Annotated in this window: 55 protein-coding genes, 3 tRNA genes and 2 riboswitches (1 of these 60 only partly in view); of the genes, 7 read left to right on the forward strand and 51 right to left on the reverse strand. The window is 29.1% G+C overall.

Going from position 1 to position 57671, the window contains the following annotated elements:
- Positions 1-272 carry the final stretch of a tRNA (adenosine(37)-N6)-threonylcarbamoyltransferase complex dimerization subunit type 1 TsaB gene (gene tsaB, locus ARA56_RS08165; protein WP_055265581.1) on the forward strand. 445 nt of this gene lie to the left of the window's left edge, so only the last 272 of its 717 coding nucleotides appear in the window; the start codon falls outside the window, past its left edge; it ends in the stop codon at positions 270-272.
- A complete protein-coding gene (rimI, locus tag ARA56_RS08170) occupies positions 256-705 on the forward strand; it encodes a ribosomal protein S18-alanine N-acetyltransferase (protein ID WP_055265583.1) in 450 nt (149 codons plus the stop codon). Before tsaB ends, rimI begins: the two co-directional genes overlap by 17 nt.
- Before the next feature lie 95 nt (positions 706-800).
- On the opposite strand, the gene ARA56_RS08175 is transcribed toward rimI, so the two are convergent.
- The gene (locus tag ARA56_RS08175) at positions 801-1388 is read right to left on the reverse strand and encodes an ECF transporter S component (protein WP_055265585.1); all 588 of its coding nucleotides are present in this window, start codon (positions 1386-1388) and stop codon (positions 801-803) included.
- Positions 1389-1569: 181 nt separating this feature from the next.
- Positions 1570-1686, reverse strand: a riboswitch (FMN riboswitch).
- Positions 1687-1758: 72 nt separating this feature from the next.
- Positions 1759-3924, reverse strand: a complete 2166-nt coding sequence (locus ARA56_RS08180) for a Tex family protein (protein WP_055265587.1) — start codon at positions 3922-3924, stop codon at positions 1759-1761.
- A 569-nt stretch (positions 3925-4493) separates the two neighbouring features.
- On the opposite strand from ARA56_RS08180, the gene ARA56_RS08190 reads away from it, so the two are divergent.
- Positions 4494-5837 carry a M28 family metallopeptidase gene (locus ARA56_RS08190; RefSeq protein ID WP_055265591.1) on the forward strand — a complete coding sequence of 448 codons (1344 nt, stop codon included), beginning with the start codon at positions 4494-4496 and terminating at the stop codon, positions 5835-5837.
- Between the two features lie 117 nt (positions 5838-5954).
- On the opposite strand, the gene prfB is transcribed toward ARA56_RS08190, so the two are convergent.
- The 6 genes from prfB to recD2 all read right to left on the reverse strand — a co-directional run bounded on the left by prfB (position 5955) and on the right by recD2 (position 14732).
- Positions 5955-7056, reverse strand: a protein-coding gene (gene prfB, locus ARA56_RS08195; protein WP_187361737.1) for a peptide chain release factor 2 whose coding sequence is annotated in 2 segments (ribosomal slippage) — positions 5955-6977 and positions 6979-7056 — 1101 coding nt in all. Because the reading frame shifts where the segments join, the coding sequence is not laid out codon by codon here.
- 187 nt (positions 7057-7243) lie between these two features.
- Positions 7244-9757: a preprotein translocase subunit SecA gene (secA, locus tag ARA56_RS08200; RefSeq protein ID WP_055265595.1), complete on the reverse strand. Its 2514-nt coding sequence runs from the start codon at positions 9755-9757 to the stop codon at positions 7244-7246.
- 144 nt (positions 9758-9901) lie between these two features.
- Complete coding sequence (gene hpf / locus ARA56_RS08205) at positions 9902-10432, reverse strand: ribosome hibernation-promoting factor, HPF/YfiA family (RefSeq protein WP_055265597.1); 531 nt, start codon at positions 10430-10432, stop codon at positions 9902-9904.
- 437 nt (positions 10433-10869) lie between these two features.
- Entirely contained in the window at positions 10870-11514 is a 645-nt protein-coding gene (locus ARA56_RS08210; protein ID WP_055265599.1) for a ComF family protein, read from the reverse strand.
- On the reverse strand, positions 11487-12479 hold the full coding sequence (locus ARA56_RS08215) for a hypothetical protein (protein ID WP_055265601.1): 993 nt from the start codon (positions 12477-12479) through the stop codon (positions 11487-11489). The genes ARA56_RS08210 and ARA56_RS08215 overlap by 28 nt, the downstream gene beginning before the upstream one ends.
- Before the next feature lie 21 nt (positions 12480-12500).
- Positions 12501-14732, reverse strand: coding sequence for an SF1B family DNA helicase RecD2 (recD2, locus tag ARA56_RS08220; protein ID WP_055265603.1), 2232 nt, complete (start codon positions 14730-14732; stop codon positions 12501-12503).
- A gap of 109 nt (positions 14733-14841) precedes the next feature.
- Here recD2 and nagA point away from each other — a divergent pair, with 109 nt between their 5' ends.
- On the forward strand, positions 14842-15984 hold the full coding sequence (gene nagA / locus ARA56_RS08225) for an N-acetylglucosamine-6-phosphate deacetylase (RefSeq protein ID WP_055265605.1): 1143 nt from the start codon (positions 14842-14844) through the stop codon (positions 15982-15984).
- Positions 15985-16236: 252 nt separating this feature from the next.
- Here the strand turns inward: nagA and metK are convergent, their stop codons facing one another.
- From metK to ARA56_RS08250, 5 genes are all read right to left on the reverse strand, one after another.
- Positions 16237-17412, reverse strand: coding sequence for a methionine adenosyltransferase (gene metK / locus ARA56_RS08230; protein ID WP_055265607.1), 1176 nt, complete (start codon positions 17410-17412; stop codon positions 16237-16239).
- A gap of 96 nt (positions 17413-17508) precedes the next feature.
- A riboswitch (SAM riboswitch) is annotated at positions 17509-17673 on the reverse strand.
- Between the two features lie 122 nt (positions 17674-17795).
- Positions 17796-17880, reverse strand: a tRNA-Tyr gene (locus ARA56_RS08235).
- Between the two features lie 5 nt (positions 17881-17885).
- Positions 17886-17960: transfer RNA gene (locus ARA56_RS08240), tRNA-Thr, on the reverse strand.
- Between the two features lie 20 nt (positions 17961-17980).
- Positions 17981-18065, reverse strand: a tRNA-Tyr gene (locus ARA56_RS08245).
- A gap of 187 nt (positions 18066-18252) precedes the next feature.
- Positions 18253-18684, reverse strand: a complete 432-nt coding sequence (locus ARA56_RS08250; RefSeq protein ID WP_055265609.1) for a hypothetical protein — start codon at positions 18682-18684, stop codon at positions 18253-18255.
- A 111-nt stretch (positions 18685-18795) separates the two neighbouring features.
- On the opposite strand from ARA56_RS08250, the gene yyaC reads away from it, so the two are divergent.
- Entirely contained in the window at positions 18796-19326 is a 531-nt protein-coding gene (gene yyaC / locus ARA56_RS08255; RefSeq protein WP_055265611.1) for a spore protease YyaC, read from the forward strand.
- A 46-nt stretch (positions 19327-19372) separates the two neighbouring features.
- Here yyaC and mreB read toward each other — a convergent pair whose 3' ends face one another.
- The 24 genes from mreB to ARA56_RS08375 all read right to left on the reverse strand — a co-directional run bounded on the left by mreB (position 19373) and on the right by ARA56_RS08375 (position 40776).
- On the reverse strand, positions 19373-20407 hold the full coding sequence (mreB, locus tag ARA56_RS08260) for a rod shape-determining protein MreB (protein ID WP_055265613.1): 1035 nt from the start codon (positions 20405-20407) through the stop codon (positions 19373-19375).
- Between the two features lie 91 nt (positions 20408-20498).
- The gene (gene spoIIID / locus ARA56_RS08265; protein ID WP_055265615.1) at positions 20499-20750 is read right to left on the reverse strand and encodes a sporulation transcriptional regulator SpoIIID; all 252 of its coding nucleotides are present in this window, start codon (positions 20748-20750) and stop codon (positions 20499-20501) included.
- Between the two features lie 91 nt (positions 20751-20841).
- Entirely contained in the window at positions 20842-21624 is a 783-nt protein-coding gene (locus ARA56_RS08270; RefSeq protein WP_055265617.1) for a M23 family metallopeptidase, read from the reverse strand.
- Between the two features lie 137 nt (positions 21625-21761).
- Entirely contained in the window at positions 21762-22832 is a 1071-nt protein-coding gene (gene spoIID / locus ARA56_RS08275) for a stage II sporulation protein D (protein ID WP_055265619.1), read from the reverse strand.
- 136 nt (positions 22833-22968) lie between these two features.
- Positions 22969-24231 (reverse strand): UDP-N-acetylglucosamine 1-carboxyvinyltransferase, encoded by a 1263-nt coding sequence (gene murA / locus ARA56_RS08280; RefSeq protein WP_055265621.1) that lies wholly within the window; start codon positions 24229-24231, stop codon positions 22969-22971.
- A gap of 20 nt (positions 24232-24251) precedes the next feature.
- Positions 24252-24887 (reverse strand): hypothetical protein, encoded by a 636-nt coding sequence (locus ARA56_RS08285; RefSeq protein WP_055265623.1) that lies wholly within the window; start codon positions 24885-24887, stop codon positions 24252-24254.
- 281 nt (positions 24888-25168) lie between these two features.
- Positions 25169-25573 carry an ATP synthase delta/epsilon chain alpha-helix domain-containing protein gene (locus ARA56_RS08290; protein ID WP_055265625.1) on the reverse strand — a complete coding sequence of 135 codons (405 nt, stop codon included), beginning with the start codon at positions 25571-25573 and terminating at the stop codon, positions 25169-25171.
- Positions 25574-25578: 5 nt separating this feature from the next.
- A complete protein-coding gene (atpD, locus tag ARA56_RS08295) occupies positions 25579-26976 on the reverse strand; it encodes a F0F1 ATP synthase subunit beta (RefSeq protein ID WP_055265627.1) in 1398 nt (465 codons plus the stop codon).
- Positions 26977-26991: 15 nt separating this feature from the next.
- Positions 26992-27837 carry an ATP synthase F1 subunit gamma gene (gene atpG / locus ARA56_RS08300; protein ID WP_055265629.1) on the reverse strand — a complete coding sequence of 282 codons (846 nt, stop codon included), beginning with the start codon at positions 27835-27837 and terminating at the stop codon, positions 26992-26994.
- A gap of 33 nt (positions 27838-27870) precedes the next feature.
- Complete coding sequence (gene atpA, locus ARA56_RS08305; protein ID WP_055265631.1) at positions 27871-29385, reverse strand: F0F1 ATP synthase subunit alpha; 1515 nt, start codon at positions 29383-29385, stop codon at positions 27871-27873.
- A gap of 10 nt (positions 29386-29395) precedes the next feature.
- Positions 29396-29935 carry a F0F1 ATP synthase subunit delta gene (locus tag ARA56_RS08310; RefSeq protein ID WP_055265633.1) on the reverse strand — a complete coding sequence of 180 codons (540 nt, stop codon included), beginning with the start codon at positions 29933-29935 and terminating at the stop codon, positions 29396-29398.
- A gap of 1 nt (position 29936) precedes the next feature.
- On the reverse strand, positions 29937-30416 hold the full coding sequence (locus tag ARA56_RS08315) for a F0F1 ATP synthase subunit B (protein WP_055265635.1): 480 nt from the start codon (positions 30414-30416) through the stop codon (positions 29937-29939).
- Between the two features lie 44 nt (positions 30417-30460).
- Entirely contained in the window at positions 30461-30694 is a 234-nt protein-coding gene (gene atpE, locus ARA56_RS08320; RefSeq protein WP_032117250.1) for an ATP synthase F0 subunit C, read from the reverse strand.
- A 121-nt stretch (positions 30695-30815) separates the two neighbouring features.
- The gene (locus tag ARA56_RS08325; RefSeq protein ID WP_055265637.1) at positions 30816-31499 is read right to left on the reverse strand and encodes a F0F1 ATP synthase subunit A; all 684 of its coding nucleotides are present in this window, start codon (positions 31497-31499) and stop codon (positions 30816-30818) included.
- A complete protein-coding gene (locus ARA56_RS08330; RefSeq protein ID WP_055265639.1) occupies positions 31478-31870 on the reverse strand; it encodes an ATP synthase subunit I in 393 nt (130 codons plus the stop codon). The genes ARA56_RS08325 and ARA56_RS08330 overlap by 22 nt, the downstream gene beginning before the upstream one ends.
- Before the next feature lie 263 nt (positions 31871-32133).
- Positions 32134-33315 (reverse strand): acetyl-CoA C-acetyltransferase, encoded by a 1182-nt coding sequence (locus ARA56_RS08335; protein ID WP_055265641.1) that lies wholly within the window; start codon positions 33313-33315, stop codon positions 32134-32136.
- A gap of 189 nt (positions 33316-33504) precedes the next feature.
- Complete coding sequence (locus ARA56_RS08340; protein WP_055265643.1) at positions 33505-33999, reverse strand: deoxycytidylate deaminase; 495 nt, start codon at positions 33997-33999, stop codon at positions 33505-33507.
- 231 nt (positions 34000-34230) lie between these two features.
- A complete protein-coding gene (gene upp / locus ARA56_RS08345) occupies positions 34231-34860 on the reverse strand; it encodes a uracil phosphoribosyltransferase (RefSeq protein WP_055265645.1) in 630 nt (209 codons plus the stop codon).
- Between the two features lie 81 nt (positions 34861-34941).
- Entirely contained in the window at positions 34942-35397 is a 456-nt protein-coding gene (gene rpiB / locus ARA56_RS08350) for a ribose 5-phosphate isomerase B (protein ID WP_055265647.1), read from the reverse strand.
- A 151-nt stretch (positions 35398-35548) separates the two neighbouring features.
- Positions 35549-36598: an L-threonylcarbamoyladenylate synthase gene (locus tag ARA56_RS08355; protein WP_055265729.1), complete on the reverse strand. Its 1050-nt coding sequence runs from the start codon at positions 36596-36598 to the stop codon at positions 35549-35551.
- A gap of 19 nt (positions 36599-36617) precedes the next feature.
- Positions 36618-36944, reverse strand: a complete 327-nt coding sequence (locus ARA56_RS16940) for a hypothetical protein (protein ID WP_242855905.1) — start codon at positions 36942-36944, stop codon at positions 36618-36620.
- Between the two features lie 317 nt (positions 36945-37261).
- Positions 37262-38347, reverse strand: a complete 1086-nt coding sequence (gene prfA / locus ARA56_RS08365) for a peptide chain release factor 1 (protein WP_055265651.1) — start codon at positions 38345-38347, stop codon at positions 37262-37264.
- Between the two features lie 62 nt (positions 38348-38409).
- Positions 38410-40170, reverse strand: a complete 1761-nt coding sequence (prmC, locus tag ARA56_RS08370; RefSeq protein ID WP_055265653.1) for a peptide chain release factor N(5)-glutamine methyltransferase — start codon at positions 40168-40170, stop codon at positions 38410-38412.
- 18 nt (positions 40171-40188) lie between these two features.
- Positions 40189-40776, reverse strand: coding sequence for a thymidine kinase (locus ARA56_RS08375; RefSeq protein WP_055265655.1), 588 nt, complete (start codon positions 40774-40776; stop codon positions 40189-40191).
- Positions 40777-40949: 173 nt separating this feature from the next.
- Here ARA56_RS08375 and rpmE point away from each other — a divergent pair, with 173 nt between their 5' ends.
- Entirely contained in the window at positions 40950-41156 is a 207-nt protein-coding gene (gene rpmE / locus ARA56_RS08380; RefSeq protein WP_032117239.1) for a 50S ribosomal protein L31, read from the forward strand.
- Positions 41157-41450: 294 nt separating this feature from the next.
- Here rpmE and ARA56_RS08385 read toward each other — a convergent pair whose 3' ends face one another.
- Both ARA56_RS08385 and ARA56_RS08390 read right to left on the reverse strand, forming a co-directional pair.
- A complete protein-coding gene (locus ARA56_RS08385; protein WP_055265657.1) occupies positions 41451-42548 on the reverse strand; it encodes a hypothetical protein in 1098 nt (365 codons plus the stop codon).
- 35 nt (positions 42549-42583) lie between these two features.
- Positions 42584-43546: a C39 family peptidase gene (locus tag ARA56_RS08390; RefSeq protein WP_055265659.1), complete on the reverse strand. Its 963-nt coding sequence runs from the start codon at positions 43544-43546 to the stop codon at positions 42584-42586.
- Between the two features lie 183 nt (positions 43547-43729).
- On the opposite strand from ARA56_RS08390, the gene ARA56_RS17020 reads away from it, so the two are divergent.
- Positions 43730-43858 carry a hypothetical protein gene (locus tag ARA56_RS17020; protein ID WP_269144349.1) on the forward strand — a complete coding sequence of 43 codons (129 nt, stop codon included), beginning with the start codon at positions 43730-43732 and terminating at the stop codon, positions 43856-43858.
- A gap of 152 nt (positions 43859-44010) precedes the next feature.
- On the opposite strand, the gene ARA56_RS17135 is transcribed toward ARA56_RS17020, so the two are convergent.
- From ARA56_RS17135 to ARA56_RS08445, 12 genes are all read right to left on the reverse strand, one after another.
- Positions 44011-44337: an LPXTG cell wall anchor domain-containing protein gene (locus tag ARA56_RS17135; RefSeq protein WP_148315758.1), complete on the reverse strand. Its 327-nt coding sequence runs from the start codon at positions 44335-44337 to the stop codon at positions 44011-44013.
- Positions 44338-44875: 538 nt separating this feature from the next.
- On the reverse strand, positions 44876-46282 hold the full coding sequence (gene rho, locus ARA56_RS08395; RefSeq protein ID WP_055265661.1) for a transcription termination factor Rho: 1407 nt from the start codon (positions 46280-46282) through the stop codon (positions 44876-44878).
- Positions 46283-46543: 261 nt separating this feature from the next.
- The gene (locus tag ARA56_RS08400; RefSeq protein ID WP_055265663.1) at positions 46544-48148 is read right to left on the reverse strand and encodes a CTP synthase; all 1605 of its coding nucleotides are present in this window, start codon (positions 48146-48148) and stop codon (positions 46544-46546) included.
- 191 nt (positions 48149-48339) lie between these two features.
- Positions 48340-48630 (reverse strand): hypothetical protein, encoded by a 291-nt coding sequence (locus ARA56_RS08405; protein WP_055265665.1) that lies wholly within the window; start codon positions 48628-48630, stop codon positions 48340-48342.
- 125 nt (positions 48631-48755) lie between these two features.
- A complete protein-coding gene (locus tag ARA56_RS08410) occupies positions 48756-49172 on the reverse strand; it encodes a YwiB family protein (RefSeq protein WP_055265667.1) in 417 nt (138 codons plus the stop codon).
- Between the two features lie 9 nt (positions 49173-49181).
- Positions 49182-50171, reverse strand: coding sequence for a DUF814 domain-containing protein (locus ARA56_RS08415; protein ID WP_055265669.1), 990 nt, complete (start codon positions 50169-50171; stop codon positions 49182-49184).
- Between the two features lie 15 nt (positions 50172-50186).
- Complete coding sequence (gene spoIIR, locus ARA56_RS08420) at positions 50187-50828, reverse strand: stage II sporulation protein R (RefSeq protein ID WP_055265671.1); 642 nt, start codon at positions 50826-50828, stop codon at positions 50187-50189.
- Between the two features lie 67 nt (positions 50829-50895).
- Positions 50896-51738, reverse strand: coding sequence for a 4-(cytidine 5'-diphospho)-2-C-methyl-D-erythritol kinase (gene ispE, locus ARA56_RS08425; protein ID WP_055265673.1), 843 nt, complete (start codon positions 51736-51738; stop codon positions 50896-50898).
- Positions 51739-51877: 139 nt separating this feature from the next.
- Positions 51878-54499 (reverse strand): cyanophycin synthetase, encoded by a 2622-nt coding sequence (gene cphA, locus ARA56_RS08430; protein ID WP_055265675.1) that lies wholly within the window; start codon positions 54497-54499, stop codon positions 51878-51880.
- A complete protein-coding gene (locus ARA56_RS08435) occupies positions 54483-55316 on the reverse strand; it encodes a cyanophycinase (protein ID WP_055265677.1) in 834 nt (277 codons plus the stop codon). The genes cphA and ARA56_RS08435 overlap by 17 nt, the downstream gene beginning before the upstream one ends.
- Before the next feature lie 138 nt (positions 55317-55454).
- Positions 55455-57023: a DUF3794 and LysM peptidoglycan-binding domain-containing protein gene (locus ARA56_RS08440; protein WP_055265679.1), complete on the reverse strand. Its 1569-nt coding sequence runs from the start codon at positions 57021-57023 to the stop codon at positions 55455-55457.
- Between the two features lie 377 nt (positions 57024-57400).
- Positions 57401-57637 (reverse strand): Veg family protein, encoded by a 237-nt coding sequence (locus ARA56_RS08445; RefSeq protein WP_055265681.1) that lies wholly within the window; start codon positions 57635-57637, stop codon positions 57401-57403.
- Positions 57638-57671 lie beyond the last annotated feature (34 nt).

Here is a 57671-nt window from a genome sequence, read left to right on the forward strand (position 1 = left end):
CTGAAATAAACTCTAAAGGAGAAAAAGTTATATTTACTGGTGATGGTGTTTATAAACACAAAGATTATTTAAAAGAAAATATTCCTAATGCTATATTTGCACCAAATCACTTAAATATTATAAAAGCTTCTTCACTTGGAGAACTTGGAATGATTGAATTAAAGAATGGAAACTTTGATGATAAGAATTCAGCTCCTCTTTACTTAAAGAAACCTCAAGCAGTAAGAGAATTAGAACAAAGGTTGGCTATGAAAAATGAAAATAGATTATAAACTCATGGATAGTTCTCATATTAATGGTGTTTTTGAATTAAGCAAAATATGTTTTAACGTTCCTTGGAGCTTAGATTCTATAACTTATGAAATAGAAAACCCATTAGCAAAATATGTAATTGCCGAAGATTTATCCACAAAGGAAGTAATTGGTTATGCAGGTGTGTGGATAGTTGCTGGCGAAGGTGATATTACTAATATAGCTGTTAATCCATCTTATAGAAAAAAAGGAATAGCTTCTAATCTCTTAATAAAGCTTTTGGAAGTTTGTAAAGAACATAATTGTACAGATATAACATTAGAAGTGAGAACATCTAATATAGCTGCTCAAAATCTTTATAAAAAGTTTAATTTTAAAGAAGAAGGTATAAGAAAAAAGTATTATTCTGATAACGGAGAAGATGCTATTATAATGTGGAAAAGAGATAATTAACCACAAATAACGAATGGCAAATGACAAATTAAAGTAGAAACTTCTACGAGGTTTCAAAAATAATTTGCCATTTGCCATTTTTACTTTATCATTTACTAAGCTATTTGTTTTTTGCTTTTTCCAAAGTTACTATCAACCTTGAATATTGCAACAGATACCTTTTTATATAAAAGATATGTTATTACTGATACTATTAGAGCTTTTACTCCATTGAAAGGTAATAGCCCTACCGTAATATATTTACTTAATTCCGCTGGATTCATTTGCATTCCATATGCAGGTAATAATAAATATACATTTGCTACAATTCCTAGTACTTCCATAACAAGCCCACCAACTATCATACCGATAATAGCTGTTTTCTTACTCTTGTTTCTATTATAAATCCACGCTGCCGGAACAACTAAAGCTAACCCAACAATAATATTTGCTAATTCTCCAATAAACCCTGTTTGTGTTCCCTTAACTAGGAATCTCAATAATACCTTTAAGATAACTATAGCTCCACCAGCTACTGGACCATAAGCAAATCCACCCATTAAAGCTGGAACTTCACTTAAATCAATTTTTAACCATGGGAATAATGGTATTATTGGAAAATCGAAATACATTAATACAACAGCAATAGCCACCAGCAAAGAAATTTTAATCATTTTGTTTACATTTTTGTTTGAATTATTCATTTTACTCTCCTCCCAAAAGTTATCCTCTGGGGTAATTTGTTAGAATTCAAATTGCTTGTCTTATCTATATTTTGCTTAAATTAAAATTTTTAATACATAAAAACCCTGATGAAAATTCACCAGGGCATAAAAAAACAAGCTAATTAGATTAAATGCAAAAATAGCATCAATTTTTCTAACTTACTACCTTCTTTCATCCAGACTTTACTGTCGGCTTCGGAGTTTCACCGAATCATACTCTTTCGAGCTCGCGGGCTATACCGCCGGTAGGGAATTACACCCTGCCCTGAAGATAATTTTATTAAATTATTATTTCACTTATATTATATTCTCTCATATTACTATTTTCAATAGTTTTTTCAATTTTTTTCTATTTATCTATATCTTTCATTGTTAATGAAATTCTCTTTCTTTTTTCATCAACTTCCATTATTTTAACTTTAATAACATCGCCTACTTTAACTATATCTAATGGATGCTTTACAAATCTATTTGCCATTTGACTTTTATGAACAAGACCATCTTGATGCACTCCAATATCTACAAACGCACCAAAGTCAGATACATTTCTTACTGTACCCATAAGAATCATTCCTGGCGTTAAATCTTTTATATCTACAACACCAGTTTTTAATATTGGTTTTGGCATATCTTCTCTTGGATCTCTACCTGGCTTTTGTAATTCTTTTATAATATCTTTTAAAGTAATTTCTCCAACTTCTAATTCCTTTATTATATTATTTAATCCTTTTTCAGAAACTCTTTCGTTTATATCATCTAATTTTCTATTCTTTAAATCTTCTTTAGTATATCCTAACATTTCAATAAGTTTAGTTGCCACTCCATATGATTCTGGATGAACTGAAGTATTATCTAAAGGTTCTTTACTTTCCATAACTCTTAAGAAACCAGCACATTGTTCAAATGCCTTTTGACCTAATCTTTTAACCTTTAATAATTCCTTTCTAGAAGTAAATCCACCAACTTCATCTCTATACGCTACAATATTATTAGCTATTGCTGAATTTATACCAGCAACATAAGTTAGTAATGATGGTGTAGCAGTATTTAAATCTACTCCAACTTTATTAACAGAATCCTCAACAACCCCAGTTAACGATTCATCTAATCTTTTAGGAGCAACATCATGTTGATATTGGCCTACTCCTAAAGCTTTTGGCTCTATTTTTACAAGCTCAGCCATTGGATCTTGAAGTCTTCTACCAATTGAAATCGCTCCTCTTATAGTAACATCTAAATCTGGATACTCTTTAGTTGCAAGCTCTGATGCTGAATATACTGATGCTCCTGATTCGGAAACTATAACATAAACCAATTCCTTACCTGTTTCTTTTTTAATTTCAGATATCATCTCTGAAATAACTTCTTCTGATTCTCTTGATGCTGTTCCATTACCAAGAGATATTACTTCTACATTATATTTATTTATAAGCTCTTTTAAAATCTTTTTAGTTCCACTTACATCATTTTTAGGTAATGTAGGATATACAGTAGCCTTTTCTAAAAACTTACCAGTAGAATCTAATACAGCTACCTTACATCCTGTTCTAAATCCTGGGTCAAATCCCATAACAACCTTTCCCTTTATAGGTGGTTGCATAAGTAATGATTTTAAATTCTCTTTAAATATTAATATTGCACCTTCTTCACCTTTATCTGTAAGTTCACTTCTTACTTCTCTTTCTATTGAAGGAAATATTAATCTCTTATATGAATCTTTAATTGCTAAAGATAAGTATTTATCAGTTACATCATTTTTCTTTAAAATTTTATTTTCTAGATATGATAATATCTTTTCTTCATTTACATTTATTTTTACTGAAAGGATTTTTTCTTTTTCTCCTCTATTTATAGCTAATATTCTATGTGGAGGAATCTTAGACACATCTTCACTGTATTCATAGTACATCTCATACGGAGTAGATTCTTCGCTACTACCTTTTGTTTCAATTTTTCCTTCTCTTATAGTAAGTTCTCTTATCCACTTTCTATAACTTGCTTCATCAGATATAATTTCAGCAATTATATCAAGAGCTCCATTTATAGCATCTTCTGAAGATAAAACTTTCTTTTCTTCATCTATATACTTTGATGCTTGATCTTCTATATTCCCTTTAAAGTTACCTTCAAGTATTAATTCAGCTAATGGCTTTAGTCCTTTTTCTAATGCAATTGTAGCTCTAGTTCTTTTCTTTTGCTTAAATGGTCTATATATATCTTCAACCTCAGTTAAAGTTTCACTTACTTCTAAAGCTTTAACTATTTCATCAGTTAGTTTTCCTTGCTCATCTATAGATTTTAAAACTGCCTCTTTTCTTTCTTTTAAATTTCTAAGGTAAGTCAATCTTTCAAAAAACTTTCTTAAAACCTCGTCGGTCATTGCTCCTGTTTGCTCTTTTCTATATCTAGCTATGAAAGGAACTGTATTACCTTCATCTAATAAACTAATAACATTTTGAACATGCTTTAGTTGTATTCCCAATTCCTTTACTAATCTTTCCTCTATATTTACCATAGCTCCTCCTAAACTTATGTCAATTATTTTTCTTACAATACTATTATATAATATTTCCCAATTATTTTTTAATATTTTTCTTTGTTTACATTACTCTCTTGATATTAAGTAAATTAACTTGTATAATAATTGTAAAATATTTACAATTAGGTGGTGATATTATGCCTCAATTTATTAATAAATTTATGTATATTCTGCTAATACTATTTATAACATTTCTCGTATTAAATGAGTTTTACGTTATTGATTTCTCTACAAATCTTAAGAATATATTTATATTCTTAACATTGATATTAATTTTATTAACGTCGATGAAGGAAATTCTATCAGGTACTAACGGTTTTATTAAATTTCTAAACGTAATGACTTTACTTTGTACTATAATTGGTGGTATTTTCTCTATCATTAAAGGTCAACTTAATACTTTTATTTATATATGTTTAATCTTCTCATTAATTAACGGAGTAATAGTTTTAACTTATTCAAAAACATAATTTTATTTATTTTAATCATATTACAAACATTAAGATAATAGTATTAGATATATATTATAATTTCGAGGTATTTTTATGCGAAAAAAACTTATATATCTTTTAAGCTTATCCATAACATTTATTTTATTATTTTTCCTAATTTTGCTTAACTATTCATATTCAGATTTTGATTCTAGCAACGTAAAAGAAACTATAAGTCTCCTTTCTTCTGAAACTTATAATGGACGTTTAGCTGGTTCTACTGAAAATGCGATGGTGGCAGATTTTATAGAAAATAAATTTAGAGAAAGCAATTTAAAACCATATGGTGATGATAGTTATAAGAAAGATTTCGATACTATCTGTCCAGTTTATACAAACACAACACCTTATCTTAAAATACTATCTAACGGTGAGGTAGAAGAAGAACTTCAATATGGAGTTGACTTTAAAGAAGATATGATTAACTTTAGAGGAAATACTTTTACCTTTTCTAATAAAGATAAAATTTCTTCATTCTTTCTTTCAATTGAAGTAACTACTTCCGAAAATAAATTTTTATTTTTTGTTCCTAAAGAAGAAGAACTTTATTTTAGAAGCTCATTTATGAGTGATTTTCCTTACGATGCAGTTATTATGATAACAGAAAATACAAAAAACAAGATAATTACTAGCTTAAATGAAGGAAAAGAAATTTCTATTCATATTCCTTTTGAAAGTGAAACAAAAACAATATCTAATGTTGTTGGTGTTATTGAAGGAACTGATAAAGAAGCCGCTCCTTTAGTTATTACAGCACACTTTGACCACCTTGGACAAGATGGCTTAGGTAATATCTATGGTGGTGCATTAGATAATGCATCTGGAACAAGCTTTATCCTTGAACTACAAAGAAGCCTTTCCACATTTGCAAAGCCTAATCGTGATATAATTTTTGTTGCACTTAATGCAGAGGAATTTGGATTATTAGGCTCAAAACAATTTGCTGAAGAAAATATATTTAATATAAAGAATTCAGAAGTTATGAATTTTGATATGGTTGGAATTACTGGCTTTCCAATAACATTTATGCAAGGTGTTGATTTCAAAGATAAAGATTCAGAATTGCTAAACTCATTAGAGGAAATATGTAAAAAAAATAACACTTCTTATGAGGTACTATATCAAGACTCCAGTGACCATGCTAGCTTCAATAAATTAGGTATAGATGCTGTTAGCTTTTGCCATAGTGATTTAAGTAAAATTCATACTCCATATGATAGTTTAACCTATATAAATTTGGATGCTATAGATTCTGTTTATGAAATAGTTAATCAAAAAATAATGGATAGTTGTTATAGTAAGTTTACTTTATTTCTTTACAATAAGTTGTTAATTCTTATTTTATCAATAATTTTAGGTATTTTAATTGGATATCCTCTTCTTAAGAAAAAGCAGTAAATTGTCCACTACGCAAATATAAATAAATGCCTTCGTCATAAATGTTATATCTGACGAAGGCATATTTTTCTGTCTTAAAAATATTACTTTTCTTAATTTATCTAATATTCAAAGATTTTACTTATTGTTTTGCTTTAAGTAAGCAGTTATAAATTGATCTATTCCACCATCCATAACAGCACTTAAGTTTGATGTTTCCTCATTCGTTCTATGATCTTTAACCATATTATATGGATGGAATACATATGACCTTATTTGGCTTCCCCATCCCATATCTTTAAGTTCTCCAGTTAGGTCTTCAATCTTTTCCTTATGAGCTCTATCCTTAAGTTCAATAAGCTTTGATTTAAGCATAGCCATAGCTGTATCCTTATTGGCAAATTGACTTCTCTCATTCTGACATTGTACAACTATTCCAGTAGGTATATGTGTTATTCTTATAGCTGATTCAGTTTTATTTACGTGTTGCCCACCTGCTCCACTAGCTCTATAAGTGTCTATCTTTAAATCTTCTGGTCTAATATCAATATCTTGATCTTTAGTAAGCTCAGGCAATACTTCTACTGATGCAAAGGATGTTTGTCTTTTACCATTAGCATTAAAAGGTGATATTCTTACTAATCTATGAATTCCTTTTTCAGCCTTTAAATATCCATAAGCAAATTCACCTTTAACTTTTAAAGTAACACTCTTTATTCCCGCTTCATCACCTTCTAATAAATCTACTACTTGAACTTTATATCCTTTCTTTTCACACCATCTAGTGTACATTCTAAGTAACATATCAGTCCAATCATTAGCATCAGATCCGCCAACACCGGCATGAAGATTTAATATAGCATCATTTTTATCATATTCTCCAGATAAAAGTAACTCTATTCTATACTCTTCAATCAGCTTTTCTATATCTCTAATTTCATAGATAATTTCATTTACAGTTTCTTCATCATCTTCTACAATTTCTGCTAATACTTCAACATCATCTATTCTATTAACTAAACTTTCAAATCTATCTATTTTATCCTTGATACTCTTGCTTTCCTTTGTAACTTCTTCAGCTCTTTTTATATCATCCCAAAAACCTTTTTCTTGCATTTGAAGCTCAAGTTCTTGAAATCTCTTTTCTAGACTATCCTTGTCAAAGAGAAGCCCTCATTTCATCTAATGTAACCTTTAAACTATTAAGTTTAGCAAGTTCTTGCTCTAATTTAATTAACACTATATCAACCCCTTTAGTTAATTAATAATTAATATATAACAATTAATTATTATTAATTTCATTTATTATATTTTATCATCTTAGTTATCTATTTCAAATAATAATATATTTTTAACACTGAAACTCTATATGAGTTTTTTATAAATTTTAAATTATTAATTAAAAAAGTGCCCATTAGGGCACCTTTTTATAATCCTCTACCGCAGCAGTTTTTATATTTCTTTCCACTTCCACAAGGACAAACATCATTTCTTCCAACTTTGTTATCATTTCTTGCAGGTTCTTTCTTTAAGCTTTTATCATCAGCTCCATGACTAGCTGAAGTTTCTTCTGCAACCTTTTCTCTTTCCACTGGTCTTTCAACTCTTACGTGGAATAAATACTTAACTGTTTCATTCTTAATGCCTTCGATCATTTCTTCAAACATTGCGCTACCTTCCATTTGGTATGCTTGAATTGGGTCTTGTTGTTTATATGCTCTCAATCCCATTCCTTGTTTTAAGTGATCCATGTTATCTATATGAGCCATCCATTTTTGGTCAACAACTCTTAAAAGAACTACTCTTTCAATTTCTCTCATTTGTTCTTCACCAAATTCTAACTCTTTACCTCTGTACGCTTCTAATATTACTGATAATAATTTATCTTTTATTTCATCATTAGAAAGATTTGCTAATTCTTCTACAGTTACAACTCCATTAGGTAAACATATATCTCCTAAGTATTGTAGTAACTTTCCTAATTCCTCTTCTAAGTTTTCAACTTCACCCATTAAGTGAGAATTTACAGCATCCGTAACTACTTCTTCTATCATAGATTCTATTTGATCTTTTAAGTTTTTACCTTCTAAAACTTCTCTTCTTTGTCTATAAATAACTTCTCTTTGAAGATTCATTACGTCATCATATCCAAGTAAGTTCTTTCTTATATCAAAGTTGTTACCTTCAACCTTCTTTTGAGCATTTTCTATAGCTTTAGTAACCATTTTACTTTCTATTGCTTCATCTTCTTCAAGTCCTAGCTTATCTATAACACCTTGAATCTTTTCTGATCCGAAGATTCTCATTAAATCATCTTCTAATGATATGAAGAATAATGATGCTCCTGGGTCACCTTGACGTCCAGATCTACCTCTTAATTGGTTATCTATTCTTCTTGATTCGTGTCTTTCAGTACCAATTACCTTTAATCCACCAGCTTCTCTAACACCTTCGCCAAGCTTAATATCTGTACCTCTACCAGCCATATTAGTAGCTATTGTAACAGCTCCATATTCACCAGCATGAGATATTATTTCAGCTTCTTGAGCATGGTATTTAGCATTAAGTACTTGATGTTTTATTCCTCTCTTCTTTAATAAAGATGAAATATATTCAGATTTATCAACACTAGCAGTACCAACTAAAACTGGTTGACCCTTTTCGTGTGAAGCAACTATTTCATTTATTATAGCCTTATACTTACCAGCTTCATTTTTGTAAACAACATCTGAACTATCTATTCTTGCAACTGGCTTATTTGTTGGTATAACAATAACGTCTAAGTTATAGATTTCTCTAAATTCATTTTCCTCTGTTAAGGCTGTACCTGTCATACCTGATAATTTATCATACATTCTGAAGTAATTTTGGAATGTTATTGTTGCTAAAGTTTTAGATTCTCTTTGAATCTTAACACCTTCCTTAGCTTCTATAGCTTGGTGAAGACCATCCGAGTATCTTCTACCTTCCATAAGTCTTCCTGTAAACTCATCTATTATAACTATTTGATCATCTTTCACCATATAGTCTTTATCTATTTTCATCGTATAGTTAGCTTTAAGCGCTTGAGTTACATAGTGTTGTAAACTTAAATGCTCTGCATCAGCATAGTTAGGTATTCTAAAATATTTTTCTGCTTTAACTATACCTTCATCAGTTAATAAAACTGCATTTGCCTTTTCATCAACAGTAAAATCTACATCCTTTATTAATGTCTTAACAAAATAATCAGCTACACTATAAAATTGAGTTGATTTATCACCCATTCCTGAAATTATAAGAGGAGTTCTAGCTTCATCTATTAATATAGAGTCAACCTCATCCACTATTGCAAAGTTTAGTTCTCTTTGAACCATTTCTTCTTTATATATAACCATATTATCTCTTAAATAATCAAATCCATATTCATTATTTGTACCGTATGTGATATCACAGTTATATGCAGCTCTTCTTTCTTCATTAGTTATTCCGTGTACTATAACTCCAGTTGTTAAACCTAAGAAATTATATAAATGTCCCATCTCTTCCATTTGAGTTTTTGCAAGATAGTCATTAACTGTTACAACGTGAACACCTTTTCCTGTTAATCCATTAAGATACGCTGGCAATGTAGCTACAAGTGTTTTTCCTTCCCCTGTTTTCATTTCAGCTATTCTTCCTTGATGAAGTACCATCCCACCAAGTAATTGAACTCTGAAATGCTTCATTCCTAATACTCTCCAAGAAGCTTCTCTACAAACAGCAAAAGCTTCTGGTAATATACTATCTAAAGACTCTCCTTTAGCTATTCTTTCTTTAAATTCAACTGTTTTATTTTGTAATTCTTCATCAGTTAAAGCTTGCATAGATGGCTCTAAAGCTTCTATTTTATCAGCTATACTTTGAAGTTTTTTTACTTCTCTTTCACTATATGTTCCAAATAGTTTTTCTAAAAATCCCATAAGTATTTCCTTTCAATTTAAACCATTATTCTATCTTAAAGTACCTTTTATAAATTATACCATTTATTATGTTAATAATTCAACAAAAATAAAGTTTACACAAAATCTAAAAGGAGCTCCATAAATCAGGAGCTCCTTTATAATTTACGCATAATCAGGTTCTAATACACCATAGTTTCCATCTTTTCTCTTATATATTACATTAATATTATTTGTATCTGCATCTTTAAATACAAAGAAATCATGTTGTACTAATTCCATTTGTAAAATAGCTTCTTCTGCAGACATTGGTTTTATATTAAATTTTTTAGTCTTTACTATTTCTCCAGTTGTTCCTTCATCTTCTAATGCCACTTCTTCTATGTTAACAAATTTTAAAGAATTGTTGTTTCTTCTTGATAACTTAGTTCTTTGTTTTCTTATTTGTCTTTCTAATTTGTTTTCAACTAAATCTATTGATTTATACATATCATCTGTTGCTTCTTCACATCTTAGTACAACCCCATTAAATGGTATTGTTACTTCAAATATTTGTCTATTCTTTTGTACACTTAATGTAGCTCTAGCTTCTACTCCAGGAGTAAAATACCTATCTAGTTTTGAAATCTTTTTCTCAATCATTTCCTTTAGTGCTGGTGTCACGTTAATATTTTTACCTATTACTGTTACTCTCATAAGGTCAACCCCTCTCTATTCGTTGTTGTTGTGTGTCTTTTAAGATTTCAAATTCTTTTATATATATATATTCTACTCCTTAGATTTTTATGAAGCAAGATTCATTGAGTTTGAATTTTCTGAATATTCTCTTTCTCTTTAAACTTTACTTAACTTTTCTTTTATTATTATAGATTTACGCAAAAAAGCCACTAATTTCCAAAAAATTAGTGGCTTTTTTGTAAAAGTTAGCTGACCTGGATTTTGACCCCACACTCGCCTACTGGAGCTTTTGCTACCCGGAATTAACCTCTCACTACTAACACTCTCAGCATCACTGCTGGTAGGACTTACTTCTATACCGCACCATGCTCATTAAAACTTTGTTTAACTTACGTGGATCGTTTCGCCTGCGACTGGCATCGACTTTCATCCACAGACCTAACTTTACATTACTATTATATATGGCTTTTTGCAATTGTCAATACAGTAATTTCTTCTACATTATATTTTTTAAATATTTTTTCACATTCTAACAACGTTGCCCCTGTAGTAACTACATCATCAATAAGTAGAATTCTCTTATTTAAAATCTTTTTATCTCTTATTTCAAATGCATCTTTAATATTTTTATATCTTTCTTCTTTTGATAAACTTTTTTGTTCTTTAGTATCTTTAATTTTAATAAGAGATTTACTTACTGGAATATTTAATTCTTCGCTTAAATGTTTGGCGATTACTTCACATTGATTAAAACCTCTCTTTTTAATAGAGTTTTTACTCATTGGCACATAGCAAATCACATCACATTCTATTTTTCTTTCATATATTAAATCTAACAATAATTCTGAAATAATCTTTGCTGCTGTAAAATTTTTCTCATATTTAAACGCTAGTATTAACTCTTTTAAAATTCCTCCATAATATCCATAAGATAATATATGGTCTTGTTTTTCTACTCTCTTTATTTTACTTTCACAAAGCGGACATATCCCTATGAAACCTTCACTACTACACACTATACATTTGTTTAATGGTGGATAAATCAAATCAAGTATTGCTGAAATTACCGCTCTTATTTCTTTAATACTTTTCTTTCCCATAACCTTTGATTAAATTCTCTTGTTATATTTTTAGATTTATCCATATCTTCTGATATTTCTTTAGAAACTAGCAGTATTTCTGGCAAAAATTCATTACTTACCTTGAGAGATCCACATAAATAAATTATATCCTTATAAGTATATAATTCATCATCTGAAAACAACATTACTATATTTAAGTCATTTATATGATTTATATAATTCCCTATACTATTAGTAACTATAAAAACGGAATCATTATATCCATCCAATATATCTTCAACAAATCCAAAACTTTGTTCTTTTACGTATTTAACCACTCTTATATCATCATTTTTTAAGGTATTATAATAATTATTATAAATCTTATTTAACATATATTCTGACGGAACAATAATCAAAGCTCTCTTTTTATTTTTCTTGAACCATTTAAAATATTCATATAGCGCTAATGGTATATCATTTTCTAACTTTATTCTAGTTAGAATAAATCTTGGCTCTACAATAGGAACATTATCTAATAAATAAGCCAATTCCATTTTGTTTCCTATAGGAAAAACATACTCAGAAGAATAAATAATTATCTTTCCAGATCTCCAATATATTTCTTCTACAGCATCTCTAAGCTCATCCTTTGATACTGTTGAAAAAACCGTTATATCATCGAGTACAACAAGATCAAATTCATCATATACTTCAGATAACGAATCAATAGTTATAAAGTGTATGTTATCCCCTATGTGGTTCTTCTCTTGTTCACCTATTAAAATATTATAATATTCTCTTTTTCTCTTTTTCACTTGTTCTTTATCATTACAACACCATACATACAGTATCTTACCATTGTCATATAAAACTTTATTTATTAAATTCGAAAAAACAATAGATGTATTAAAAGGTCTAGTTTTAACAGTAAGTACCTTACTCTTCTTTTCATACCAGTTATTTATTTTTTTGAATGCACTGTTAAGCTCTTTATAATTCATCTTTCATAACCTCTCTAAATTCTAATCCCTAACTATCTTCTCATCTGCTGTAATATCTATAATTCTTTCCTTTAACGAAGAATATCTCTCTACATTATTAGTATTAGTAACCATATATTTAAGAGCTTTCTGACTTCCGACAACAACTACTAACTCTTTAGCTCTTGTTATCCCAGTATATAGTATATTCCTATTCATTAAAAATGCTGACCCCATAAAGACTGGAGTTATTACGACTTTAAATTCACTTCCCTGACTTTTATGTACAGTTATTGCATATGCAAGTTCCAATTCATCTAAAAAAGCAAATTCATATACAACTCTTCGTTCATCATCAAATATTACTGTTAAAGTACTCTTATCCTCATTTATAGACTCAATAAAGCCCATATCACCATTAAATACTCCAACTCCTTCTTCATCACCAATGCCATTAATCCTAGTCCATTTAAGAGAGTAGTTATTTTTTATTTGCATAACTTTATCTCCTTCTCTAAAAACCATTTCCCTAACATTCTTTTCTTTTTTGTGATTTGATGGAGGGTTAAGTATTTTTTGAAGCTCATTATTTAAATTTTCTACTCCTAATACCCCTTTTCTCGTTGGTGATAAAATTTGTATATCTTTTACCTTATTCCATTTTGAATTAAAATTAGGTAATCTTCTATTTATCAAATCAATTATAGTCTTTAAAATATCATCTATATTTTCCCTTGAGTCAAAGAAAAAATCACCATCTTTTTTATTTAGATATGGTAGCTCACCATTATTAATTTTATGAGCATTAACTATAATCATACTTTCTTTACCCTGTCTAAAGATTTCATTTAATCTTACAACATTTATAAAGTTGCTATTTATTAAATCTCTTAGAACATTTCCAGGCCCTACAGAAGGTAACTGATCAACATCTCCAACTATTATTACCCTAGTTCCTAATCTAATAGCCTTTAAAAGACTATTCATAAGCATAATATCTATCATAGATGCCTCATCTATAATAATTACATCACCTTCTAAAGGCTCACCTTCTCCCTTCCCAAAGAATGAGTTTTCATCATCACTTACGCCCATCTCTAAAAGTCTATGTATAGTTTTAGCCTCTCTCCCTGTAGACTCACTCATTCTTTTAGCTGCTCTACCTGTTGGTGCTGCTAAAAGCACTTTCATACCACTATTTTCATATATCTCAATTATACATTTTATAATTGTCGTTTTACCTGTACCTGGACCACCTGTTATTATCTCTATTCCATTGTTAAATGCACCAATAATAGCTTCTTTTTGAGCAGGTGCAAATTTTATATTATATCTTTTTTCGAAAGATTCTATTTCAAATAAAACATCAGTATTAATTGTTTGGAAGTTTTCTATACTTAAAGTAATTATCTTATTAGTTACTCCTAGCTCACAGTAATAATATGGCAAAGTATATACTGCATCTATTCCATTAATTTTTTCTACCTTTAATTTTCCTTCTAAGACGCTATTATATATATTTTCTACCACAAGCTCTTCATCAACCATAAGAACCTTCTTACATTCATCTATCAGCATATTCTGTGGCATATATGTATTTCCTAATCCAGAGAAATTATTAAGAACATATCTAATCCCACTCTGTATTCTAAATGGCGATACTATTTCAATTCCTAAACTTCTAGCAATTCTATCTGCAGTTAAGAAACCTATTCCTGATATTTCATCATTTAGTACATATGGATTTTTAGAAACTATATCTATTGAATCTGGACCAAACTTTTTATATATCTTCAAACATTGATTTATAGTCATTCCATGTTTCTGAAAAAACATTATTATATCTTTTAAATCTTTACTCTCTAAATAAGAATCATATATTATGTTAAACTTTTTTTCACCTATACCATCAACTTCTTTAAGTCTTTCAATATTATTATCTAGAATTTCTAAAGTCTTATCTCCAAATTTATTTACTATTTTTTTTGCAGTTACCGGCCCTATACCATGAATTATTCCAGTAGATAAATATTTTTCAATCTCTTTCGCTGATGAAGGTAATAATTCATGATACTCCTCTACATTAAATTGTCGCCCAAATTGCTTATGATTAATCCAGGACCCTTTAAAATTTATTTGCTGTCCCTCTTTAAGCAATGGCATTATTCCAACAACTGTAATTAACTCCTTGTTAGCTGTAACTTTACTAACTATATATCCCGTATCTTCACTTTTAAATATAATCCCTTCAACTAATCCTTCTAGTACTTCCATTTTAATTTTCACACCTTTAAATCTTATCTTCTATATTATATAATTATATCATATTATATAAATTTAACTCATACCGCTTTAAATTTGGGTTATCTAGGAGGTATATTTTATGCTAATTAAAAATTGTAAATTAATTTACCTAGACAAAATAGAAGAAGGTTCTGTTTTAATCGAAGATGGTAAAATCAAAGAAATAAATCCTAGCTTTGAAAATTGTGATAACGTTATAGATGGTAAAGGATTATATTTAAGTCCTGGTTTTATAGATGTTCATATACATGGTGCTGGTGGTGTTGATACTATGGATGGAACGTACGATGTTATAAACACAATAGCAAAAACTATTGCTAAACATGGTACTACTTCTTTTACTCCAACTACTATGACTGTCGCTAAGAAAGACATAAGAAAAGCTATATCTGCAATTAAAGAAGCAAAAATCAAAGGAACAGATGGTGCTAATGTTTTAGGAGCTCACTTAGAAGGTCCATTTATAAGTCCTAAAGCAATTGGAGCTCAAAATCCAAACTTTTTAATAGAACCAACTATAGAAAATTTTAATGAAATGGTTGGCGAAGATGAAGATGCAGTAGTTTCAATAACAATGGCTCCTGAAGTAGATGGAGCTAAAGAATTAGCTAGTTATTTAACTGATAAAGGTATAGTTTGTTCAATGGGACATACTAAGGCTACTTATGATGAAGCTATGAATGGTATAAAATGCGGCTTCTGTCACTCAACACACCTTTTCAACGCTATGACTCCATTTACACATAGAGAACCTGGTGTTGTAGGTGCAATATTTGATTCAGAAATAACTACTGAAACTATATCTGATGGTATTCACATATCTTATCCATCATTAAGAACTGCATATAAACAAAAAGGAACTGACAAAGTTCTTCTAGTTACTGATGCAATGATGGCATGCGGAATGCAAGATGGTATGTATTCTTTAGGTGGCCAAGATGTAGAAGTTAAAGATGGAGCTGCTAGATTATTAAGTGGTTCACTTGCTGGTTCAGTTCTTACTTTAGATAAAGCAATTAAAAATGTTTATAATAATTCTAGCTACCCACTTAATGAGGTTGTTAAAATGGCTTCATATAATGGTGCTAAGCATTGTAAAGTAGAAGACAGAAAAGGATTAATAAAAGAAGGCTATGATGCTGACTTAGTTCTTTTTGATGAAGATATAAATGTAAAAATGACTATTGTTAACGGGAACGTGGTATATAGCACACTTAAATAGTATTGTTCGCAAAGCTCACAGGTGAAAAGTCGACTTCGTCGAGGTGAAAATGCTACTATCGTAGCAGTGAAAATTTAACTGAAGTTAAAGTGAAATCTATTAATATAGATAATTTTCATTATTGCCATAGGCAATATTTTCACTGTCACGTCAGTGACATTTTCCCTTTTGACGAAGTCGAACTTTTCACCAAAGTGCTTCGCACTTTATTTAAAAAGGAACTCACATCAATTTCTGTGAGTTCCTTTTTTATTATAAGTATTTTTTTATTTCTTCAACTTTATTTAATCTTTCCCATGGAAGATCTAAATCATTTCTACCAAAGTGTCCATATGCTGCAGTTTGTTTGTATATAGGGCTTCTTAATCCTAAATCTCTTATTATAGCTCCTGGTCTTAAATCAAAAGTATTTTCTACAACTTTTACTATTTCTTCTTCTGAAATCTTTCCTGTTCCAAAAGTCTCAATTTCAATTGATACAGGTTTAGCAACTCCAATAGCATAAGCTAATTGAATTTCTAACTTATCTGCAATTCCTGCTGCTACTAAGTTTTTAGCTACCCATCTTGCTGCATATGCTGCTGATCTATCAACCTTTGTTGGATCTTTTCCTGAGAAAGCTCCGCCTCCATGTCTACCATATCCACCATAAGTATCAACTATTATCTTTCTTCCTGTTAATCCACTATCACCTTGTGGTCCACCAACAACAAATCTTCCAGTTGGATTTATATAATACTTAGTATTATCATCTAAAAGTTCTGCAGGAACAACCGCTTTAATTACATGTTCCATTAAATCTTCTCTTATTTGCTCTTGACTAACTTCTGGTCCATGTTGAGTTGATATTACTATTGTATCTATTCTTACAACCTTATTATCATCATATTCCACTGTTACTTGAGTTTTTCCATCTGGTCTTAAATAAGGTAATGTACCATTTTTTCTAACTTCACTAAGTCTTCTAGATAATCTATGTGCCATAGCTATCGGTAATGGCATAAATTCTGGTGTTTCATTTGTTGCAAAACCAAACATCATTCCTTGGTCTCCTGCACCAACAGCCTCAACATCATCTTTATTACCAGTTTTTGATTCTAATGCTTCATCAACACCCATCGCTATATCTGATGATTGTTCATCAATAGATGTTAATACTGCACATGTATCACAGTCGAATCCATACTTAGCTCTATCATAACCAATTTCTTTTATTGTTTCTCTAACTACCTTTGGAATATCCACATAACATGATGTTGATATTTCTCCCATTACCATAACCATTCCAGTAGTTACAGCTGTTTCACAAGCTACTCTTGCCATAGGATCTTTAGCTAGTATACTATCTAATATCCCATCTGATATTTGATCACATATTTTATCTGGATGTCCTTCTGTTACTGATTCTGAAGTAAATAATCTTTTCATTATATATCTCCTCTCTTAATTAAGATGATATTAATTCTAAAGATAAAAAAAGTCTCTTCTTAAGATAAAGAAGAGACCTACTATTCAACCATGTCTTTCTTATCTTGCAAAATTAATTGCAGGAATTGGCACCACGCTTATACAATTAATAGATTATAATTAAAAATGATAACTTATTCATTTTTAATTCTTAATTATTAATTAATGAAGCAGGTTGCCGGGTTTCACAGGGCCCTCTCCCTCTACCTCTCTTGATAAGAACTAATATCAAATTTTATTTACTGTAATATATATTAACAACTATTATAACTAATGTCAATAAATTTAAATTGTAATATTTTTATATAAAAAATAAAAAAAGCATAGATAACCTATGCTTTAAATGGTGGGGGAGGACGGATTCGAACCATCGAAGCGAATCGCAACAGATTTACAGTCTGCCCCCTTTGGCCACTCGGGAACTCCCCCATAAATGGAGCTGGTGATCGGAGTCGAACCAACAACCTGCTGATTACAAGTCAGCTGCTCTGCCATTGAGCCACACCAGCATATTTAATTAAGTTATTAATGGTGGGGGAGGACGGATTCGAACCATCGAAGCGAATCGCAACAGATTTACAGTCTGCCCCCTTTGGCCACTCGGGAACTCCCCCATGTCTTATTAATAACTTTCATCATTTCGTGCATCACTGCCGAACTGACAATGACTAGTATATATTCATAGCAATAATATTTCAACCTTTAAATTTAGTCATTTTAAGAGTTTATTTTTATTTTTCTCTCTTTTTCTTAATTTATCTTAATATTACTTATTTATATATTATTTAATATGTCTATTAATTAAACTAACTCTATATACTGATTTAAGATTCCTTCAAGCCTATTATAGTCTTCTTCTATCAATCGTTTTTTTATATATGATAAAGCTTCTTCTTTTGAATCTATGCTACCACTATTTAAAATAGAATTAACTTTTGCACAATCAATTACTGAAAGTTTATCCAATATACTTTTAACAACACTTCTTTCATCTAAAGTTAGTTCATTAATTATATTATCTAAACTTATAGTTAAAATATCTGATGTATATCCTTGTATAACCTCTTGATCACTAGATACGGATTTTTCCTCTATAGTTTCCTCTATAACGCTACTACTAATCTCATCAAATTCATTTTCCTTTTTAGCGTTCGGTTCATACAAAACTATTATAAATATAATACTTACAGCTACTAAAATTGACATAGTTCTCATTATTATATTCAGTTTCATTTATTATCACCACCTTATCTAAAAATAATTTCCATTTTTTCTTTTTTTATACTTATTATATTATTAGTTTTTTTTTCATATATATTATTGTTGAGAGGTGGTGGGTATAAATTGAAAAGGAAAGTTAATTATAAATCCAACTTATCTTATTATGAAATCGCAGAATTTATAAGAAAGTATATAACATCTGAAACAGTTATAGTTTGCATTGGCACAGATAAATGTATAGGTGACTGTTTAGGTCCTTTAGTAGGTACTTTTTTAGAAGAGTCTTCTTTTCCTGTTCCTGTATACGGAACATTACAATCTCCTATTCATGCTTTAAATATAGACAAGAAAATTGATGAAATTAAAAAAACTCATCCTCAGGCTACAATTATAGGAATTGATGCTTGCTTAGGTGATACTAATTCTATAGGTGAAATTCACGTAAGAGATTACCCTATCCATCCTGGTAAAGGTGTTGGTAAATCATTACCTGAAGTTGGTGTTGCTTCAATAATAGGAATAGTAGATTCTAGTGATAACGCTGAATTTTTTACATCTAGAGGTATTAGGCTTAGCCTAGTTTTTGAAATGGCACGAGTTATTTGTCATGGCCTAAATCATGCATATTATCTTAATTCTTCATATAATAAATAGCACTATAAGAATTACCTTATAGTGCTATTTACCTATTTATATATAATTAATCTATTAAATTTATTTCACTTCCAAAAATATCTGAACCTAATTTATCTATGTAGCTTAAAACCTGACCTGTCCCTTCTGCAACAGCTTCTACAGAATTGTGAGCTATTTCTACTGTAACACCAGTATTTTCTTCTATAAGCTTATTAAGCCCATATAATAAAGATCCTCCACCAGTCATTAATATCCCTTTTTCTATTATATCGGCAGCTAATTCAGGTGGTGTCTTTTCTAGTATACTCTTAACTCCTTCAACTATTACTGATACAGGTTCTGCTAAAGCTTCTCTTACCTCTTCAGTACTTATTTCAACTTCATCTGGTAAACCTGTTATTAAATTTCTACCTTTCATAGTAGTAGTTAACTTTCTTGAATCCTTAAATGCAGATCCTATTTTTATCTTAACATCTTCTGCAGTTTTTTCACCAATCATTATTTTATATTTATTTCTAACATATTTTATTATTGATTCATCAAATTTGTCTCCAGCAATTTTGATTGATTTTCTAACAACTACTCCACCTAATGATATTACAGCTATATCGGTAGTTCCACCACCAATATCTACTATCATTGCTCCATTAGGCTTGGTTATATCTAATCCAGCACCTATTGCAGCTGCTAGTGGTTCTTCGATTATATGAACTTTTTTAGCCCCTGAATTTTTAGCAGCATCCATTACGGCTCTTTTTTCTACTTCAGTAGCTTGAGATGGAACACAAACCATTACTCTTGGAGCTACTATTCTTCCTTTTCCGCAAGCCTTTTTAATAAATTCTTTTAGCATTCTTTCAGTAATATCATAATCAGAAATAACTCCATCTCTTAGCGGACGTACTGCAACTATATTTCCTGGGGTTCTCCCGATCATTTTTCTTGCTTCTTCACCTACTGCTAGTACCTTATTATTATTTTTATTGATGGCTACTACTGAAGGTTCTTTTAATAATATCCCTTTACCTTTTACATAAACAAGTACTGTAGCAGTCCCTAAATCTATTCCAAGGTCGTTCCCACTTCTCCAAAACCACATCTTATTCACTCCTACCAGATATATAATATTTCAAAATAATTCTTTTTCAGACAAATTATTCTTTAAAAATATTATATATGTAAAGGTATTATCATTCAATAGCTTTGTATTTTAATTTAGTAGCTTTTCCACCTCTAATATGTCTTTCTGCCTTATTTAACTCAAGTATATTTTGAGTCTGCTCTGCAATGCTTGGATTAATCTTAGGCAACCTTTCTGTCATATCTTTATGAATTGTACTTTTACTTACTCCAAATACTTTAGCAGTTTTTCTTATAGTAGCCTTTGAATCAATAATATATTTTGCAACTTCTAGTACTCTCTCTTCAATGTAGTCTTTCAAAAATGTAACCTCCTTATAAATAGATTTAATTAAAATATAATTCTTTTTAGTTAATCAGCCATTTGAAATCCAAATGGCTGATTAATATTTCTTAGAAACTAAAGTAATCAGATGGATTTAATTGATTACCTTCAGAGTCTTCAACTTGTAGATTTAATACATCTCCACAAACTTCTGAAGTAAAAATCATTGAACTATTTCCAACTGTTCCAATTTCATCTCCTGCTGAAACTATATCTCCAACAGCAACTGAAACTTCTGCATCTAAATTTGCATACTTAGTTTTTAATCCGTTTGTATGTTCTATAACTATAAAGTTTCCATCTTCTGTGCTCTTTGATACTTCAATAACCTTACCTTCTGCTGCAGCCGTAACAGCTGTTCCTACAGAAGCATTTAAATCAATACCTCTTCTAGTTCTATCTACTGTTCCATTTTCATTATCTTGTAATCTAATCATCTCTTTATATTCTCTAGATACAGTACCTTCTAAAGGTAATTGGAAAACTACCTCTGTTACTGTAGTAGAAACTGGAACATCTTCTGTGTTATCTGCTACCTCTGTATAATTGTCTACTTCTTCGTTATCAGCAACTTCATCTAATTCCTCTGATTCCTCTGCCACATTATCACCAATTTCAACTCTATCTGCATTTGGCATTTCGTTTCTTGAGGCTTCTGTAGAATCATTTACTGACTCCTCAACATTTAAAGTAAATTCATTATTCTGATTATTGCTTTGCTTTAACTCGTTATTTTTCTTAATTGTAAAAGCTGCAACAACAGCGACTATACATAAGCAAATGAATAGAACAAAGTAAAAGCCCTCCTTTCTAAAAAAGTCTTTTACCTTATCTTTGTTGTTTGAATTCATATCAACACCTCCTTTCTGTAGTCTTGCCCTATATACAAATTTAATTCAATTAATAACCAATTTCCGTACTACAAATTTCCTCAATAAAAAACAAAAAGACCTTTGTTTTTCAACAAAAGTCTCAATAAATTATAATTTTATTCAGAAAATCTCAAATTTGTAATTTCTACTCCAGTATAATAATGTTTAATAATTTCATTATAAGTCTTTCCTTCTTTAGCCATGACATTAGCTCCCCATTGACTCATTCCAACTCCATGCCCATATCCTTTACATTTAAATATTATATTGCCATCATTTATTTCATAAGTAAAATTACTAGAATTCAAACCATATAAAAACCTAAAATCTTGACCTCTAATTGTTTCTCCAGCTACTTGAATCTCTTTTACTCCACCGGCCTCACTTTTAGATATAACATTTATACTACTTTCAATATTACTCGCATTTAAAGAAGATTGTGGATATGACTCTTCGAACTTATTAATAAACTCATTAATAGTCATAGATACTTCGCTCTCAAACTTCGGTGCTATTTCCTCTCCAGTACTCTCTACTGATTTTAAATATGGTATATCTGCCCAATATAAATCAACAGAGTTTTCTGTCATTCCTGAACTAGTAGAAAAAAACTGTGGATAAAGCACTAGCTCATTTTGATAGCTCATAACTTGTCCTTTAGTCGATTCTACTGCCTCAACTATTTTATTCCAATTTTTTTCTCTATCACTCTCTTGCCAAAGCTCTAGTCTAACTTCTTTGGATGTATAAACTTGACAATGTACTGAGTCACATATATCTGCTCCATTTGCTTTCACACAATTTTTAATTTTTTTACTAGCTAAATATGTTCTAGCTGCTACAGCTTGTGCCTTTAATGCTTCCAATTCGAATGTAGCAGGCATTTCATTTGATATTACCCCACATATATACTCTTCTAACGGAACATCTACAATTTTATTTTGAGAAGTTATATATACACTTACCATTTCACTATCATTTAAAATTATATCTTTAACTTCTATAGTTGTAGGTTGAGTTATCTCTGCCTCTATTTCTTTAGTCACTTCTGACAATTCATCTAAATTAATGCCTTCTGATTTTATTAATATACTAGGCATAATTATCATAAATACTACTATACATATAGTCGTAAATAATAAAAATTTAATACCTTCATTTAAGTTTAATTTATATCTCCTATTCATAACTAACCTCCCACTATATTTATCCACAAGCTATATATACGTTTTAATCTGTAAAATAATTCTATTTATTTATTAAAAATAAAAAAAAATAAGACATGCTCAAAATTAGCATGTCTTTATTTTAAATATCTAATATTTATATTTTAATTCTCTGAACATTAGCTCCTAGATTATTAAATTTCTCTTCAATTCTTGTATAACCTCTATCTATATGATGAATTTCACTTATTATAGTTTCTCCATTAGCAACTAATCCTGATAAAATCATAGCGGCTCCTGCTCTTAAATCTGTAGCTTTAACTTCACATCCAGTCAATTGTTTAACGCCTTCAACTATAGCAATTCTACCATCAATCTTTATATTTGCTCCCATTCTAACTAATTCACCAACATGCATAAATCTATTTTCAAATACAGTTTCTGTTATAATACTTACCCCTTTAGTAACTGATAATAATGCCATCATTTGTGGTTGCATGTCAGTTGGAAAACCTGGATATGGTAATGTCTTAATATCTACCGGTACTCTCTCTTTAGTTCCATCAACTAACATTTTTTCTCCGTTGATTTCGAATTTTATTCCTACCTCTGTTAATTTTTCTATAGTAGGCATTAGATGTTCTTCATTCACTCCATTTATAGTTATTTTACTCTTAGTTATTGCAGCTGCCACAATAAATGTTCCAGCTTCAATTCTATCATATATAGGTGTAAATGGTTTTGTTTCTTTTAATTCCTTAACTCCAGTTATAGTTATTCTTCCATAACCTGCCCCTTCTACATTAGCTCCCATACTATTAAGAAATCTCGCTAAATCCCATATTTCTGGTTCTTCAGCTGCATTTTCTATTATAGTAACACCTTCAGCCAAAACAGCAGCCATCATTAAATTTTCTGTTGCTCCAACAGAAGGAAAGTCTAAGTATATTCTATTTCCTTTTAATCCTTCAGTTTTTGTATTAATATAACCATGACCATTTTCAATATCTACACCTAGTTTTTTTAATCCTTTTAGGTGAAGATCAACTGGTCTACTTCCTATATTACATCCTCCTGGCAATGATATTTTGCATCTGCCAAACCTGGCAAGCATAGGTCCAACAATCAAAAACGATGCTCTCATACGCTTTATCAAGTCATTACTTGGCTCAATCTCCTTTAAATTTGAAGTATCTATTATTAAATCTCCTGTTATATCAGAAAACTCAACAGAACATTCTAACTCTCTTAACACATTTACTAACACTAGAACATCTTCAAGTAAAGGCACTTTTTTTATTGTTATTTTTCTAGGATTTAAGATAGTTGCTACAATTATAGGCAAAACTGAATTTTTAGCTATACTTATATCAACTTCTCCTTGAAGTTTATTCCCGCCTTTAACTATAATTTTTTCCATATTACCCTCCATATTAATTGTTAGTATGTTACAAAAATTATTGGTGTTCCTATAATTATATACTTTCCAGTATCATAATTAATTTGTCCCATGTTAATCTTACTTCCATCAATAAATTCTGCCTTTAATACTTTTCCGTTACTTATTTCCGCTTCCTCTATAGTATCTTCATTTATTCCATCTAATATAAATGGTAATATATTTTTTTCTTCATCTATTCTAACCTTTGAAAAGTAATAAATTCTCTCATCTATACACTTACTATTTTTTAAATTTTCTACAGCTTGTCTTAAATCAGAGCTATTAAAATTACTCAAAGTATTCATTATTACTATTTCGATCTTTGTTTTCTCTCCATCGATTAAATTAATATTGTAAGTTAGCATTTCATCTATACAAACTATTCTATTGTTAAATATATCTATATCACTTATTAATTCATTTGTTAAAATTTCTATAATTCTATTCTTCTCTTCAATAATGCTTGTATTAGTAATGTATTCTAACTTAACTCCATTCTGAACAAAATCATAGTTTTCTATTAAAAATTTTTCCATATCTCTATAGTATTTTTCACTTTCATAACATTCATATTCTACTCCATTAATAATTAATAGAGAAAAGAGTATAATAAATATTAGTCCTATCTTCTTCATATTATTATCCCGCCTTTCCTCTAAAATTATTGTCCATTTATTAAGTTTTTATACTATTCGATATATAATAATATATTAATTACACCTCCAAAATGTTCCCTTTCTACAAAAAACCTTAATAACAAACAATTTATTAAAAAAATAAGTAATTTAAAATTACACATCTTTATTAAACCTATTCCCTTCTGTCAAAATTCAATTTAAATTTGAGTTAATATTTTATGTTAAAAAAAGAGAGATATTTTCAAATATTTTTTAAATTACTTGAAAATATCTCTCTTTTAAATATTTTTTTTAATTTCTATCCTTGCTTTAGCCCTTAAAAGTGCATTTTTTGCTCTCTCAGTATCTGTATTGCCTTTTTCTGACAACCTCTTTTTAGCTCTTTCTTCTGCTAGTTTTGCTCTATCTAAGTCAATTTCCTCTGGCCAATTTATAGAGTCACAACAGAATTTTATTGAATTATTATCTATATATATAATTCCTGATGAAGTAAATAAATTTTTTTCTTTTCCATCAGAAGAAATAAATGTAGTTACAGTAGGAATTGTACTTATAATTGACTTAGTGTGATTAGGTAAAATTTCTATTTTACCCTCATCACTTTCTGTTACTACTGAAACTACTGCCTCTTCTACCTTCTTATTATCATTAGTAACAATAGTTAGCTTACTTTGCTTTTCCACATAAATCACCCATTCATTTTACTTGCTTTTTCTTTAACCTCATCTATAGTTCCTGAAAGCAAAAATAATGATTCTGGAATATTATCACACTTACCTTCTAATATTTCTTTAAATCCTCTTACAGTTTCTGATATAGGCACATACTTACCCTTCATTCCTGTAAATTGTTCAGCAACAGTAAATGGTTGTGATAAAAATCTTTGAACTCTTCTAGCCCTTGCTACAACCTTTTTATCTTCATCTGATAATTCATCTACACCTAGAATAGCTATTATATCTTGTAACTGTTTATATCTTTCTAATATATTCTTAACTTCTGTAGCAACGGTATAATGTTCATCTCCAATTATTCTTGGATCTAATAATCTTGATGATGACTCCAATGGATCAACAGCAGGATAAATTCCAAGCTCCGATATAGCCCTTGATAAAACAGTCGTAGCATCTAGATGCGTAAATGTTGTAGCTGGTGCTGGGTCTGTTAAGTCATCTGCTGGAACATAAACAGCTTGAACAGATGTTATTGAACCATTTTTTGTTGAAGTAATCCTTTCTTGTAAAGCTCCCATTTCTGTAGCTAATGTTGGTTGATATCCAACTGCTGATGGTATTCTTCCAAGTAAAGCTGAAACTTCTGAACCTGCTTGAGTAAATCTAAATATATTATCAATAAACAGAAGTACATCTTGTCCTTTATCTCTAAAGTATTCAGCCATAGTAAGCCCTGTCAATGATACTCTCATTCTTGCCCCAGGAGATTCATTCATTTGACCAAATACTAGAGCAGTTTTATTTATTACGCCTGACTCCTTCATTTCGTAATATAAATCATTACCCTCTCTTGATCTTTCTCCAACCCCTGTAAATACAGATAATCCTCCATGTTCAGTAGCTATATTATTAATCAACTCTTGAATTAATACAGTTTTCCCAACTCCAGCACCACCAAAAAGACCTATCTTACCGCCTCTTTGATATGGAGTTAACAAATCTATTACCTTTATCCCTGTTTCAAGCACTTCAGGTTCTAACGATTGATCTTTAAAGCTTGGAGCTGATCTATGAATTGGATATCTCTCTTTTGATTCTATAGGTCCTTCATTATCTATAGTATTTCCTAATACATTAAATACTCTTCCTAATACCTCTTCTCCTACAGGAACTGTTATACAATTGCCTGTATCTACTGCTTTCATTCCTCTCTTTAGTCTATCAGTTGCTTCCATAGCTATAGTTCTTACTATATCGTCTCCGATATGTTGCTCAACTTCTGTAACTAATTTTTCTTTTCCAATCTCTATTTCTATTTTATTATAAATATTAGGAAGCGAATCTGAATCAAACTTTATATCAACTACTGGCCCTATAACTTGAACAACCTTCCCTACTTTTTGTTCTCCCATAATGTTTCCCTCCTATTATTTTTGAGCTTCAGCGCCACCAACAATCTCTGAAATTTCTTGTGTAATAATACTTTGTCTAATTCTATTAAATTTAATATTTAATGTTCTTAACATTTCCGTTGCATTATCAGTCGCACCATCCATAGCCATCTTTCTTGCACTTTCTTCACTTACTCTAGATTGTAATAAACACTCCATTAATTTGCTTTTAATATATAGGTTCATTGCATTATTAAATACGCTATCTATATTAGGCTCAATAATATATTTATCTTGTTGATTATCCTTTTTTTCTATTGGTAATAGTTTTATTACTTTAGGTACTTGATTTATTGGAGATTTAAAAATTGTGCATACTATATTTACTTCAGTTATCTCACCATTTCTATAAGCTTCATTTATAATATTGTATAATTCATTAACTTCTTTATTTGTTGGTACATCTGGCATATCAATAATATGTTTATTTGATTTAAGCTTAAATTTATCAAAATACGATATTCCTTTTTTGCCAATAAGAATGATTTCACTCTCTTCCTTATCTTCTATAACTTCTCTAAAATAAGATACTACATTATTATTAAATCCACCACATAATCCAGCATCTGATGTAATAACTATATATAATTTTTTTCCTTTGATTCTATTTATATATATTGATTCATAATCATCAGGTAAACTATTAACTAATTCTTGTACTATTTCCTCAATAACTTTCACATACTCATTATTATCAGTAAGCCTGTTTTTTACTTTCTTCAGCTTAGAAGTGGCAACAAACCCCATAGCCTTAGTTATCTTCTTAGTACTTTGAATAGATTGTATTCTTCTTTTAATCTCTACAAGTCCAGATGTTCCCACAATAATGCCTCCCAAATAAATATATAGGTAGCCCTATATATTTTCAGTAAATATCTTTTTAAACTCACTAATACATTCTTCCATATCACATTTTATTTCATCTGTTAAAACACCCTTATTTTTTATGTCTTTTAACATATCTCTATAATGTGTATCTGCAAATTCTAATAATTGCTCCTCAAATTTTGAAATATCAATTAGTTCTATATCAGATAAATAATTATTACTTACAACATATAAAATTAGTATTTGATATTCTACTTTCATAGGTTGGTATTGCTTTTGCTTCAATATCTCTAATATTCTTTTTCCTTTTTCTAATCTTTCTTTAGAATCTGTATCTAAATCTGAGCCAAATTGTGAAAATGATGCTAACTCTCTATATTGCGCAAGCTCTAATCTTAAATTTCTTGACACTTGCTTCATAGCTTTTATTTGAGCATTACCTCCAACTCTTGATACAGATATTCCTGGATTTACAGCTGGTCTTTGTCCAGAGTTAAACAAATCACTTTCTAAAAATATTTGTCCATCTGTAATTGAAATAACATTAGTAGGTATATATGCTGTTACATCTCCTGCTAAAGTTTCTACTATAGGAAGTGCTGTTAAAGAACCTCCCCCTTTTTCTTTAGATAATTTTGCAGCTCTTTCTAAAAGTCTTGAGTGAATGTAAAATATATCTCCTGGATAAGCTTCTCTTCCTGGTGGTCTTCTTAGCAAAAGTGACATTGTTCTATATGCTACAGCATGTTTTGATAGATCATCATAAACAATTAGAACATCTTTTCCCTTATTCATAAAATACTCTCCAATTGTACATCCTGCATAAGGGGCTAGATATTGTAATGGTGCTCCTTCTGATGCTGTTGCTGCCACAATTATAGAATAATCTAACGCATCCATTTTATCTAAGGTATTAACTATATTTGCTACAGTAGATTGCTTTTGCCCTATTGCAACATATATACATATTACGTCTTTACCTTTCTGATTAATTATAGTATCTATAGCTATAGCTGTTTTTCCTGTTTGTCTATCTCCTATTATAAGTTCTCTTTGTCCTTTTCCTATAGGAATCATAGCATCAATAGCTTTAATTCCAGTTTGTAACGGCTCCTTAACAGATGTCCTATCTATTATTGTTGGTGCAGGTGCTTCAATAGGTTTAAACTCTTCATAGTATATAGGGCCTCGTCCATCTATTGGTTCTCCTAAGGCATTTACTACTCTTCCTAACATATCTTCACCAACAGGAACCTCTGATATTTTATTGGTCCTTTTTACTATATCTCCTTCTTTTATCCCTTCTTCAGGTCCTAAAAGAACACACCCTACATTATCATGTTCTAAGTTTAATGCCATTCCATAGACACCATTTGGAAATTTTAATAATTCACCTTCCATACAGTCATCTAATCCATAAACTCTAGCAATATCATCCCCAACTTGGATTATAGTTCCTGTATCTTCAGTTTTGATATTCTTTTCATATTTTACTATTTCTTTTTTTATAATAGATGTAATTTCTTCTGGCTTTATATTCACCTTAACACCTCTATTCTAATTCAAGCATTAGTTCCCTTAATTTATCCATTTTAAATTTGATTGTTCCATCTATAACTTCATCTTCTACTTTTACATATATGGAACCTATTATATTAGGATCTATAATTCTTTCTAATATAATTTTCTTATTATATTTCTTCTCTAAATTATTTATTAGTAAATTATACTGTTCATCTGATAGCGGAATTGTTGTTTTTACAAATCCTTTTAATGTGTTATTTTTTTCAAGATTTATCTTTTCCATTTCATTTACTTTTTCTCTCAAATGCAGAATTCTATCTTTCTCAATTAAGATCAATAAGAAAGATAATAAATCTTCATCAATTTTATTTTTAAAAATGTTAATAAAAGCCTTTTTCTTATTTCTTGTTCCAACTTGAGGATTCTTAATAAACTCATAAAACTCCTCATAATTATCAATTAACTCACATATTAATTTTAAAGTTTCAATATATTCATCAACTTTTCCATTTTCATCCGCAACTTCGTAAAGAGCCATTGCATATCTTTTATCTAAAAATTCATACATGTTAATCTCCTACTTTAGAGATAAATTCATCTATTAACTCTTTATTTTTTCCTTCATCAATATTTTTTTCTATTAATTGCTCTGATAACTCCATTGCTAAGTTAACATATCTCTCTTTTAAAACATATTCATTTCTTTTCTTTTCTCTTTCTATTTCTACTCTAGCTTTTTCTTTTATAATTTCAGCCTCTTTCTTCGCTTCATCAATTATGTCTTTGTATATATTCTCAGCCTTCCTCTTTTCATCTTCAGTTATTTTCCTACTTTTTCTTTTTAATTTTTCTATTCTCTTTTCACTTTCTATGCTTATTGTTCTTGCTTTTTCTGTAGCTTCTTCAGCTTCTAAAAAAGTTTTATTTATATATTCTTCTCTTTCATTTATTACAGCCTTAACTTTATCAAAAAAGAAATGTTTTAATATCATATATAATATTGCTGTATTTACAATTGAAGCTAGTATAACCCCTATATTTATTTCCATGATGAGTTTTCTCCTTTCTGAGAATTATCTAAAACCTTAAACCCTTAGCTTATTCCTACGAATATTAGTAAAATTGATACTAATAAACCATATATTGCAGTTGCTTCAGCAAATCCTGCTCCTATCATTAATGCAGTTGTTATCTTACCACTTGCTTCTGGCTGTCTAGCAATACCTTCAACCGCTTTAGCTGTTGCATTACCAATTCCAATTGCAGCTCCTATACCTACTAATACTGCTATTGCAGCAGCTAATGCTCTTACTGACTCTTGATCCATAATTAAATTCCTCCTTAAAATCTTTATATATTATTAAATAAAATTCTTTCTACTCATGTAAAATTAGTAAATTCAAATCACTAAATTACAGATACCTTATATGTTAAGTTTAGATTCTTACTTAATGTTCAACTGTTATTTTAGTATTTATCATTGTTAGCATAACAAATATAACCATTTGAATTGCTCCATCAAATATATCAAAATATGCATGAAGAGGTATTGGTAATCCAATTTCAGCTATCCATGCTAATGATGATAAAGCTTTATATACCAATTCAACTAAAACCGTTGCAGCTAATATGTTTCCAAATAATCTTAAAGCTAGAGATATAGGTAGCATAACTCTTTCTAAGATATTTATTGGTAACATAACTGCCATTGGTTTTGCATATCCGCCAAAGTAACGTTTTATACCTGTTTTTCTAATTGTATAAACTTGTATAAATACAAATACTATTAGTGATAATGCAATTGTTACACTAAAATTCTTAGTAGGTGCAGCTATTCCAACTAATCCAGTTAGATTCATTGTTAAAATAAATATAGCCAATGTACCTATAAAAGGTATTACATCTCTATATTCCTTTCCCATATTGCTATCCACAACATTTTTAATTAAGTTATATAAGTATTCAACAATCACTTGCTTCTTACTCTGTGGTTTACTTTTCAAATCTTTTGTAGAATACCATGCCAAAATCCCAATAAGCAGTATTATTACTAGTTGTATTATTGCTTCTGGTTTTATGTCTATTATTAGCCCCCCGAGATTAAATGAAACTATAGGTTTGTATGACTCCATTTACTCACTCCCCTTTGCATTTTTAACCAAGTTATTGTTAATACTACGAAAAAACTTATAAAACCTAATACGTAAGCTAAAAGTTTTTCGATGTTATATATAAATGGATACGCTATAATAATTATTGTTATAATTCTTAAAATATAACTTAATGGAAAAACATATTTAATAATCTTTTTTTTACTATTAATAGTCTTTTCAAGCATAACTCCACTAAGTATAAAATTTATAGTTGCAACTAATAATCCTAAAGAAAATATGAAAGCTAACATAGCATGTCCAATTACTAACAAAATCAAATTTATTATTGCCAATATCAATATTACATCTTTAATAAGTATCTTTAATAAACTTTTTGTTTCTCTATTCATATACTATTACTCCTTAGATAACTTCTGTAATTATAGCTCTTTGGAACCTTAATATAAAATTTAATATTTCCTAATATTTGGTTATTTTTACTTATTTTATTATTATATTTTTATATTATTCACTCTTACTTATATTTTTTAACTCTATCTCATCTTATGAATAACCAATTAATTTTATGATTTATAAAATTAATTTAGCTGAATTTTCAGATTCTATACCACAAAAAAAGACCTTACTAAAGTGTAAGATCTTTTTTCATTATTTATTCTCTTTCTACTACTAAAGCAGTACCCATTCCTCCACCTATACAAAGTGTTGCTAATCCTTTTTTAGCATCTCTCTTTTCCATTTCGTGAAGTAATGTAACTAATATTCTAGCTCCTGAAGCTCCTACCGGATGTCCAAGTGCTATTGCACCACCATTAACATTTACTTTACTCATATCAAATTTTAAATCTTTAGCAACTGCTAAACTTTGAGCTGCAAAAGCTTCGTTTGCTTCTATTAAATCCATATCTTCAACTGTTAAACCTGTATTTTCTAATGCCTTTTTAGTTGCATAAAAAGGTCCATATCCCATAATTGATGGATCTAATCCTTTGCTTCCATAAGAAACTATCTTTGCCATTGGTTTAATTCCTAGTTCTGCTGCTTTTTCAGCACTCATAACCACTACTGCTGCTGCACCATCATTAATACCTGATGAATTTGCAGCTGTTACAGTACCATCTTTTATAAATGCAGGTCTTAATTTAGCCATACCTTCAATTGTAGATCCGAACCTTGGAAATTCATCTTGTGCAAATACCTTTGGTTCTCCTTTTCTTTGAGGAATAACTACAGGTACTATCTCATCAACAAATCTTCCATCTTTTATAGCCTTTTCAGCTTTTAATTGTGAATTTAGAGAAAATTCATCTTGCATTTCTCTTGTTAATCCCCACTCTTTAGCTATATTTTCAGCTGTAACTCCCATATGATAATTATTAAATGCATCTGTTAATGCATCATTTATCATTGTGTCTAACATCTTACCATCATTCATTCTTTGTCCCCATCTAGCACTTTTTAATGCATATGGAGCTTGAGACATACTTTCCATTCCCCCTGCAACAACTATATCTACATCTCCAGTTTTAATCATTTGAGCTGCTAATGATACAGTTCTCAATCCTGATCCACAAACCATATTTATTGTCATAGCTGGTACTTCTACTGGTAAGCCAGCTTTAACAGATGCTTGTCTTGCAACATTTTGTCCTAATCCAGCTTGTATAACATTTCCCATTAAAACTTCTTCAACTAATTCTGGTTTTATTCCTGCCCTATTTACTGCTTCTTTAATTACTAACGAACCTAGATCTACTGCTGGAACATCTTTTAACGCTCCTCCAAAAGATCCAATTGCAGTTCTTACTGCACTAACTATTACTACTTCTCTCATAATATACCCTCCCATATATTTCATAAATAATAAAGTTGTCAATTGTTAAGCAATTAATAGCTTTATTATAACATTTGACCCTTTTAACCTTCAACCATATTTTGTATGTTTTATATTTATTTTACATTTGTTTTTTATGTAAAATACCTTTTATATATATGATTTAATATTATACTATATTACTCTCATCTATATATTTTCAATGTCCATTGATAGATGTATATTTTTTTCTTTCGGTGTAAGCTGTCTTAATTTAACACCAGTAGCATTAAACATTTTTTTTGAAGCTTTCACCGAATCTGTATCAGCATATTTATCACTTAAATATACTACTTCCTTTATACCAGATTGGATAATAGCCTTAGCACATTCATTACATGGAAATAATGCAACGTATATAGTACATCCACTTAAATCTTTTCCTTTAGCATTTAATATTGCATTTAATTCTGCATGTACTACATAAAGATATTTTGTATCTAATGTTTCTCCTTCTCTTGCCCAAGGAAACTCATCATCAGAACATCCTTTAGGAAGCCCATTATACCCTATACTTTCTATTATATTAGAACTATTAACTATACAAGCTCCTACTTGTGTACTAGGGTCTTTACTCCTCATTCCTGATAATAAAGCTACAGACATAAAATAATCATCCCATTTTAAGTAAGTTTCTCTTTTCATAAAAACACCACCTTAATATATATTAGGTTAATAGAATAGTTATTATAACAATTTATTCAATTAAACTTTAAGAATTTAGAATTAAGACTTTAGGAATATAATTAACTAATCTGATTTTAAATATTTATAAGTCTATAAACTACCTAGTAGTTTCATCTTTAACTTTTCATTCTTAACTTAAAAAGTCATTCGTACTTTATACAAAAAACGAAGCGCATGCTTCGTTTTTTATTACTTAGTTCCGAAAAGTCTATCTCCAGCATCACCTAATCCTGGTACTATATATCCTTTTTCATTTAGTTTTTCATCTATAGCAGCTACGTATATATCAACATCTGGATGTTGTTTTTGTACTAACTCTATTCCTTCTGGTGAGGAAATTAGGCACATTAATCTTATTTTTTTAGCTCCTCTTTGCTTTAATAACATTATAGCATCAGCAGCTGATCCACCTGTAGCTAACATTGGATCTACAACTATTACATCTCTTTCTGCTATGTCTTGAGGAAGTTTACAGAAATATTCTACTGGTTGTAGAGTTTCTTCATCTCTATATAATCCAATATGACCAACCTTAGCTGCTGGTATTAAGTTAAGTATTCCATCAACCATACCAAGCCCAGCTCTTAATATAGGAACTATTGCCATTTTCTTACCAGCTAACATTTGACATGTAGTTTTACAAATTGGAGTTTCAATTTCAACGTCTTCTGTTTCTAAATCTCTAGTTACTTCGTATGCCATTAACATAGATACTTCTTCAACTAATTCCCTAAAATATTTAGACCCTGTATCCTTACTTCTTATATAAGCCAACTTATGTGATATTAATGGGTGTTTCATTTCTGTTACTTTACTCATTGTTTATTCCTCCTAAATTAAATCAACTAATTTATATACTAACAATTAACATATACATATCAATTATTGGTTTTACATTAACTATTTGTTATTTCTATATTTCTCTTCTATCTTAGTTATCTTTTCTAATCTTCTAACGTGTCTATCGCCTTCAAATTCAGCTCCTAAGAAAGCTTTAACTATATCTATAGCTAATCCTTTACCAACTACTCTTTCCCCCATAGTTAATATATTAGCATCATTATGCTCTCTAGTTGCATGAGCACTAAATGTATCTGAACAAAGTGCTGCTCTTATTCCTGGAACTTTGTTGGCAGCTATTCCAATTCCTATTCCTGTTCCACATATTAAAATACCAAAGTCATACTCTTTAGCTACTACTGCTTCTGCTACTGGTAAAGCTATGTCTGCATAATCACAAGATTCCTCTGTATATGTACCAAAGTCCTTAAACTCTATATTTTGTGATTTTAAATAATTAGCTATCTCAGCTTTTAAATTTAAACCACCATGGTCACAACCTAACGCAATCTTCATAAAATCATCCTCCAACTTCTTCTAATGATTAATTAAGATAGAATGAGTAGTAATTTATAATGCTATATTACTAACTTTCTCCCTAAGTTCTTAATTTTTAATTATTTTTTATTTATAAAAAAGGAAGATAGGTTCCCCCATCCTCCATTAATTAAACATCTATAATATCATATCCAGCAGCTTTATTAAGCCTATTCATTATTGCAAGTCCAACCCCAGCTTCTTCAAAGCCTTGACATAAAATATATTGAACTCCTAAATCATCGCATTTTCTTAAAGCTTCAAAAAGATTTTGAGCTATTTGATATAAATCTTTTTCGCTACCTAATGATATGATTTCACCCTTATTAAATCTACTTACATTTTCATCTGTTGTTAGTATTGCTACTTTATTATTTTTATCTATATAATTCTCTAACATTTCTGAGATAATTTCAATAGTTTTTTCATTTTTGCCTCTAATTATTTTCAGAGATGCCTTAGGTGCATAATGTCTATATTTCATCCCTGGAGCCTTTGGCTTTAAATTATCACTTGGCTTACTCATCAAAGCTTTATCTATCTCTATTCTAGAATCAACCTCTCGTAACATTTCTAGAGTAATTCCGCCAGGTCTTAATACCATTGGTGGATTTACGGTACAATCTACAATAGTTGATTCAACACCTATATCACTTTTATTCCCACCTAGAATATAATCTACTTTTCCGTCTAAATCTTCAACACATCTTTCTACTTCAGTTGGACTAGGTCTTCCTGATATATTCGCTGATGGAGCTGCAATAGGTTTTCCTGATAACTCTATAAGCTTTAATGCTATTTCATTATTAGGCATTCTTATCCCTATAGTATTAAGTCCTGCACTAGTTTCATCTGGAATTATCTCTTTTTTATCTAAGATTATTGTTAGAGGACCTGGCCAAAACTTATTCATTAAATCTTGAGCTACCTTAGGAACATCTTTAACTAGATTTGATAAATCTTTAGAACTAACATGAACTATAAGTGGATTATCTTGTGGTCTCCCTTTTGCTATAAAAATCTTTTTTACGGCTTCTGAATTTAATGCATCTGCTCCTAGTCCATATACTGTTTCCGTTGGAAATGCTACTATTCCACCATCTTTAATTATACTTCCAGCTTCTTTTATATAATCTATATCATCTCTAATATCTTTTATTATGGCAACCTTTGTTTTCACAAGACTTACCTTCTTTCTTTTAAAATTCATTTTGCCTTCTTGCTATTTTAATATTATCTATAGCAGAGCTTGTATATACAGCTTTTACACAATTTTTATATATTATTTCTAGTAAAATATATTTATTTAAAGCTCCTCTATTTATTATTTGAAAATAATAAGTATCTTCAGGATTTAATTTTTTAAGCATTAAATATTCATGATTAACTTCTGGATATCTCTGTAAAAACGATTTACTAATATGTTTTAATGATTTATTTCTAAATTTCATAGTTGTAACTATTATTATTTCCATATCTTCTTTAGTATCATTGGTATGTACTATAGCTATTTTATCACAAATCAAAATATTCTCTTTTGAAAATAGTCCATTTTTGAATTTTAACTTATTATTTAAACATGAAAATTTTAACTTATAAAAATTAATCTTATTCAATATAGATAAAAAAATTAGTATTTCTAAAATTAATAAATATAAGTATATGAATTTTGACCTTATATTTGATAAGTAAACCATCATAGGTAAGAAGATACTTAAAAATATCATAGTACTATAAAATAATTTTTTTAATTTATTCTGCCTTTTTAATGCTTTATCTATGTACATAATTTATTTACCTATTCTAAAAGCCCTACATTATAAATGCAAGGCTTTTAATCTTATTACATAGAATCAGTATTTCCCATAGCTTTCATCTTTTCTGCTTGGTCAGCAGTGATTAAAGCATTGATAACTTCATCTATATCTCCATTTAAATAACTATCTAATTTATAAAGTGTAAGACCTATTCTATGGTCAGTTACTCTTCCTTGAGGATAGTTGTAAGTTCTTATTCTTTCACTTCTATCTCCAGTACCTACTTGGCTCTTTCTATCTTCAGCTATTCCAGCCATTCTCTCAGCTTCAGCTACCTCATAAAGTCTAGCTCTTAAAATTTTCATAGCTTTTTCTTTATTTTTAAGCTGTGATTTTTCATCTTGACATGAAACAACAGTATTAGTTGGTATATGAGTTATTCTTACAGCTGAATCTGTAGTATTAACGCATTGACCTCCATTTCCTGATGCTCTGAACACATCAATTCTTAAGTCTTTATCATTGATTTCGATATCTACATCATCAACTTCTGGTAAAACTGCAACTGTAGCAGTTGAAGTATGAATTCTACCACTTGATTCTGTATCAGGAACTCTTTGAACTCTGTGAACTCCACTTTCATATTTTAGCTTTGAGTAAGCTCCAGAACCTTTTATCATAAATACAACTTCTTTAAATCCACCGATATCAGTTTCATTTGCACTCATTAATTCAACTGACCATCTTTGGCTTTCTGCATACTTTGTATACATTCTGAAAAGATTAGCTGCAAATAATGCTGCTTCATCTCCCCCAGCTCCTGCTCTGATTTCAACAAATACGTTCTTATCATCATTAGGATCTTTTGGTAATAACATTATTTGAATTTTATTTTCTAATTCTGCTTCTTTTTCAGATAACATAGAAATTTCTTCAGATAACATCTCTCTCATCTCTTTATCTGACTCTTCACTTAACATTTCCTTATTTGCTGCTAAGTCTTCTACAACTTTTTTATATTCTCTATAAACAGTTACTAATGTTTCTAATTCTGCGTGTTCCTTACATAGCTTTCTCCACTCACTTTGGTTGGCCATTATTGAAGGATCTGATATTTTAACTGATAGTTCTTCATATTTATTTTCAGTAAATGCTAATTTATCTAATAACATAGTATCACTCCATACTCTAATTTTTCACATTTTAGTATTATATCATAGTAATTGTAATTTTATCAACTTTTTAAAGTTCCTATTACAACTCTATCTAATCCAGCTAAATCTTTAACTATTCTTACATCACTGTATCCGCTGTTTATCATTAACTTTTTAACTTCTTCACCTTGATCATGACCAATTTCAAAAGCAAGTATTCCATCATCTTCTAAAACCTTTGAACTTTCCTCAACTATTCTTCTATAAAATATTAATCCATCTTCCCCACCTGATAAAGCTGTGTGTGGTTCATAATCTTTAACATCATCCATAAGAGTAGGAATTACTTCATCTTTTATATATGGTGGATTTGAAACTAATATCTTATATTTTTTATTCTGATTAATAACTACCTTTAACAAATCACTTTTTACAAACTTAGCTCTATCTTTTAAGTTGTGTTTAACAATATTACTTTCAGTTACTTTCATTGGTGTATCATAATAATCAATTAGGTCAATATTTATATTTTTCCTAAAACTTGCTAATGCTATACCTATAGCACCACTTCCACAACAAAGATCACAAACATTCATACTCTCATCTTGTGGAATATACTTTAATGTTTCTTCTACTAATATCTCAGTATCTGGTCTAGGTATTAATACCCCTTCTTCAACATTAAAATCTAATCCCATAAATTCGGCACTTTTTAAAATATACTTAATAGGCATTTTATTTTTCCTTTTTTCAATAAGCTCAAAATATTCTTTTTCATTTTTTTTGCTTATCTCTTTATCTCTATTAGTAATTAAGTATAACTTATCTTTATTTATGACTTTTCCTAATAATAATTGTGAATCAAGCATATAAGTATCTACTGCAGCTTCCTTTAAAATACTTGATCCTTCTTGTAATAACTCTCCAATTTTCTTTTTATATTCAATTCCTTCTGCTGCTAATAAAGATGCTATAGCTACTTCTATTTGCGAGTCATCAGGTTCTTTTGTAGTAAGCTCTTGTAACTTTAATCCTGGATAAGCTATTATTTTTCCTAATTTACTATCTGTTTTTCCAAGCCATTTAATTAATTCATAAGTTATTCCTGCTACAAATGGCATTAGTAAAACTCTAAGAACTATTCTTTGTATAATTCCACCCCATCCTGTTAACGAAAAAACTATTATACTAACAAACATAGTTAAAAATAAAAAGTTAGTTCCACATCTTGGATGAAATCTGCTATATCTCTTAACATTCTCAACAGTTAATTTTTCTTCATTTTCATAACAAAAAATAGTCTTATGCTCTGCTCCATGATATTGAAAAACTCTATATATATCATCTAACTTACTAACTAAATACATATATAAGATTAAAATTCCTACCCTTATCACAGATTCTATTAAATTTAATGCTATTGGATGTAATCCAAAGCTCTTAAATATAGAAGCTAATACTGTCGGAATTCCAACAAATAATCCTACAGATAACAAAAGGGAAAACATCATTGTTCCAGTAACTATTAAGTCATTTGCTCCCTTATCACCAAGCTTCTTCTTTAACCAAAGTTCAAACTTAGACTCTTCTTCATCTTCCTCAAAAAAACTAGCAGAATAATTTAAAGTTTTAATTCCAACTATTAAAGAATCTATTAAAATAAATATTCCTCTTATAAATGGTATATTTAGAAATTTATATCTCTTAGTCAATGGTTTGACACTTTTCATGTCTACTTCAATTTTACCACTTGGAGTTCTTACTGCTGTAGCTAATCCTTTTGAGCCACGCATCATAACTCCCTCTATTACAGCTTGACCCCCAACATCACATTTTCTCATATCATCACTCTTTCAAAATTATTTTTGGCTCTTATATTTTATATAACAATGTCCACATAATGATTCATATTCAACATTATCAACTAAATCTATAGCAACTTGTTCTCCTTCAAAAACAAACTTACCATTGATTTTTCTTCCGTTTAAGACAGCTTTTCTTCCACACTTACAAATTGTTTTCATTTCTTCAATACTATGAGCTAATAGTAATAATCTTGTACTACCTTCAAAACCTTGCATCTTAAAATCCGTTCTTAATCCATAGCATATTACAGGTATATCTAATCCGACAGCTATTTCAAATAATTGGTCTATTTGATATGATTTTAAAAATTGAACTTCATCTACTAATATACAATTAATTTTATATTTATCATCATTCCATTTTTTAACTTCATCATATATATTCATATCACTATTTATTACTAAGTCAACTTTTCTTTCTACTCCAAGTCTAGATACTAACTTATCTCCACCTTTTTTATCAGTAGCTGGTTTTATTAATACTACATTCATTCCACGCTCTTCGTAGTTATGTGCTACCTGCATTAAGTTAGTCGATTTTCCAGAATTCATCGCTCCGTATCTAAAGTATAATTTACTCATTAATTCGTCTCCTTTTTCGATAGTTATATATCGATTATAGCATTTTAAGCCATTATTAAAAAGATGTTTTATCCCTTAATTATCATTGACCTTTTCTACCCCTTATGTTATACTCAATTAGTCATTAAATATGTCGTTTAATGATACTTAAATTTCGAAAGAGGTGAATCATAATGAGAGAAGGCATACATCCAAATTACCATCACGATGCTGTGGTTAAGTGCGCATGTGGAAACACTTTCACAACTGGATCAGTTAAGGAAGAATTAAAAGTTGATATATGTGCTAAATGCCACCCATTCTTCACTGGTAAGCAAAAAATCGTTGATATCGGCGGTAGAGTTGATAAGTTCAACAAGAAATTCGGTCTTAACAAGTAATTTAACTTTTTTTGATCAACAGGAAAGATTTTTATCTTTCCTGTTTTCTTTTTATTTTAAAATTTTTACACTAATTAATATGTATACAAAAAGAGAAAGTCTTAATTTTTAACTAATATTAAATATATTAAATGCAAAAATCTAGCTAGCGCTAGATTTTTACAATTAACAGCATAGGAGCTAACAATAGCTTCTATCTCAACTCTTAAGTTTTGATACTTAAATAATAAAGAGTAAAAAGACAATACAAAATTGCTTTTTTACTCTTTATACAGTTATTACTTGAAAGTTTTTTTATTTAACTATATGAATATTAGATAGTACCATACCATGTATAGCTGCGTACTCTTTTTGAGTTTCTAAAGATAACTCCGGTGTTGTGTAAATAATATAGTTATCGCTTATATTACAAGTAGTTATATTGGAATGGTCCCCTATATTGATAACTTGTTCATTTTTTCTATCATAAAATTGTATTTTATCAAGCTCTTGCCATGATATAAACCTCTCACTAATTTTAGGGAAATCATATGAATAATCATTATTAGCCTGAATAGTAATTAATTTATTTTTCGTATATACATCTAAGTAATATTTTTTATCATAATCTACAGATGATACAACTAAAGACTCGTTATCCCCTTCTATATAAAGAACCTTTTTGTTATTAGTTATTTGTCTTACTTCATTAGTTTCTATATTTTCTATACATACAGCTGATGAATTATGATTATATATATCCTCAGTAATATAGGCTATGCAATTATTTAATATTACAGGACTCGTAGCATTTTCTTTAAATACAGAAGTCTCACCAGTACTTATAGTATATTTTCTTATTAATGGATACATCATATTATCTTTATATTCATAATCTACCCACAAAATAAAATCATTCCCCAAAGATAGTGGACTTGAATCTAGAGATAAAAAAGAATCACTTTCAAATATTGTAACTATCTCATTAGTAGATTTATCACATAATTTTATTCTTGTACCTTGCTTTTCATATTGATAAACCCCTTCTATCCAAACTATATATTTATTATTTTCTTTTAGTAAAACTGGCCTTAAATCATTTTCTACTTCATGAATTATATTACTAGTACTTGTGTCCATATTATAAGCTAATAAATTATACTTACTATTTTCATTTCTACCAGTATATCCATATATAATACCATCATCCGAAACTCCTAAAGGTAACCAAGGAATGTCTTGTTCTAATTCTCCTAATATTTTATTAAACGATAATTCACTTTCAAGAATACTTTTATTTAAAGTATTCTTAACTTCTATATCATTCTTACTATTAGCAAAGTCTGTATTATATATAATGTATAAACAAATTATAACTATAATTAATGTAATAATTATTTTATATTTTTTCATCTTAGTAACTATCCTTATTTAATATATTCTTTATATTACCATACGATCCCTCTACCATCAGTTACATTAGCCATTGTAGAAAGAGATACGTTATAGTATGGATTCTTTATATTTTGATACCAACTTACTGAAGAAGCATTATATATAGGCTCAGCATAATGAATAGTATCTCCATAATTATAATAACCATCTATTGGAACCCAATGGAATATTTCATATCCTGCTGGATGTCCTGGAAGATACGAACCACCTGGAACCTCCCATATATCTGCAGCTATCCCATATCCTCTATCTATAGAATATACTACTTTAGATTTTAATCCTGATGCAGTAACCGATGAACCATAAATACTATAATAGTTTATTCCTTGATATTTGTTTAGTGTATATTGCATTGGATTATATCCATCTGCATTACCTCCAACCCACCATGGAGTATTTCCCCATACATCTGTTTCTAGCCAATCCTTATGAGCTAAAGTTTTTTGTGAAGGATTGGAGCTCCTTGAAGAAATTATAGATTTTGCTGTAGATGGCCCACAGTAATAGTCTTGCTCCTGTGGAACTTGAAGTAAAGTTTCTATCATTCCGCTAGCAGCCCTTGAAAATAAATTAACATTGGTATAGTTACCAGTGTTTTTAATCTTCTCTAAATAAGCATTAGAAAGTTGCTCATTACTTCTTTCAATTGATTCATCTAAAAACGTGTTAGCTGATAAAATAAATTCCTTTTCATATTCATCACTAGATAAATTCTTTGACTTTTGTAAGTAATAATCTTTGCTTATGTTTCCTTGTTTAAACTCATAATATAATTCTGCATTATCACTTTTATTTTTATCTTTAGTAGATTCAAAATCTACATAGGTAGATTTATCCCCCTTGCTGAAGCTATTTGTAATAAACCCACTATTACTTGGTGATGCATTAGCCATACTTATCGTTGATGATGTTAAGATAAAAGTGGCTACCAAAACTTGTAAAAACCTTTTTTTCATTATAAGTCCCCCTATATACCATTTTATTAATTTTTCATAATAATTTTAACATAGCTATATACTCATAATTTGTAGTAATTTGTAATAAATATATCTTTTTTAATATTATATAATAGTTTTAATATCAAACAATTATTGAAGAAACCCAAAATACTGAAAGCACTAATGAGAAGGGGTTATCTGTTGAAAAAATATGAAAAACTTCAATCAAAGATAAACCTTTTGCAAGCTGAGAATGTATTATTAAAAAAGTTAGAAATGATAGAAATAGGTGATTATATTGACTATCATAATAATTATAGGTCTCAATGAAATTAAAAGAAGATGACTCCTGTTAATTACAGAAATTATCTTCTTAATGTTGCTTAGACTTTTTATAATATCTATTTAATCTGGTTAAATCCAATAATTTTTATTATGTCGAAACTATAGAAATACTTGATTTACTAACTATTTTATTAATTCTATTTATCTAAATCCTTACGTCTTCTTATAAATAATCCTAATAGTGCTAACATACTACCTTTAATTATAGTAGCAAGTCCAGATCCTCCCCCTGTTGCAGGTAACTTATTAGCATTAGAGTTTGAGGAACCTTCATTATTTGACTCTTGCTTACTTGGGTTTATTTCCTCTTTATTTTGTTCTTCTTGATTAGGTTTTTCTTGATTTACAACTACATTATTATTATTATCTTCTGTACCTACATCCCCTTTATTTTCATTTCTTGAAATGAAGTCATTAACAGAACTTAAAACATCTTTATAAATATTCTTAACCTTTAGCTCTATTTAGCATTCTTCACTATAATTATTAACCTTTCTAGTTAATGTACTTTTCCTAATAGAAAATCTTACTATTGTATATTCATCGCTATGTTCTACACTCCTTATATTTGCAGCAAATTCTTCTAAACTTAATAATAGCTTATCTGAAATATCCTTTTATTTATAAATTACTTAATTCTATCAAAAAAACTTTGATATCACTATTTTTTATCTAAATAGTATTATTAATAGCTCCTACGCTATAAATATAGAAAGTATTTTTACAAACAAAAGCCTTAACATATATTTTCTATATACTGTTAAGGCTTTTGTTTGATATATTGTTTTCGTATTAATTATTAGTCTTAAATGATTTATTAACACTATTTATATAATATTTTAGTATAGCTTTTTCACCAATTTTTTACCTATTTTTCACCATATTGAACTGTATTAGTTATTCTTTCAGGAAGTTTACCCATATTTTTTCTTCGACACTTTGGACATTTTTCAACTTTTGTTCTATGATCAATAACTTTAACTTTTTACTCTTAATTCCTAACTACTTTTTAAACACATCACTTTTTGGAAATACTGAAATAAATTCTTCGTTATCCTTAGTTTTAGAAAGCATATTAATAAGATTTTCAGTTATAGTTTCTATATTTCCATCTCTATACATAACTCTTCTTATAGCAAAAGCAACTTCTTTTTCAGCTTCACTTAACAATAAGTCTTCTTTTCTTGTTCCTGACTTATAAATATCTATAGCTGGGAATATTCTTCTTTCTTGAAGCTTTCTATCTAAATGAACTTCCATATTTCCTGTTCCTTTAAATTCTTCAAATATCATATCATCCATTCTTGATCCAGTTTCAACTAAAGCTGTAGCAAGTATAGTTAATGATCCACCTTCTTCTATATTTCTAGCTGCTCCAAAGAATTTCTTTGGCATTATTAATGCCCCTGGATCTAAACCTCCAGATAAAGTTCTTCCTGTTGGTGTTATAGTAAGATTATAAGCTCTTGATAGTCTAGTAATACTATCTAAAAGTATAACTACATCCTTACCTTGTTCAACCATTCTTTTAGCTCTTTCTAACACCATTCTTGATACCTTAATATGGTTTTGTGGTTCTTCATCAAAAGTTGAATAGATAACATCCCCATCTATTGATCTCTTCATATCTGTAACTTCTTCAGGTCTTTCATCTATTAATAAAACTATAAGTTTAACATCTGGATAGTTACGTGAAATATTTTGTGCTACCTTCTTTAACAAAGTTGTTTTACCAGCCTTTGGTGGCGCAACTATTATACCTCTTTGCCCTTTACCTATTGGACATATTATATCCATAAGTCTTGAAGATAAATCATTTCTATCTTTACTTTCTAAATGTAACCTTTCATTAGGATATATAGGAGTTAAAGTTTCAAAAGCTTTTCTTCCTATAGCTTTGTTAGGATCTTCACCATTTACTTTCTCAACAAAAAGTAGAGCCTTAAATTTTTCTCCCTCTTTAGCTTCTCTTACTTTCCCTTGAACCTCATCTCCTGTTTTAAGGTTAAATCTTCTTATTTGAGACGGAGATACATATATATCATTTTCTCCTGTTTGATAATTATCACATCTTAAAAAACCAAAGTTATTATTTTCTTGAACTTCTAATACACCTTTGGCAGAACCTGATTCATTTATCATTACTTTAAGTCTTTCTTTTTTTTCTTCCCTATTTTCTTCATTAACTTGTTCTTGTGTTATATCCACTTCTTGATTTACAGCCTTCAGTTTAGGAGCAATTTTTTCTACTAATACTACTCCATCTTTTTCAATTCTATTAGGTGAAATTTTTATTATCTCATCTACTAATTCTAATTTTTTTAATTTACTTATATTTTTAATGCCTAAATTCTTAGCAATTTCCTTTAACTCTGCTAAGGTCATCTTTTCATAGTTTTCTCTTGTCAAAACTACACCTCCAATTGTTATTTTACATAGGGAATTCTTAGACTATCTCTCTAGAACTGATATATGTGAATTGAATTATTATCTATAATTTAGATTATATAAAGCAGAAATTTATCTCTTTTGCTTATGTATATATAATTATGAAGCAATAAAAGATAAAAAACAATAAAAACTTATATTATAAGCTTATCCCTTTTTTTATTTTTTATAACAACCATCAAAAAAGAAGCACAGAATATCTATGCTCCTCTATATATTTAATTACTTATTATTTTTTAATGATGCATTTATAAATCCTATGAATAAAGGATGTGGATTATTTGGTCTTGATTTCAATTCTGGATGGAATTGAGTTGCTACAAACCATGGATGATTTTTAACTTCAACAATTTCAACCAATTTACCATCTGGGCTCGTCCCTACTATATTCATTCCAGCTTCTATTATAGCTTTTCTAAAATCATTATTGAATTCATATCTATGTCTATGTCTTTCATATATTAATTCATTTTTATAGCTTTCATACGATTTAGATTCTTTATCAAGATTACAAGGATATGCTCCCAATCTCATTGTTCCACCTAAATCTTCTATATCCTCTTGATCTTTCATTAAATCAATAACTGGATACTTAGTATTTGGGTTAATCTCTGCACTATTAGCACCTTCATATCCAAGAACATTTCTTGCAAATTCAATTACTGCTGTTTGCATTCCTAAGCAAATTCCTAAGAAAGGTATATTATTTTCTCTAGCATATCTAATTGCTTCTATCTTACCTTCTACCCCTCTATCTCCAAATCCACCTGGAACAAGTATTCCATTTACATCATCAAATAGCTTTTCAGCTGTTTCAGTTGTAACATCTTCAGCATTTATCCATTTAATATTTACATTTGAATCATTATAAAGGCCACCATGCTTTAATGCTTCAACAACAGATATATACGCATCGTGAAGTTCTACATACTTACCAACTAAAGCTATATTAACCTCATCTTTAATAACTTTAATCTTCTTAACCATGTCTATCCATTCAGTATTATCTATATCTCTACAGCCTAACTCAAGCTTTTCAACTACTAATCTATCTAATCCTTCTTTATGAAGCATTAATGGAATTTCATATAAATGATCCGCATCTAAATTTTGTATAACACATTTAGCTTCTAAATTACAAAATAGACCTATCTTAGCTCTTAGCTCCTCTGATATCTCTTGTTCACTCCTACAAACTATTATATCAGGTTGTATTCCTATACTTCTTAATTCTTTAACTGAGTGTTGAGTCGGTTTAGTTTTAAGTTCACCTGATTTTCCCAAGTAAGGAACTAATGTTACATGTATGAAGCATACATTTTCTCTACCTACATCATATTTTATTTGTCTTATAGCTTCAAGAAATGGTAGTGATTCTATGTCTCCAACAGTTCCTCCTATTTCAGTGATAACTACATCTACATCTTGTTCGTTACTAACTTTATAAACTCTTTCTTTTATCTCGTTAGTTATATGTGGTATAACTTGAACTGTACCTCCTAAATATTCACCACGTCTTTCTTTAGATATTACAGACCAATATATCTTACCAGTAGTTACATTACTATTTTTAGTTAAATTTTCATCTATAAATCTTTCATAATGTCCTAAATCTAAATCTGTTTCTGCTCCATCATCAGTAACAAAAACCTCTCCATGTTGATATGGGCTCATTGTTCCTGGATCTATATTTATATATGGATCAAATTTTTGAATTGATACCTTTAGACCTCTATTTTTTAATAATCTTCCTAGAGATGCTGCTGTTATCCCCTTCCCTAATGAAGATACAACCCCACCTGTAACAAAAACATATTTAGTACTCATTTATATTTCCTCCTAAATAAATAAAATTAGCATTTAATAACTATAAAAATTCAAATAAAAAACTCAATTTTTCTATTGACTATTGATTTTATATTTAGTATAATTTAAAATACCTCACTCTATAAATAAGTGAGGTGAATCAATATTTTTCTATGATATCATAATATTTTATTCTTTATCAATGTCTTTTATTAGTCATTTTTTATTGTTTTATCTAAAATTACGTAATTATCCCTGAATTGCTTATTAATAAGCAATCTTTCTTCAGCTTTCTTCAAATTATAATTTATACTCTTATTACTACTAAACATCAGCTCATCTATAAGCTTATCTTTTTCTAAACATCCATATTCTTTTAATAGTAATAAAAATAAATATTTACACTCTTTATTTTTGAGTAAATATAATAAATCAAAATTAGTTATTTTATAATATTTACATAATACATCTACCACAACTCTATACTTTTCTATATTTATCACCTCTAAATCAAACTATAGACAAAAACATATCTTTATTAACTTCAATAACCACTTATTTAATTTATCCCCATAAAACTTTCATTTATACAAAAAAAAGTGGCATAAAGCCACTTTTTCCATTTTTACTATTGAACTTTTATCTTTACCTTTATCTCTGTTGTTATAGGCGGTTGTCCTTCTGCACTTAAAAGATACTTAGCATAAATAAATCCACCATTCTCATCTATATTTATATCTAATATCTTCGTATCTATATGTAAATGTAACATACCATATGGTGTATTGTATAATGATAATCCCATTTCTCCTATTTTAAATTCCATAGTAGTACATGTTGTACCAACTCTTTCTAAAACAAATCTATCTTCTTCAATTTTAAGATTTGTCGTTGTTCCCTTCATTCCAGAAATCTCTGATTCTTCATATATAATTTCATACGAACTTTCTTTCACTATAAATTTCCCTGGAGTAATAACTTCAATTGCATCACTTTCATCTATATCAGAAAAACTTTTCACTTGAATTATTGCATTCTTCTCCATAATTTCCTCCTACTTAACTGATACTATGTACTCTTGTAATTCCTCATCACTTATAGGTTCTACTTCTATTTCAGAATTAAACTTACTTCCATACTTTCCAAATTTAACTTTAAGTACTTTTTCCGTTCTACCCTTACTATATCTTCCTGATATTCTTGCAGCTAACTTTCTATCTTCTTCTGTTCCTTCCCCTTGTAATAATACAAGTGCCCCTGAAAAGTCTGAAGTATGGAATGAATAATAACTTCCATCTATATGATTTTTAATCATATCACCTTCATCTTTAGTTCTAGCTACTATTATCTTATTATTATCCTTGGTTCTAAAATGTCTACCATATCTTAAAAGACTTAATTCATCTTCTTCTACTTCATTTTTATAATCCAATAAATCCTTTAATCTTAAGGCATAGTTAGGTTCAGTTAATTTACATCCACCTGCTGGTGATGGATATTCAGTTATTCCCCACTTTTCAGCAAGTTCCATTTGAGCTTTTCTACTTCTTCCTGATATATCTAATAACTTTTCTCTATCAACTAATCCACTTAGCTCCATTTCTGTAGGATCTAAATTTTTAGCACATAATGGTCTTAAAATCTTATTTGCAAAACCTGATTCTTTTTTTACAATATTTAATGCTTGTCTGTTTTGAGACATAGGTCTTTGATTTAAAACCTCACCTGTTATAATAAAATCTGCTTTGTATTCTTCTAATAGCTTTCCAGCATAATTCATCATCATAGCATGACAATCTATACATGGATTCATGTTTTTACCTCTTCCATGCTTAGGATTTTTAACCATATCTAAATGTTCATTAGAAAAATCAACTACCACTAATGGAATATCTATTTGTTTTGTCATCTTTTTAGCACTTTCTTCGCTAAAGAAATAAGATCTAAAACAAATACCAATTACCTCTATACCTTGTTCTTTTATAAGTTTTGCGGCTAGTATACTGTCTAACCCACCTGAAATCATAGCTAACGCCTTTGTCATATTAGCACTCCTCTACTAGTTAAATATTTTGTCAAAAACCTCTACTACCTTAAACTTAAATATAACTTGCTTATCATTATCTTTTTTATTTTCCTCAGTTTTACCTTCTATATTAGCTATATTTTCGTCTAATTTTTTTGTATCAACTATATTTTTGCTCTCATCAACAAAACATAATGGTGGAAACATTACACACCACCAATTTTGACCTTCTCCACTTCCTATTATTACTCTATAAGCCTCATAATTACCTTGAGGAAATATATAATCTCCATATATCTTATCTGGAAAATTCTCATTTGACAACATAGTCTTTACATCATAATCAAAACCTTCTTCGGCAATTACCTCTTTAGCTATACTATTAACTTCTTCTATACTCGAATTTAATATTTCCCTTGCATCATCTAAACTTTCAACACTTTCAAGTTTTATAGACATCTTATCTATTATTTTATCTCTAACTTTTAATTTTAATGCTTGATCTTCTTCAGAATCACTATTAGCTATTACATGAAATCTAATTAGCTTGTCCGCAACTTCTTCATAATTTAACTCTCTTAAATCTAAAGATGCTTCATTATTTCCTAAAGAACATCCTCCAAATAAAGTAACAATAAATACTATTATAATAAAATTAAACATATTTTTTTTCATAAAGATAACCCCCTCTAGCTTAATTATTTCCAATTTATAGGGGATTATTCATTTTGCTATTTATTTTTTATATAGTTCTTGTTAAAAATACTTCATTATATTTTTCTTTCATTTTCTCAAAACATTTTTGTGCTTTAAGCATATCATCAAAAAAAGCAAACACCGTTGGACCACTTCCACTCATCATAGAATTTATTGCTCCATATTTATTCATTTCTTCTTTTAAATCAATTAAAACCTTATGCTTTTTCAAAGTTACATTTTCTAATAAATTCTTCATATTATATGCAACATATCTTAAATTATCTTCATCCATAGCCTTTATTAATTCTTCAGTTTCTGGATGTTTTTTTACTTTTTCCATATTAAAATTCTTATACACTTCTTTAGTAGATACTCCAAAAGAAGGCTTTACTAAAACAATAATTTTATTTTTAAATGGATTTAATGGAGTAATTATCTCTCCAATTCCTTCGCATAGTGCTGTTCCTCCTTTTATACAATAAGGTACATCAGCACCTAGTTTCAATCCTAATTCCATAAGTTCTTCATCTGAAGCATTTACTTCAAATAACTTATTCATTATTTTCAATACTGTTGCTGCATCAGTACTTCCGCCAGCTAAACCTGCCGAAACTGGAATATTTTTAAATATTTTTATTTTTACCCCTTCTGCGATATTATATCTTTCTTTAAAAGCTATCGCTGCCTTATAAGCAAGATTTCTTGAATCTGTTGGTACATAATTTTTATTACACTCTATAATAATATCTTTATTATTCTTTTCTACAATAATTTCATCGTATAAATCTATATTTTGCATTATCATTCTTAAAAGATGATATCCGTCATCTCTTTTTCCAACTATATCTAGAGAAATATTCACTTTGGCATAAGCTTTCATTTTCATCTCTTTCAGTTCCTTTCAACTTTTACTATATATTCTAAATAAAGTTCAGGTATTAACCCGAACTTTATTTATCATGTTATAAATTATATTATATAAGTTATTTTATTTCTCGTAAATATCTGTTAGATTTACGTATTTGTTAAATCGAACTAATTACAGCATTAGAGTTTTTATTTTCATTTAATTTATCTATAACTTCTATCAAAGGTTCAATCTTTTCGTAGAAAACAATAATACTATCTCCTATAGTAGCCTCTCTTATAGCTTCTTTAAAAGCTTCTACCTCATCTAATACCATTTTTACACTAACATATTTATTACAACTATCTATTCCACCTTTTATAACTTTTGCAATTTCACCTGGTTTTCTACCTCTTTTATCTTTATCTTCTTTGATTATAATTTTATCAATAAATTTTGAACTAACTTTTCCAATCTCTTTTATTGATTCATTATTTCTATCTCCAGGAACTCCTATTACTCCTATTACTTTACCATCAGTTATTTCTTTTACTGCTGATAAAGCTTTCTTATATCCTTCTATATTATGACCATAATCTAATATTATTTTAATTCCATTATACTCATGAATATTAAATCTTCCATAGTTCTCTCTTGAATTTAGCTCAAAACTTTGAATTGAATCTTGTATAATATTATAATCAACATTTAATCCAATTAACGCTGCACAAGCAGCCATTACATTTTCTATATTAAATTGCAATGCACCTTTTAATATTATTGGAATATCATCAATACTACTTATTCTATATTCTCTTCTTTTCTTATTAATGCAGATATATCTTTCCTTTAAATAAACTACAGTTTTACCGTCTCTAATACTATTTATTATAAGTGGGTTTTTATAATCTTTAGAGAAATATATTATATTTGACTTTATTCTATTTATAATTGTATTACTATACTTATCGTCAGCATTAATTATTACATACCCATCTTTCTTAACAGCTTCTGCTACCAACGATTTTACATAACATAAATCTTCCATATCCTGCACGCCATCGCAACCTAAGTGATCTTCTGTTATGTTTGTTATTACAGCTACATCGGCTAAGTCATACGCTAATCCTTTTCTTATTATTCCACCTCTAGCTGTTTCAAGTACAGCTATATCTACATCCTTATTTAATAGTACACATTTTGCGCTATCCATTCCTGTATCATCGCCAATATCTATACATTTGTTATTTATAAATATTCCTTCTGTACTAGTCATTCCTGAACACATTCCAAGTTTACATAAGGTATAATTTATAAGACGTGTAGTTGTAGTCTTTCCATTTGTTCCACTTACTGATACTACAGGTATATTCTTTATATCTTCTTTATACATCATCTTAATTATTTCATCGCCGACATCCCTACTCTTTCCTTCAGAAGGGTATATATGCATTCTTAAACCTGGAGCAGTATTTACCTCCATTATTATCCCATTATTATTCATAATACTTTTTGATATATCTTTCGTACATATATCTATGCCACATACATCTAATCCTATAGTTTTAGCAGCTCTTATACATATATCTTTATTTTCTTCACATATTTTATCTGTATAGTCAATAGCTATACCACCTGTAGATAAATTAGCATTTTTTCTTAATAATAATTTTTTATCTTTTTCTAAAACACTACTTAATGAATAACCTTGCTCACTTATAAAGTTAATAAGCATATTATCTTTCTTAACTTTAGTAAGTGGTTTTTCATGACCTTCACCTCTATACTCGTGTGAATTTAAATCATCTATTAATTCTTCTATGCACTTATTACCATCACCTATTATATATGGTGGTATTCTTAAAGAGACACCAACTACCTTATTGTTTACTACACAAACTCTGTAGTCATCTCCCTCCCAATACTCCTCTAGTATAATATCATCAAACTCATTTATTAATTTCTGATAAGCTATAATAAGCTCTTTTTCATTTTTTATTCCTATAATAACGCCTTTACCTTTATTTCCATACTGAGGTTTTAATACTAAAGGATATCCTATTCTTTCTGCTTCCTTTAATAAATTTATTACATTACATACTTTAGCACCTCTAGCTACAGGTAAATTTTGCAAATATAATAATTCTTTAGTTAGTAATTTGTCACAAGATATATCAGCTGAAATACAACCAGTATTACTTGTAATTGACGCTTCTATAACTCTCCCTTGCTTCCCATAACCTATTTGATAAAAATTGCTGCTTCCCAACTTCATAACTGGTAATCCATGCTTTTGAGCAGCTTCGCATATTGCTAAAGTACTAGGTCCAATTAGCTCATCATTTAATATTTCTTTTATAATCAATATTCTACTTTTAAAATCTATAACCATGTCACTAATTAATCCATTTATTATATCAATAGCTAATTTTGCAGATTCTATACCTGCTTTAGGGTATTTATATTGATATATTATTTGATATATATCGCCTTCTACTTCTCTTGCTTTCCCATAAGCAACATCTATACCAATTATATTTTGTATTGCAATAATGATATGTTCACATATATGAGCTAAATATGTACCTTCCTTAAGCCTTTTTACAAACCCTCCATCTTCATCTATTCCACACCTATGAGTATATAATTCTGGAATCATTTTTACTAAATTCTCGTTAAATCCATTTATATCCTTGCTAGGCGTTTCACAATATCCTTCTAAATCGACATCAAGTCTTATACACTTTTTATGTGAGTATATATTCTTCCCCTCATAAATGTTACTACTTAGTATTTTCATTTTTTAAATTATCCTCCTCGAAAGGTACTTTTTTAATTAAATCAAATTTATTACCTTCCTTTAAAACATGAAGTTTAACATTAAACATACTTAAAACTTCATCACAGTATTGTTCTGATACATTGCTATATATTATTGAACTTCCATCTAAAAAATATACTGCCCCTGATCCTATTACTTCTGCAATGCCTTTATCACTTACCACTATTGCAGTATCTTCATCTATTCCAATTCCTAAAACTTCTGGATTTTGAGCTACAGCTGTTAATAACCTTCCTATTCTTCCCCTTTGAGCAAAGTGTTGATCTATTATTACACTATCAATTAGCCCTAATCCAGGTGACATTTTTAATGTGCATTTTCTTGGTGACTCCTCGTCTTCTCCTTGAACTATCATTGTATGACTCATAACAGAAGCTCCTGCAGAAGTACCAGCTATTACTTTCCCTTCACTACAAATATCCTTCAATGCATCATACACTGGAGTTCCACCTAAAATACTTGTTATTCTAAGCTGATCTCCACCTGTAAAAAATAATAAATTACATCTTTTTATTAAATCTACATTCTTCTTATTACACGCATCTTCTCTATTAGTTATATCTAATTTTTCTATATTCTTTATTCCAAGACCTGAAAAAACTTTATTATATTTACTATAACTTTCGTCCGGACATTCAGTTGCTATAGTAGCTATTAATAGCATATCAGTATCTTTATTTATAAAATCAGCTACACGCTTTAATATCTCTTTATCACCTTTTTTATCTTCTGCGCCTCCTATTATTATTAAATTTCCTTCTATTTTTTCATCCATATTTTCACCTCAAATCACACATTCACTATTTTATCCATTCCTAAACCATATTATTCAAAATCATAAATTAAAAGGTAATTGCTTAATTTCAGCAATTACCTTTTAATTTATTCTTAATTATTAACTTTTAACTGGTAACTAAAAAATTGCTCTTCCAGGAATTATAATTCTTTGTCCAATATTAATAGAGTCTGGATTCTCCATATCGTTAACCCTTATCAATTCATCCATAGTAGTATTGAACTTCTTAGCTAATTCCCATAAAGTATCACCTTTGTTAACAACATAAATTGTAACAGATGATTTCTTTTCTTTCTTTTCTTCTTTATTTTGAACTACATCTACAATCCATTCCTTGTTAACATTGTATAATACATTTACTGAAACTGATAACGTAGCTCTAATAGCTATAGTATTAGCCTCTATTGTTCCATCTATAGATTCTAATTGAACTTTAGCTATAACATTCATGTCTGGCTTAGTTCCTTTTATATCTAATACTGATGTGAAAGGTATTTCTCCATTACACATATCAACTTTATAGCCCTCATCAGCAGTTTTATATAAAGCAGATACTTTAATTATACCTTCAATCTTTACTTTATCTTCTTCAGCTGTCTTATCAGTTATAACAGGACAACCATAAACCATAATAATATTTCCTAATCTTTCATTTTCATCCTTTAAGTATAAATTATCTTTTAATATAAGATCAGTTGTCATGTTTCCATGAACTACTCCAATCTCACAGTTATTTTCAACTAGGTCCATTGTAACTGTTGGTGAATACGCATCTTTTACTACTTCTACACTTTCTCTAGACATGACCTTAACATCACCTCTAGCTACGAACTCAATGCTTATGTTTCTATTTTCGCCCAAATCATCAGGCATCACAGTACAATCGCTATTAACTACATCTATATTGTGGGATGTCATCATTTCACTATTAGCACCCACTAATTCTTCTTCCTTAGATAAATAAACATCATCTTGTAATACTACTAAATCTTCTGAATCTCTGCCTTTATATAGTACTTCTATTTTGCAATAACATCCAAAGTAAACTTTATTTTCTCCTAACTTAACTTCCTTTTTGTGTAACATCATAGAATACTTCAAGATTTCATCAACTTCTGGTTTATCCATAGTAACTTTTATAAGTGATTTTCCTATAAATTCAATATCTTTTTGACCTTTAACTTGATTTAATTCTTCATTTTTTCTTTGAACTTGTACATCTCCACTACCTTCAATATCCTTTACAAATTCAAGATCTTGTATTTTATAAATATTCCACTTAGTTGATCTTACTCCATCAATAGAAATCTTTCTTTCATTCATTATGTTAGCTTGAATATGTTCAATTACACACTCTACATCACAAAGGATTTTATGTTCTTCATTATTAAGTTCAAGATAATCGGCAAATTTTTCAGATAAATTAACAGAATCAACTCTTTGTGTTCCGCTTTCATCTTCAGACAGATATAATACAGAATAATTTATTTGTCCTTCAATCATTACTTTATCTGCAAGTATCTCTTTATTGGTTACAGTTGCTTTTGCATCTACCCCTAAAATCTGATGTGCATCTGGATGTGAATCCTTAATTAAATATTCCCCTTTGAGAACATGATTAGTTGAGCCTTCTCTTAGTAGTTGTTCATATTGAACATTCTCTTTTATAACATCTATTTGTGACATCATATCCCTCCCATAGTATAACTACTATTTAATATATATTTCTCTAAATATATATTTATTCTAAAATATATAAACTGTTTCTTTTTTTATTTATATTTTAAATTTCAATTTATTTCATATATTTACTTTTAAGTATTATAATTACATATATTGTGTCGAATTTTAGGTTTTATCAGAACTTTTTTTAATTTTTTTTTATTTTTTTTAAATAAGTTGTTGACTATTGTTTAAATATGTCGTATTATAAAGATGGTTATTGACCATATAACCTCTCATAAATTCTCAATACCCTTTTATACCATAGTTGAAAGATGGATACCCGCCATCTTTCTTTTTTTTTAATAAACAAAAGCTTCGATAAATATCGAAGCTTTTGTTTATACAGGATAATATAACAGTACTGTTTTTGTTAAAACATCTGAATAACTGTATGTCACTGTCCTTTGGGTGTCGTTTTCTAGCCTAACTACGAAAATACTTGGATGAACACTCTCTATTACTCCGTCGTTAACTAAAATCTTTTTTCTACCACCATTAGCTTTAAGAGTAACTTTTTCACCTAAATGATTTTGTATATCTTTTTTAATGGTAGCGATAGTTTTGTTTAACTCCATATAAACACCCTCCTTTTAATATATTATAACATAT

It is taken from the genome of Clostridium disporicum (assembly GCF_001405015.1).
Classification (GTDB): domain Bacteria; phylum Bacillota; class Clostridia; order Clostridiales; family Clostridiaceae; genus Clostridium; species Clostridium disporicum_B.

Coding starts and splice junctions, on each gene's coding strand:
- ARA56_RS08270 (WP_055265617.1), bottom strand. CDS start 21,624: ATGAATTCAAACAACAAAGATAAGGTAAAAGACTTTTTTAGAAAGGAG.
- ARA56_RS08310 (WP_055265633.1), bottom strand. CDS start 29,935: ATGTATGAATTTTTAGATAAAAGATATGCAATGGCTCTTTACGAAGTT.
- prfA (WP_055265651.1), bottom strand. CDS start 38,347: ATGTTATTAGATAAATTAGCATTTACTGAAAATAAATATGAAGAACTA.
- cphA (WP_055265675.1), bottom strand. CDS start 54,499: ATGAAAATACTAAGTAGTAACATTTATGAGGGGAAGAATATATACTCA.
- ARA56_RS08250 (WP_055265609.1), bottom strand. CDS start 18,684: ATGAAACTGAATATAATAATGAGAACTATGTCAATTTTAGTAGCTGTA.
- ARA56_RS08190 (WP_055265591.1), top strand. CDS start 4,494: ATGCGAAAAAAACTTATATATCTTTTAAGCTTATCCATAACATTTATT.
- ARA56_RS08375 (WP_055265655.1), bottom strand. CDS start 40,776: ATGAGTAAATTATACTTTAGATACGGAGCGATGAATTCTGGAAAATCG.
- ARA56_RS08385 (WP_055265657.1), bottom strand. CDS start 42,548: ATGAAAAAATATAAAATAATTATTACATTAATTATAGTTATAATTTGT.
- ARA56_RS08335 (WP_055265641.1), bottom strand. CDS start 33,315: ATGAGAGAAGTAGTAATAGTTAGTGCAGTAAGAACTGCAATTGGATCT.
- ARA56_RS08415 (WP_055265669.1), bottom strand. CDS start 50,171: ATGACAAAGGCGTTAGCTATGATTTCAGGTGGGTTAGACAGTATACTA.
- ARA56_RS08390 (WP_055265659.1), bottom strand. CDS start 43,546: ATGAAAAAAAGGTTTTTACAAGTTTTGGTAGCCACTTTTATCTTAACA.
- ARA56_RS08400 (WP_055265663.1), bottom strand. CDS start 48,148: ATGAGTACTAAATATGTTTTTGTTACAGGTGGGGTTGTATCTTCATTA.
- recD2 (WP_055265603.1), bottom strand. CDS start 14,732: ATGGAAGTACTAGAAGGATTAGTTGAAGGGATTATATTTAAAAGTGAA.
- ARA56_RS08285 (WP_055265623.1), bottom strand. CDS start 24,887: ATGAAGAAGATAGGACTAATATTTATTATACTCTTTTCTCTATTAATT.
- ARA56_RS08410 (WP_055265667.1), bottom strand. CDS start 49,172: ATGGAGAAGAATGCAATAATTCAAGTGAAAAGTTTTTCTGATATAGAT.
- atpD (WP_055265627.1), bottom strand. CDS start 26,976: ATGGGAGAACAAAAAGTAGGGAAGGTTGTTCAAGTTATAGGGCCAGTA.
- ARA56_RS08340 (WP_055265643.1), bottom strand. CDS start 33,999: ATGAAAAGAGAAACTTACTTAAAATGGGATGATTATTTTATGTCTGTA.
- secA (WP_055265595.1), bottom strand. CDS start 9,757: ATGGGATTTTTAGAAAAACTATTTGGAACATATAGTGAAAGAGAAGTA.
- ARA56_RS08330 (WP_055265639.1), bottom strand. CDS start 31,870: ATGAATAGAGAAACAAAAAGTTTATTAAAGATACTTATTAAAGATGTA.
- ARA56_RS08325 (WP_055265637.1), bottom strand. CDS start 31,499: ATGGAGTCATACAAACCTATAGTTTCATTTAATCTCGGGGGGCTAATA.
- murA (WP_055265621.1), bottom strand. CDS start 24,231: ATGGAAAAAATTATAGTTAAAGGCGGGAATAAACTTCAAGGAGAAGTT.
- prmC (WP_055265653.1), bottom strand. CDS start 40,170: ATGAGAAAATGTGATGTTGGGGGTCAAGCTGTAATAGAGGGAGTTATG.
- hpf (WP_055265597.1), bottom strand. CDS start 10,432: ATGAGAGTAACAGTAATAGGTAAAAATATTAACGTGACACCAGCACTA.
- ARA56_RS08445 (WP_055265681.1), bottom strand. CDS start 57,637: ATGGAGTTAAACAAAACTATCGCTACCATTAAAAAAGATATACAAAAT.
- rimI (WP_055265583.1), top strand. CDS start 256: ATGAAAATAGATTATAAACTCATGGATAGTTCTCATATTAATGGTGTT.
- spoIIR (WP_055265671.1), bottom strand. CDS start 50,828: ATGAAAAAAAATATGTTTAATTTTATTATAATAGTATTTATTGTTACT.
- rpmE (WP_032117239.1), top strand. CDS start 40,950: ATGAGAGAAGGCATACATCCAAATTACCATCACGATGCTGTGGTTAAG.
- nagA (WP_055265605.1), top strand. CDS start 14,842: ATGCTAATTAAAAATTGTAAATTAATTTACCTAGACAAAATAGAAGAA.
- ispE (WP_055265673.1), bottom strand. CDS start 51,738: ATGAAAATGAAAGCTTATGCCAAAGTGAATATTTCTCTAGATATAGTT.
- spoIID (WP_055265619.1), bottom strand. CDS start 22,832: ATGAATAGGAGATATAAATTAAACTTAAATGAAGGTATTAAATTTTTA.
- rpiB (WP_055265647.1), bottom strand. CDS start 35,397: ATGAAGATTGCGTTAGGTTGTGACCATGGTGGTTTAAATTTAAAAGCT.
- atpE (WP_032117250.1), bottom strand. CDS start 30,694: ATGGATCAAGAGTCAGTAAGAGCATTAGCTGCTGCAATAGCAGTATTA.
- mreB (WP_055265613.1), bottom strand. CDS start 20,407: ATGTGGTTTTGGAGAAGTGGGAACGACCTTGGAATAGATTTAGGGACT.
- ARA56_RS08180 (WP_055265587.1), bottom strand. CDS start 3,924: ATGGTAAATATAGAGGAAAGATTAGTAAAGGAATTGGGAATACAACTA.
- ARA56_RS08315 (WP_055265635.1), bottom strand. CDS start 30,416: ATGGAAATAAATATAGGGGTTATACTAGCTTCAATTGTAAATACAGCA.
- ARA56_RS08215 (WP_055265601.1), bottom strand. CDS start 12,479: ATGAATTATAAAGAGCTTAACAGTGCATTCAAAAAAATAAATAACTGG.
- upp (WP_055265645.1), bottom strand. CDS start 34,860: ATGAGTAAAGTAACAGAAATGAAACACCCATTAATATCACATAAGTTG.
- ARA56_RS08440 (WP_055265679.1), bottom strand. CDS start 57,023: ATGTCACAAATAGATGTTATAAAAGAGAATGTTCAATATGAACAACTA.
- metK (WP_055265607.1), bottom strand. CDS start 17,412: ATGAAAAGATTATTTACTTCAGAATCAGTAACAGAAGGACATCCAGAT.
- ARA56_RS08210 (WP_055265599.1), bottom strand. CDS start 11,514: ATGGGAAAGAAAAGTATTAAAGAAATAAGAGCGGTAATTTCAGCAATA.
- ARA56_RS08175 (WP_055265585.1), bottom strand. CDS start 1,388: ATGAATAATTCAAACAAAAATGTAAACAAAATGATTAAAATTTCTTTG.
- ARA56_RS08435 (WP_055265677.1), bottom strand. CDS start 55,316: ATGGATGAAAAAATAGAAGGAAATTTAATAATAATAGGAGGCGCAGAA.